Genomic DNA, 57671 nt, shown 5'->3' on the forward strand with positions numbered 1-57671 from the left:
GAAAATATCTTACTGCTGTTTTTCTGAGATTTATACCCAGACCATATTTTTTGTAATTTATATCCCTACCTGTATTATTTTAAATTTTTATCTTAAACTGTATTTTCTTGTATTAATATTTATACTTTAGCCATTATTTTAATGGTAAAGCTTTTGAAATATCAATACCTAAAATGATAGGCATAAAGAAATAAACTACAATAATGATAAGTACGGCACTAATGAGATTGACCCAAAAACCTACATAAGCCATTTCCCTAATTTCTAATTTCCCAGTACCAAACACGATTGCATTGGGCGGTGTTCCCACAGGTAACATATAAGCACAGTTCGCTGCCATAGCTGCAGGAACCATCAATAATAATGGGTGTACATCAACAGCTACAGATAATGATGCCAATATTGGTAATATCATCGTCGCTGTTGCTGTATTGGAAGTTATTTCTGTTAAAAACAGGACAAATAATGTAATAACAGCTACAATAATCATCGGGCTAACACCATCTAAAGATTTTAATTGTAAACCTAACCATTTAGCCAAACCACTCTCTGATATCCCTTTCGCTAAAGCTAAGCCACCACCAAATAAAATTAGTACTCCCCATGGTAATTCTTTAGCCACTTCCCAATCAATGATTCGTTGAAACTGTTGTTTGTTCTTTGCGGGTATAATGAAAAGTAGCACTGAAATAAATATGGCGATGGTACCATCAGCTATTTCTGACGTTACAGACCAATTATTCAATAAAAATTCACGCGAAATCCAGAGTAAACTTGCAAATACAAATATAGCCTGAACAACCTTTTCTTCGTACTTCATTTTGCCAAGCTCATCTAATTTCAATTGAATCAATGATTGTCCACCAGGCAAATATTTCATATCATGTTTAAAAGCTACATATCTTAAATATGCCCATGTTAATGCGATAAGTATAAATACAGTTGGAATACCAATAATCATCCATTTAGCAAAACTAATTTCTTGTCCAAAATGTTGTTCAAATTGTCCTTTCAAAATTATTAATGGTGGCGTTCCTATCAGTGTGCCAAGACCACCTATCGTTCCTGCATAACCTATCGCTAATACTAAAGACTTTTCAAATTTGTGTAAGCTGACTTTGTGTTTTTCTTTATCATTCAATTCATTTGCTTCTTTAATTATAGCTAGTCCAATAGGAATCATTATCATGACAGCTGCTGTGTTTGACACAAACATTGATAGAAACCCTGTTGCTATCATAAAACCCAATAATATTTTGGCTGTACTTGCCCCTATATACTTGATAATCGTTAAGGCAACACGTGTATGCAAATTCCATCTTTCCATTGCAATAGCTAGAATGAAGCCACCTAAAAATAAGAAAATAATATCATTGCCATATTCTGATGATACAGCTTCAGGTGATAACACATGACCAATTGGTAATAAAATTAGCGGTAAAAAACTTGTTGCTGCAATCGGAATTGCTTCTGTTATCCACCAAATTGCAATCCACACAGTTATTGCTAATACAAAAACCCCTTTTTCTGGCAAAGCCGGTGGATGAAAGAAAATTAATATTAAAGCAAAACATAGCGGCCCTAAAATAAGTCCTAATAATTGCCCTAAATTGTAAGACTTTTTTGTACTATTTTGCGAGAAAAATGTTAAATAACTTGATGTTCGTTGCTGCGAGTCATTTTTTGAAAATAACATCGCTTCCACCCCCTACATCTTTATGTTAATTATCAAAATATTCACTTAATAGATGATAATTATAAGTATTATACCATATAAAAAAACACCCTTTTGAAAATTAATTCAACAGAGTGTTCGAGTAAATAAATTTTATTATTCAATATTAATTAAATTTATATTGATTTCTTCAGTCTGATTTATGGTCACGTCTTTGGCATCTTCAACATGTATCGTTTTTTCAGCATTATCAAATGTATTAGCCGAAATGCAAACAGTTTGATGCTTCACATTATTATAGCTGCGTATGTGAATAGCATCTTTAGTCATCTTACCTTTAAAATGATTGTTAATAATATTGATATTTCTACCTGCCTCTGTTTGGTGTTCCTGCCCTAGCATATCAGCCGCATTTTTCCCATCTTTCACTGCTAAAAAGCGGATGCCTCCAGCACAGCTAATAAAATGATTATGCGCAATAAATGTATCTTTCCATTTCAATGGTGTCACTGCATAGTCAGTCATGCCATCAAAAACATTATTATTTATGTGAACATTTTCATAAAAATGTTGATAACGACTCGCATGAGAGCCAATCGCCCGATTCCAAGGACCCATGCCAGCTGTTTTAGATTTTCCAAAGTAGCAATTTTCTATCACTACATTTTTAGTTATCGTACCATCACGCGTTCCAAATTTTGGAAATGCTCCAGGCACTTGTATATCGAGTTGAACAGCTTCTGAAAACCAGCGATCTCCATCTACATCTCTAAATCCAATAAATCGACATTGCTTAATATACAAACCATTGATTCCACAAGCATCAATACAGTGGCCTCCTACAACATTTCTAATGGTGACATCCAACAACTGTATATCTTCAGCATGTCCAAAACAAAGTGCGGTATTATTATAGGGACAATTTTTACCGTTCATATCAAAGGTGCCCCCTTTAATATGGATATGACCATTACCACGATATTCATGATAGAAAATATATGGTTTCCCATTTTTCAATAAGGCATCTTTACCTGTTCGCAATAAAGTGGTTTGCTCATCTAGCAATAATGTCGTTCCTTCATAAATAACTAATGCTTTATTTATATGAAATTCACCCGCAGGTATATAAACCGTTTGTCTTCCTTTTCTTCGATGTGCAATATTAAGTGCTTTTTGAATCGCCCGTCTATCTGCACGTCGATTCTTGCCTTTCAACCCATAATCTTGTGCATTGATAATCATATCGCACCTCCTCAAAAAAAGTTGTAACTGCAGTGTCCTATGGCTATACTTATTACTATAAATACATCATATCACATTACACGTTTTTCTTTATTTTAAGCAATTTGGGAGGCAAAAATGATTAAGAAAGCATTAATCGTAGTTGATTATTCAAATGATTTTATCGCAACTGATGGAAAATTAACGTGCGGACATCCAGGCCAAGCCATAGAGGAGTATATCAAATCCCGATTGGAAGCATATCATGCCGCACAACAAGACATTATTTTTACAATGGATTTACATTACGAAGAGGATATTTATCATCCAGAAACCCATCTTTTTCCACCACATAATCTTGCGGGCACACATGGACGAGAATTGTATGGAACGATAGGTGATTTCTATAAGCAACATCAAGATCAAAAGCATATTCACTATCTCGATAAACGTAGATATGATTCTTTTTATGGTACACCTCTTGATTCTCTTTTACGTGAACGGCATATTGATACCATTGAAATCGTAGGTGTGTGCACTGATATTTGTATTCTTCACACAGCGATTTCAGCATATAATTTAGGCTACAATATTCATATACCAGCCAAAGGGGTCGCTTCCTTTAATCCAGCTGGACATGCTTGGGCGTTGCAACATTTTAAAAATACATTGGGCGCAGAGGTAGAAGAATAATCTGAAAACGTGCTAAAATAAAAGATATCATATTTAGTAAGGGAGAATAAAAGCATGACAAAAACTTATATATTCGGGCATAAAAATCCAGATACTGATGCAATTTCATCAGCTATCATTATGGCAGATTTTGAACAACTCAGAGGTAATACTGAAGCAACTGCTTATCGTTTAGGTGACGTAAGTGCAGAAACACAATTTGCGTTAGATCATTTTAATGTCAATGCACCCGAACTTTTAACAGATGATTTGGAAGATCAAGATGTTATTTTAGTTGATCACAATGAATTCCAACAAAGTTCAGATACGATTTCTGGTGCTACAATTAAACATGTTATTGATCACCATAGAATCTCTAACTTTGAAACAGCAGGACCTTTATATTATCGTGCTGAACCAGTGGGTTGTACAGCTACTATTTTATATAAAATGTATAAAGAGCGTGGTTTTGAAATTAAACGTGAAATTGCAGGACTTATGGTGTCTGCAATCATTTCAGACAGCTTATTATTTAAATCACCAACTTGTACTAAAGAAGATGTTGCCGCTGCTCAAGCACTAAAAGACATCGCTCAAATAGATTTAGATAGTTATGGTTTAGATATGCTTAAAGCAGGCGCATCTACTACAGATAAATCTGCTGAATTTTTAATTAATAAAGATGCAAAATCTTTCAACATGGGAGATTATGTCACTCGTATTGCACAAGTTAACACAGTAGATATTGATGAAGTATTAGACCGTAAAGATGAATTTGAAAAAGTAATGTTAGAAGCAAGTGCCAATGAAAAATATGATTTATTCGTGTTAGTTGTCACTGATATTATCAATAGTAACTCTAAAATATTAGTTGTTGGTGCTGAAAAAGAAAAAGTTGGCGAAGCATTTAATGTTAAGTTAGACGACGGTATGGCATTCTTAACTGGTGTTGTATCACGTAAAAAACAAGTTGTTCCTCAAATAACTGAAGTTTTAATTAAATAAAAATTTTACAGTTTAATTGAATATTAATTAAGTAACGATTTTCATTGCTCATGCTGTGGAAATCGTTATTTTTATAGTGAGTCAATATTTATATCATTTTTTCACATTACATCCTCCTACCCTAAATGCAAACACAAAAACTGAATTAGTATGATTATAATGAGCCATATATTACAATGACAATGATATGTATTTATCTTATTAGACATGCTTTTATGGTCAAAACGTAATTATGAGTTTATAAAAAATGAGTCTGGAACATCATTATGTTTTAAACTATAAACTAAATATTGGCAGTAATTGACTTGATTGAAAGTACGCTGATACCAAGCTTTTTTCAATCCTAGTCAACCTTGCCGGACGAGACTACGAATTCATAATGAATCCTGTCCCACTCCCCATGTCATTAATAATATTGATATAGAAAAAAGGAGGCACTGCATTGAATCACATAGAACAAAGATTTAATGAGAGCAAACAATTTTTTAATACTCAAGCTACTAAAAATGTTAAGTTTAGAAAACAGCAATTAAAAAGTTTGCGTAAAAATATTAAAAATAATGAAAAAGCATTACTAGAATCATTGAAAAAAGACCTAGGCAAAAGCAATGTCGAAGCCTACGCGACTGAAATTGGCATCGTACTAAAAAGTATTAAGCTCGCACTCAAAGAATTAAAATCTTGGACTAAAACCCAACAAGTCGATACCCCATTATTTATGTTTCCAACAAAAAGTTATATTATGAAAGAACCTTATGGTACTGTCTTAATTATCGGACCTTTTAATTATCCTGTTCAACTAGTATTTGAGCCACTCATAGGTGCCATAGCAGCTGGTAATACGGCTATTATTAAGCCATCCGAATTGACACCACACACTACCGAAGTCGTTAATCACATCATTGAATCGTCTTTTGAACATCGGTATATTAGTATTGTTGAAGGTAGTATTGATGAAACTCAAACGTTGCTTCATCTCCCCTTTGATTACATTTTCTTTACAGGTAGTGAAAAGGTTGGACGTATTGTTTATGAAACAGCTAGCAAACAATTGACTCCTGTAACCCTTGAATTAGGAGGAAAATCACCTGTTATTGTCGACGAAACTGCGAATATTAAAGTAGCAAGTGATAGAATAACCTTTGGAAAATTTACAAATGCTGGACAAACGTGCGTAGCACCTGATTATATATTAGTAAATAAAAAAGTAAAATCTGCACTAATTACAGCATTAAAACACTCTATTGCAGAATTTTATGGCAAAAATGTTCAAAACAGTCCTGATTATGGGCGCATTATTAATGACAAACATTTTACTAGGTTAAATGAATTATTAAATATTCATCGCAATGAAATTATTGTTGGAGGGACTAGCGACAAAGAAGACCGATATATTGCGCCTACATTGTTAGAAAATATTACCCCACATTCTAAAATTATGGAAGAAGAAATATTTGGCCCTATTCTACCTATCATTGAATACGATGATTTTAATGAGGCATTAGATATCGTGCGCGCAAAATCAAAACCTTTAAGTTGTTACTTGTTTAGTGAAGATGAAAATAATACACAACGCGTACTGAATGAATTATCATTTGGTGGCGGTGCAATTAATGATACTTTAATGCATTTAGCTAATCCAAATTTACCTTTTGGAGGCGTTGGTGCTTCAGGCATTGGACAATATCATGGTAAATATTCATTTGATACATTTAGTCATGATAAATCTTATATATTTAAATCGACACGTTTAGATTCAAGTATGATTTATCCACCTTATAAAGGTAAATTAAAATACATTAAAGCGTTTTTTAAAAATTAATAAACAAGCCCAATAACTACAAGGCAGTTTTGATAGATTGACTATCATGACAACATATGCCAATGTGTTATTGGGCTTATTTTTATCTATTATTTCAATTTAAAAATGTGACACAAACACCTTCTGGAGCAACATGTGTTGAATCAGTCAACAATAACTTTCCAGTATCATGATTGCGTTCAAAGACTGTGACAATGCCTCCATCTTCTTGATGTGCACAAACAATGTAATCATCTGAAGCTGTTATATTAAAGTCTCGAGGAAATACGCCGCCACTTTTAACGATATCAATTAACTCTAGATGTGCACCTTCGTCACTTAATTTAAAAATGGCAATGCTATCATCTCCCCTATTACTCACATAGATAAAACGTTGGTCGTGAGATAAGCGTACTGATGCTAACTTCGTTTCATTTTGTAGCTGTTCTGGTATTGTTGAATGACGTTCTAATTCATGAAACTCGCCATTTTGATAAGTTGTCACACTGATGATATTTGATAATTCATGTACCACATACGCATATTGTCCATTGTTATGAAATGCGATATGACGAGGCCCATCTGCATCATTAAATTGTGATACTGCACTTTCTTTAAATCCTTTATCACTGAATTCATATGTGATAATTCGATCCGCACCCAAATCAGTAACAACAACAAAGCGTTGATCTGGTGTCTCATGAATAAAGTGTGCATGTGAGTGTTCTTGACGTTCATGAGAACCAAGGGGATAATGGAGTGCTAATTCATCTATAAGGTTGATAATATGGCCTGTTTGAGTATCCAATTTATATAATCTCAAAAGTCCAGCACTATATACTGCCTCAAAAAGGTATTCACCACTTGTTGATATAGATATATAACAACCTGTCCCTTCCGTTGATGGCAGACATTGATTCATATATGTTAAAGAGCCATCCGCTTCCTTTTTAAAACTTGCAACACCACACTGAGCATCCTCTTTTGTGATTGCATATAAATAATCATCTGTCTGAGCCAAATATGTTGATGCTTCAATGTTGTAACCTGTTTCTAAAAATTTGATACGCCCTTGTACATCATCTAATTCATAACGATAAATACCCTTTCCGTTATATTTCGTATATGACCCAATATATCCAATTGTCATAACTATCATCCCTCCAAACTTCTTATTTACTATTCTATAAAAGATTACAATTAAATAACAACTATTTAACAAATAAAAAAACAGCGTCTGTAACACTAACAGACACTGACTAAAACAATATAGAATTAAGCATTATTTCCTTCAATATCAGAAATAATTTCTTTTGTTTTTCTTTCGATATCTTCAAAATCTTTTTTGAAAATGTAAGCAAAAGCTACAAAACCTACACTTACAATGACAGTTGTAATAGCCACTAAGCTAAATACAAATTTAAATAATCCTTTAATAAAGTTCCACATTGCGATTTCACCTCTATTTAAAAATAAGCATATTTACAATATATAATATTATCACATATGCATTTACCATTAAACTTATACCCTTATTCTGATATAATAATCAAAAGCTTATCACAATATTTTGTTACCAATTCCACCAATTAATAATAGCATTTTTTACTTTATTATAGGTGTTTCCATTCATGAAAATCACCTCATTAATTATGATTAGCAATATCTAATGCTGTTATTTATTATAAATTCATTATTGTGAAAAATACAATTAATAACATATTACAATTCTGTAATAAATTAACTTGTGGAGGTTTACAATGCAACATGTTCAATCTGAAATTATGACACATCGTGGCTCGCACTATGATTTAGGTGTTAAAACAGCTCAATGGTTACGTAAAACCCCTTTACTAAAAAATAGAGAACAAGAGTGGAAGAAACGCATGCCAAGATTTGATATAGATGTTAAAGAAACGTATGGCGTTTTTCAAACATATGCGCCAGAAATATGGCAAGAACTAACTGGAATGCAAGATGTATTAAATCTTCCAAGTAAACAAATGGTCTTAAATTTCGCACATTATCGTTTTACTGATTTACCAGAGAGCGGTTGTACCGTCTTTCAAGGCAAAGATTATATGGTCAGAAATTATGATTATCATCCTGCAACTTATGATGGTCGTTACTTATTATTTCAACCGAATGATGGTGGTTTAGCTCAAATTGGACCTACATCCAGAGTGACAGGTCGAATGGATGGCATGAATGAAGCTGGCCTAGTAATGGGGTACAATTTCATGCATCGTAAAAAGCCAGGTAATGGATTTGTATGCTATATGATTGGTCGCTTAATTTTACAATATTGTAAAACTGTTGATGATGCAATTACGTTTTTACAAGAACTTCCTCATAGAAGTTCTTTCAGCTACATAGTTATGGATAAAAACTTAAACCATGCAATTATTGAAGTCACGCCTCGCAGTTTCAACGTCCGTTATGATAAAGTATGTACGAATCACTTTGAACTTTTAACTCACGAAAATAGAAATTATACGGCTGAATCTCAAGCTCGCCTTGAACGTACTATCAGCCAAACATCACAATCACTTGACAAACATCAAGCATTCAAACTATTTAATGATCCTCAATATGAAATATATAGTAAATTATTCAGAAGTTGGTCTGGTACGATCCACACTTCTATGTATGAACCACAATCTTTATTTGCATGGATGACTTTAGGTGAAAATAAAGCGCCACGCGTTATTGATTTTCAAGCATGGTTAAACGGCACGCCGCTATCCTTTAATCAATTTGATGGTCGTTTAGATACTGATTTAACCTTTGCTACTTATTAATGAAAAAACATTAAATAACGTGTTTACTTCTATAACGAATAAACAAAAGAGAATAAGTCTCTGACAACATATAATTAAACATTAGGAATTAGTTTAAAGTATTTAGACAAGGCTTTTGAGGGTTCAAGATGTGCTGAAACTATTACCAATGAAAGCAAGTCAATAATACGAACGATCGTTAATAAAGAAAAGAGCGGGACTACGAGTTCATGATGAATTCGCAGTCCCGCCCTGGCAAGGTTGACTAGGATTGAAAAAGCTTGGGTACAGCGTACTTTCAATCAAGTCAATTACTGCCAATATTTAGTTTATAGTTTAAAACATAATGATGTACCAAACTGAACTGTTTTCTAGGTATCATGTTTTAGACTCTGTGTCATCTAATTATTGGATTATTATATCTCCATCAGTTGTATAAAACTCTAAAATGTTGTGACTGATACCTACTTTTCCTTCTTTAAATGCTGACTGTGTGACAACACTTTTACCGTGACCTGGATGAAGTTTTAATAATGTGTTTTTTGGCTTTCGTTTATATGCAAAATTAATGTCTCCATTTTTCGTAGCTGCTTTCAAATTTGATTGTCGCGGCATATCTTCAAATCTTATATCTCCTTGATTAGCAAGAAAAATAGAATCATTCATTTGGCTATTTTCAATGTTAAAGCCCCCACTGTCTACTTTAAAACGACTTGACCGCATCTTACTGTTATTGATGTTCATATAATAATTATCGCCATTGATTTCAGCATTATCGAAATGACAATTGGTAATATTTATGCTGTCAACCCCTTTATAAATTGTTGTCTCAGCTGACTGAATACCATCAATAATTAACTTATTGTTTGGAGCATCGATCGTTAAATGCTTTAACATTTTAGATGGTACCTCTATTTCAATCATATAATTAATGGTTCTAAATGGATTGACATTAACACTATAACCTCTATTTGAAGATTTGGTTTGCATTACGCGCAATGTACCTTTGTATTTATGCATAGTTACCTTATTATCACTGTAATATTTCACCTTAAATTGTTTACCTTGCTTTATATGAACGCCACCAGAAGCTTTAATTGATAAACTTTTTATTTCATTTGCATCATAAGACTGAGTATATTTCAAATTTTTATATTTTTCTTTATCATGCATAAACCATGATAGTGTACCGCTAATGAAGAAAATAATAAATATAGCGATACCTGCAATCATTACTTTTTTCATTATTGGACGCTTCCTTTAACCGTTTTAATATACCACATTAAATATTTAATAATTAAACGATAAATTAAATTAACCAGTTTTAATGCTAAAACGATAAATATTAATCCCAATCCTGAATATGAAAGCCCAAATAAAATATTACTCAATGAATCTGGAATGTGTCGCCACAAACTTACGAGCATTAAAATGATAGGTGTTAATGTTAGAACACAAGCCATTACCAATATAAGCATTAAAATCATCCCAACAATTAATGTAGGAATTAAAATAAATAGCGTCGATAATACACCTAAACTAAGTGATGCCATAACTGCTCTAACAACATTACGTAGATTAGGACGGAACTCTGCATAACTAATCGCTGATTTCGCTTTAAAATTTTTGGCAATATTTTGCGGTTCCGGCATTTTTGTAACAATTTGTTGTTCTGTTTTCCCTTGTTGTTCTTCAGCCAAAAACATCGATTCATACTTATACATAATTTGGTCTTTTTGTTCTCGAGGCAACTCATCTAATTCAATTTCAAGCTGGTTTAAAAAAGTAATCTTATCCATACGTTCACTCCACTATATCGTTTATCTATATATCATATTTAGTGGTAAAAATTTAATAAGTCGAATGTATTAGCGACTGAAAAATTCTAATCGTTTTACACTATTATCTTTATATAAAATAGATAATTTCATATGATTTTGCTTATCAAAATATGTAATTGACTTATATTTCTTGCCCTGATGTGTTTTTTTATAACTTTCCCCTAAATTCATAATGGCTTGATCAATTGAATCACCAATTTGAACTCCAAAATTAGTAGTAATATTAGAATGATTAATTAACACAATCCCTTTTATTTTATTACTATGCTTTTGAACTTTAACTATAAGATTTTTATACTTTTTATGTGTATAAAAACGATATCTATCTAACTTTATTTTGTGGTTCAGTTGATAATCCGAATTATTGAATTGTTGATTTAGTTGTAAATCATTAATTTTTAGTTCAGATAAATCCACCGACTTTTCATTTTTATAAACATTTAAACTTATTAAAACAATAATGGAACTTATTAAGAATATTAAAAAAACAATCCATCTGTTTTCAATACGCACTTTATTCACCACTTTCTTACTATTTATTAAATATATCATAAGCACTAGCTCGTTGCATTTATCTTTATGGTATCTTTATGAATATCTTATAAAAGAAAGCGTCTTCATTTGTATATTATGCATTTGTTGCTATAATTATATAAACTACTTAATGGGAGGAAATGATTATGGCTAAGTTAGAAACATATTTTAAGCAAAGTCAACCTATTGGTCAGTACATTGATGACATGACAGTAAACAAGGAAAATGTATTGTCAATTTATGAGTCATTCAAGCTACCTAATGATGATCAGCGACTCAAACAGTTGCAACAATCAGCTTACAGCAAAGTATTAGTAATATCAGAAGACTGGTGTGGCGATGCGATGATGAATTTACCTATTCTGAAACGTATCAGCGAAGAACTAAATTGGGAAGTGCGTGTCTTCCATAGAGACGAAGATACGGATTTAATTGATCAATATTTAACTAATGGTACATCTCGTTCGATTCCCATTTTTATCTTTTTAAACGATAACTATGAACAAGAGACCGTTTGGGGTCCACGTGCACAAATTGTTCAAAAATTTGTCGATGACGTTCGTTCAACGCACTTACCTAACAAAGAAGATGCTAATTACGAAGATAAGTTAAATGAAACACATGTTATTATTTCTAATCGTTATAAAACAGACTCTACATTATGGCAAGCTGTTTATGACTCTATTATTACGAAATTAAGTTAATTATCCAATGTAAAAACACCCTAAAAGTTAGAAAAAAGCTAACTTTTAGGGTGTACTTTGTTTCAATATTACTTTTATTATTTTTAATATTTTTTATATATCGCGCTTAGTTGCATAAAACAGTGTTGTTACAAAAAGCACTACAATTGATGCGATTGAGATAAACCACTGCCAATTTGTAAATTCTATATTGCTATTTAATTCTTTTTTTGTTAAATAGCTAAACGGTATATATTTCATCGCATCTTGTATGTGTTCTCCCCATTCTGGAATAAGTCCTAAAAATGGATCAATAAATGGCACAATAAAGATTAAGAAAATACCTATTGTAAATATCACTGCTGGCTTTTGAACAATGAGTGTCAGCAAGAATAATACTAATCCATAAAATAATAAGAAAATCACATAGAACCAAATGTTTTTTAGGAATATATCTCCATCTAATTTATCGCCCTTAGTAAAGGCTTGAATTAACAGCATAGAAATATAAGCTACTCCTGCAAATATAAGTGCTATCAAAATAATTGATATAACTTTCGCCATCACATATCCAATTCTGCTAGAAACTCTGTTCATATAAAGTTGAATTGTCCCTTGTGAATAATCTCTAGTGATTGTTTTAATTACAAAAAGCGTGCCCACAAATAGTAAAGCCCAGTTAATCATTGGAATTAATGACTCATAGTGGACTTTATGCGTATTTTTCATAAACAAGTAGGATACTAGTCCAAATAACCCACCAACAAGTGCAATTGCCACATATGTCAAATAACTTTTTATTATACTAATTAAATCATATTTCACTAGTTGTAAGCTTCTCATTATTTATCACCTCTTTGATTAATATTAAAATACGTGTCGCGTAATGAATTTTTACGTGATTCGATAAACGTTGGGTACACATGACGTTGCGCTAACAATTTAAGTAATTGACTATAATCTTGTTGAATTTTAATATGCAATTCTCCAAGTTCAGCATGTGACTCGAGTACATTGAAATGGTTCTCTAGCACTTCTTTCGCCTCGTCAAACTGCTCTACCTTAACTTTAATAATAGTAGCATCATCAATACTTCCTTTTGTCATATCAACATCTTGTACAAATTTACCATTTCTTAAGAAAATAGCACGATCACAAATTAATTCAATATCTTCAAGTTTATGACTAGAGATAAGTATTTTCATTTGTAGTTCTTCAACTAATGACTTAATTGTCTCAAGAACATCAATCGATCCATCTGGGTCCATACCATTCGTTGGTTCATCTAAAATCAAATACTTTGGTTTATTCATCAAAGAAACTGCAATTGCTAACTTTTGTTTCATACCCATAGAGTATTTTTTAACTTTTTTATTAATATATGATCTCATTCCAAAAGCATCGATAATTTTATCTGAATAACTTTTATCAAATCCATTACCTAATACTTGAGCAAATAATTTCAAATTATCTAATCCGGATTTATTATCATAAAGCTTTGGATGTTCAATTAAATAACCTATATTATCTTCACGATTAACCGCAACTTCTCCTTGATAGTTGATAATATTATTGTTCATCACTTTCATCAATGTTGTCTTTCCAACACCATTTTTACCAATAAGTCCTACAATTTGACTTTCCTTAAAATCAAAATCGATTTGGTCTAACACGACATTATCTTTATATGTTTTGGTGATTTTCTTTAATTGCATCAAATACCTCCTGACTTTTTATAAACGTTTAATGTATTTTAACTGTATGAAATAATTAATAATAAATATGAGAATTGCAATTACTAATAACCCGTTGTTTAAAAAATAAGCAACCTCATTTTTAGACAATTGATTATTGAACATAGCATGATTTAAAACTGTAAAGAAAAATGAATACATAACTGGTATAACAATTAACATGAAGATTAAATAACCAACATAGCTAACGCCTTTTCGCTTATACTCCGTATATTTTGGAAAAGCGATTGGTATAGATAGGAAATTAACAATTAAAAATGAATATGCAGTTGAAATATGCAGTCGATTCATGAGTTCATTATCAATTGTTTGACTATCATATAAACCGATGACCAGTGCTCCAAAAAGTGTTAACAATAAGCACGTAAGATAATTTGCACGAAGCATGTCCTTTTTAGATACGGGCAAACTGGCAAAATATATATAGGCTTGTTGTCCACCTAGTCTTTTATGCACTCTAAACATATGTCCTGCATCAAAGATACTAATTATCATTAAGATAATACCTATTGGAATAAAGATGATAAATCCAAAATCTGTATTTACTGTAATAATAATGTAAATTGGAAAGAACACTAAAAGCCCTAAGTATATGTAAAGGGTCCATTGTCGTAATTTAAAGTTTCGCATCAGAAGGGATTTCATTGTGAATCCTCCCTTACTGATAGATTATTTTTCTGCCCTTTATCTAAATAAATCATTAATTCTTCTATCGTCGGACTATAAACTTCTACATCATGACCAAAAAGCTCTTTAAATGTATTACCGTGACTCGTCAATCCTAAGTAACCAGTGTGGCGTATCTCTTTGTAATCTAGTAGGTCATCTAGTTCGCTATCTAATTGAGCTGCATCACCTTTGACAATATCATATTTTGCTAATAAAGCATCACATTCACCTGTTAATAAGATTTCACCATGCTTTAGATAAACTAAATAGTCGGCAATTTTTTCTAAATCAGACATAATATGCGTTGACATCAATACTGTCTTTTGTTCATCTAATAGTTCATGTTGTATCAATGTCAGAACTTCATTACGAGCTACTGGATCTAATCCAGAGGTAGGCTCGTCAAAAACAAACAGTTCTGCGTGATGACTAAGTGCTAACGCTAATGATAATTTCATTTTCATCCCACTCGAAAGCATCTTTATCTTTTGCTGCTTGTTCAAGTGAAATTGTCTCAAGTAATCGTTAAAACACTTCGTATCCCACTGATTATAAAAAGGTGCCGTATAATACTCTAATTTATCGATTGTCCAATCAGGATTTGCATATATATCTGAATAGACAAAGCCTATTTTATCCTTAATGTACTGTGGTGCATCATCCATAGTACGATTAAAGAGTTGAATTGTTCCACTAGAAGCCTCGAGTAAACCCATTATCAGACGTATGATGGTCGTTTTACCAGACCCATTAGCTCCGATAAAACCAGTGACAAATCCACGTGGTATATTAAAGGAAATATTTTTGAGTTCAATTGATGGATTTTTGTAATTAACGTTGTTTAGTTCTACAACATTCATACTTCATCCTCCTCATAAATCAAAGAGATAATTTCCTTTATTTCTGCTAAAGGCATACCAATCGTTTTAGCCTCTTTACACAATGAATGAGCAAGTTGTTCAATCACAATAAATTGTTTCTCTTTTAAAATAGATTGGTCTTGTTCTTTAACAAAGGTGCCTTTTCCTCTAATTGTAGTCACAAATCCATCTTTTTCTAAATCTTCATAAGCACGTTTTGTCGTGATTAAACTGACTTGTAAATCCTTAGCCAGCTCTCTCATTGATGGTAAATGGCTCCCAGCATCTATCTGACCTGTTAAAATATTTTCTTTTATTTGCTGCTTTATTTGTTCATATATAGGTTGATTAGAGGTGTTTTTTATCAGTATTTTCATGCACGTCCCCCTTTAATAACTGTATATACATAATATACACACTATAACTTCATATGTAAAGAGAAAAAGAGAGATTTATTGTTTTATTCAGGAGGACTGTATATATACTATATATATGCAATTGCATTTTCTCGTAATATATAAGCCGTAAAATGCCTGAAGTTCAGCAATTTACGACTTAAGTATATCGATAAGAACATGGTAAAAAATGTAATTATTATTACTTTATTTTCTATTTTGCTTGCGTCTATCATTGTTCCGACTAATAAAAGCACAAATAATGAACAAAATAGCAGCGGTTAAAATTTTAATTCCTGAACTTTCGTGATTCGTAGCTTGTAAATAGTATCCAAGAACAAAAAGAATAATTGCTAAAATAGCAAATATTTTAGTTAAATGCTTCATTTCATTCACCTCAACACGAGCATTATATCAGACTTAGCTACAACAATGAACTGATTTTAATAACTATAAATAAGATAGCACACTTTTATATTGATGAAATTAGAATCGAATGTTAGAATATAGGTGTATCCACAAATTATGCTACACAACCCCAAGTCTGTTGCCGCAGACTTGGGGTTTTTTGTGTATGGTCATCCTTTATCTTTCCATTTGTTTTCTAACCAAATACGAAAAATAACAAGTATTCCACCTGTTAATAATGTAGTTATTACATCTAACCACCACGTCATTATGCTACACCTCCCAAACTGCAAAGTGCCATTGGATAGATGACCTGTTCTTATTTTAACATAAAATTAGAACATATGTTCGTATTAAAGAAATTTATTTACCTATATTTTTAAGATGACTTTATCTTTATCAATTTTCAAGATAATATAAGTATGAATATAAATTAAAGTGAGGTTAAATAAATGAACCCATTAGCACAGAACTTAAATAATGAACTTTATCAGTACAATCCAGAAGTTTTATCCATGTTGTCTCAATTAGGTAAAGAAATGTTTTACCCAAAAGGTATTCTTTCCCAATCAGCAGATGCCAAGTCTACAAAATATAATGCAACAATAGGAATGGCCACAGATAAAGACGGTAAAATGTATGCTAACGAATTATATGGTGTCTTTAATCATTTATCACCAGATGAAATTTTTCCTTATGCGCCACCTCAAGGCATTGAAGGATTAAGAACATTGTGGCAAGAAAAAATATTAAAAGAAAATCCAGATTTAAAGTCACATATGATCAGTAAACCAATCGTGACAAATGCGCTTACTCATGGTTTGTCACTAATTGGTGATCTCTTTGTTGATACAAATGATACTATTTTATTGCCATCACATAATTGGGGTAACTATAAACTAATCTTTAATACAAGACATCAAGCTAATATCAATACTTATGATATTTTTGATAATAATGGCCATTATACTACGGATGCATTAGTATCAACTTTAGAACATTACACTTCTGACAAGGTTATTATGATTTTAAATTATCCAAATAATCCAACTGGCTATACACCAACTAAACAAGAAGTGAAAACAATTGTTGAAGCCATTGAAGCATTAGCCAATAAGAGGACAAAAGTAATTGCGGTTGTAGACGATGCATATTATGGTTTATTTTATGAAGATGTCTATACGCAATCTATCTTCACAGCGCTCACTACTTTAAATCACAAGAATATTTTACCTGTTCGTTTAGATGGTGCAACAAAAGAATTTTTTGCATGGGGATTGCGTGTTGGCTTTATGACATTTGGTATTCATAATGATACAGCTCAACAAGTATTAGAAGCTAAAGTCAAAGGGTTAATCAGAAGTAATATATCTAGTGGACCAATGCCATCACAAAGCGCAATTAAATATGTATTAGAACATCATGAGCAATTTAATAAAGAAATTCAAGCAAACATTAATACTTTGCAAGAGCGTTATGCTGTAACTAAAGAAGTCGTTTATGATAAACAATACCAACGTCATTGGCAAGCTTATGATTTTAATTCAGGCTACTTTATGGCACTTAAAGTGAACGGTGTTGATCCTGAGGAATTACGTGTTCATTTAATTAATAAATATTCAATCGGTATTATTGCCTTAAATGACACTGATATTCGTGTTGCCTTCAGCTGTGTCGAAAAAGATGATATTCCGCATGTATTTAATTCGATTGCTCAAGCTATTGAAGATTTAAAATAAGGAAATCGTTGATTTGAAAAACATTTTTTTAGAATATCATTCATAAAAAATATAGGCTAGACCATTTTCCCCTAAATAATAGAGTCTGGCACATAAATCTCAGAGAAGGAGCACTCAGATGAATTGAATTCAACTGAGTGCTCCTTTTTGATTTAATACTTCGTATTGTTGGCTCGCTTTCTTAGGGGACAGCTTTAGTCACCCCAACTTGCTTTGTTCGACGAAATGCTTTTCGCATTTCTTTTTGTTGGGGCCCCACCCCAACTCGCTTTGTCTGACGAATTTCTTCTCGAAATTCTATTTGTCTAAGAATTTTATGTCCCAGACTGTTTTTTATATTTTATACTGCACGCTTAAAAGAACGGAGTTTTTAATGAATCAAAATGTTTAGCGTTCTTAACTTTCAAAGTTGATTAGGACGGAAAAAGCTTGGTATAAACTTATTTTCAATCTAGTAAACTACTACCAATATAATAGTTAAGAGCCTAAGACATAATAATTGTGTCTTAGGCTCTATATTTAACTTTTTAACGCTATTTTACATCATACCTGGCATTAAGGGCAGTATGAAATAGATATAAATCACATACAAAAAGCCTATTAAATCAGCATTGTGTATTCTTTAAACATTCATTTTTTTTAATTTTTTCATTTCATTATGACCAAGTTATGACCACCAATTATTTCACACACAAACCTTTATAAATATATTTACAATAATTAATATGTTTATCCATAGAATGATTTCTCGTTGCAATATAATGCTTCTCTCAGCATCTTATATCACCTAACAAAGTTAGTGTAAAATGTTAAAATTGAAAAAACACAAGATATTTGTGCACTTTACTTTTAATAAATTTCTAGCTACATCTTTTTTGAAATGTTTTACTTTAATACTCAATTATGAGTGATTAATTTAGCTGGTTTATATTCCATAATTACTATTTTATTATTTAGCCTTTTTTTCAGATAAGGTATATATCTACAATACCCAAAGAGCCCCCACCTTTTCTTATGGTAATCAAAGTAATTATATTCATTTATAACTTTCATTTTATTTGGTAAAACTTTATCCAATTCATTTAAATCATTGTATCCATATTTAAAAACAGGTTGTGAGGATAATTTTGATACAGATTTATGTCTTTTTGTATTATTCGCAATTGTTTTTGAGCAAAATTCAATCGCAAATGTCAAATTATGATCTCCAAACTTTTTAATAATAGTATGTAATAATTTAGTCATTACACTCTCATCAAAATACATCAATACACCTTCAAAGATAAACAATATATTTGACTTACTATTAAAAAATTTATAATTTTTAACATCTTCAATCCAACTGTAATCCAGCATTGATTTAGCTATCATCTTATAGCTATCTGTTTCTTTAAAAAATGTTTTTCGTATTTCTATTGATTCAGGTACATCTAAATCTATCCACGATATTTTTTCTTTATTAAATCTTTGAAACCTTGTATCTAAGCCACAACCTATATTGACCACAATCAAATTTTTATTATCCTTGATAAGCCTTTTAGTAACACTATCTATTATCACAGAACGTATACTAATTCCAATTTGAGACATGTCATCACATGTAACATTTTTGTACATATCATCTAAACCATCAAATATTTTTTTAGATAGTGCGTCTTTTATTATTGGTTTTTCGTATTCGTACTCTTTTGCTCGAGCTATCAAAGGAATTAACATTGATTCGGGAATTCCATCCAGTCGTTTCATTTAATCACTCCTTAAAAATATTATTATTAATACATTAGAAATTTTTACAACTTATTTCTAGTGAGATTTATTTAAAATTTCTTTTTTTAATTTACTTCTCAAATGTTCTAATGTAATAGGATCTGTGAACCAATAATCTTCTGCTTTATATGAAATTACATGTCCTTTTTTTACAGCTTCAATATTCTGCCATGTATGTGTTTTTTCAAAATCAAATTTTCCGTATGAAGGTTTACTTAAAAATATATAATCACCAGCATATTTACTAATATTTTCTTTTGAAATGGAAGCATAATCTTTTTTATCTTCTTGTAATTTATCTTTATATTGCTTTGTCATTGGCATACCGAATGCATCATGAACAATATCCAAACCACGACCCCATGTAGAGTTATATATGTATATTTGCTTTTCATCTGGTTCAAACACAGATGCTGTTGCTTGACCAATTTTACTTTGAATTTCTTTTTTATCTTTTCTAGTTTTATCTTCCCACTCTTCAATCCATTTTTTCGCTTTATCCTCATTATTAGTCAACTTGCCTATTTCTTTTAATATTTCTTTATGATTGTATTTATTGTATGTATAGGGGACTGTTGGCGCTATTTTTTGGTATTTTTTAATATTTTTATCCATAGCATCTACAACAATTAAATCTGGTTTTGCTTTAGCAACTTTTTCAACATCATTTTCTCCAATATAATCAACCCCTTTTAAATAAGGTTTTAAAATTGAAGAATCTTTAGTTATATCTGAAACAGCAATTGGTTTGATTCCTAACTTTATAAAATCACCAACATAAAATCCAGTTAATACAGCAACTCTTTTAGTTTTCTCTGGTACTTTCAGTGTTTTACCATTTTCAATTTTATAGTCTATAGTCTTTGTCGAGTCACTTGTTTTATCGACAGATGTTGAACACGCAGTCAAAATAAATAAACTACATAATAAAATTCCAATTAATCTTTTCATAATATCATCCTTTCGCTTTTAATTGATATTCATTTTCAATTATAGATTTTTAAAAGTAATAGTCAATACTTATACCTATCCTACTCGATGATATGAATGTATTTCGTTAAGCCATAATTAACTTATACATTGTTTTTAACGTGTGAGAGAATTTTTATTATCACATGAAAGCTTTTTGATATAGAAGTTTGTGAATAAAAAAATAGGCAAGTACCGAAGTACCTGCCTAAATAACAACAAGATTAACATGTGAATAATAATGGAAATAAAAAGTCAGCCCGAAGGCTAACTTACGAATAGATGAAAATTTGAACACATTGCTGTGTCTAAAATGATTATAGCATAAATGACGAATATTTCTAGCTCAAAATTAATATATAGTAATAATAAAATTTTATATATTTGTTAATAATTAGTTAATTGATTTACATAAATAATAATTGTAAATTTACTTTGTAATCGATTTCAAAATAAATTATAGGAGAACTTAAAATGAATAAAAAACTATTAACAAAAACATTGATAGCAAGTGCTTTAGTTTTAACAACAGTAGGTTCAGGTTTTCATTCTTCTTCAAATTATAATGGTATTAATAATGTTGCAAAAGCTGAGCAAACGACAGATAACGAATTGTGGAAAAATGTAAGAGACGCTTTAAAAGACGCGAATATTATCGATAAAACAGATAATGAAAATGTCAAAGTGACTTATAAATTAGAAAATGGCGGTGAAAGCAGTATTGAAGGTACCGCCAATTTAAATGAACTTAGTAATTCTAATAACAAACCGATCAATAGCGGTAGTGTAAAAAGCATTGATTTGTCAAGAAAAAATCCCAATGGAGATAGATTTGACGCAAATGATGCATGGAAAAAATTAACTGATAAATTAAAAGAAAAGCAGATTGTGAAAGACGGTGATACAGTAACTATTCATAGTAAAGACGAAAAAGACCCTAAAATCTCAGCTAAAGTCGGTGAAAACTATAATGATAACAAACGATTGATGTTGTTTAAAAAGGACATAGATAAAATAACTATAAACTAGTTATAGATAAAGACAGGTTACTTTTAATGTAACTTGTCTTTTTTTAAGAGGCAGTATCTCAAATATTAATTTATAATTTCTAAATCTATATCTATACTTTATCTATTTCTATATACACACTCATCGCTTACTGCAACACAGGGCGTTTCTCAGCGTCTTAAAACGCAAAAAACGCCACTCGTAAGTGACGTTTGAAAAGATATATTTAACTTACCCGTATGCTAATTAATAATATACCGACTAATACAATGCTTTTTGCTATTAGTAACTGATTGATAGGTTGTAATCATCATTTTATCTTTATTCATTTTACCATGCTGACTTGGTAAAACTAAATGTTGTGGATCAATACAAACTATTTTTATTTCGTTATCAATCAAATCGTAATACCAATATACTCTTAAGCCCTCTTGAACATCAAGTAACCCTCTAATATCTGTTTTCATTAAGCCCTTTATATTTCTAATATCTTGTTGAGTATATAAAGATAAAATTGATAACATTCTCTCATCATAATTTATATTCGTAGCTTCATCGGGGTTATTTTTGACTATGCTTATATTTTCACTGAAATGGGTTATAGCATTGATTTGATTTTGTTGTGTAAAATCAGAAATGAAATTAGTAAATTTCAGATCATTATTTTGTTTTGAATACTTTACTTCTTCATTAAAAAAACAACTTCTTTTACTTCAGCATTTCTTAACTCGATTTCTACTTTATCAGTTTCAAATTCATTTCTAGTTGGTAAAAAATCTTTATTAACTATTTCAACGTGAACGTTCTTTTTTCTTTTTTTAGAAGTAACATTACTATTAAATCTAGGCATTTACCAATCCTATATATTCCTTAATAATTAAATCGTTATTCATAATTTCTTGCTGAGTAATTTTATTTTTCCACTCTTCATCTTCATGAGAACGTTCTACTAAACCAAAATCACTAATTTTTAAAGTATTCTTAATAATTTCTCTCAAATATTCTGTAATTTCCTGCTGCATTGTTTTATCTTCTATTTCAAAATTACTCATTGAAAAGTCTATGTCATTATAGCCAAGACTATATTTATTGTTCTTATATACGTCTCGAATAACAGGGCCGTATTGCCAAGCTTCAAATTGAGCGTCAAATAAATATTCAGGCAAGTTTAAACTTTCGCTTTTTGTAACTTCATATTCTTTACTTTTAGATAGTTGCCCATATGAAGCACCATAATATGCAAATAAAAAGTATAATGTTTTTTGTAGTCTTAAAGGAGAAATGTTTTTTATTTCTTCTTTCATTAAACCAATTATATTTTCAACTGTTGTCAGGTATTTTTGCTCAGCCATGATAAACTCCTCCATAATCAACACATCATATTGAACATAAAAATAACAGTGACTATACACTGTCACTGTGTATACTTTCTATAATTGGTACACAAAAACAGTATATATCTTTGTGTGTATTCGCTAAGATGTGTTACGCATTTGCAACTCTTATTTATAAGATAGAGCATTTCAACATTTTTTACCATACATCCACTCAAATTTGTCAACTTAATCTGAAATTGCGGAAAGAATTTAGATAAAATAAACCACCACCTATTTGAAGGTAATGGTTTCACATTAATCCTCTAACGGAATATCATCAACAATCATTGTTCTATTAGGATAGTTATCATTTATTTTATCTAGTGTTCTCTGTTTATCTTCTTCATCTTCTTCGTCCCATTCACCAATATTTATAATTACCGGAGTGTCAGCAGTGAACTCTTTTTTCTCAGTAAACAGTTTATGATATTTCCCAAGCATATCACGAGCTCTTAAACGGTCACTTGGTTTTATAGGTATTTCTATAAGTTCAACATATTCATTATACACTAACTGAATTTTACCGTTCTGTGGGTTTTCTTTATATTCACCACGCTTAACAATAACTTCCTTTGTTTCTGTCTCGTCACCGACAGCTGAATTTGTTAATAAATGCAATAACTCATTAGCACTTAATATACTTTCGTCTATCACTTTTTTCTTTTGTTCTTGAATATATTCATTAATATGTTTTTTCTTTAATAATCGACTTCCCGTAACGTGTGCTGTCTTAGGCGAATATCCGGCTGTTATAGCGCTTTGTGTAACATTTAATGTTCTTATATACTCATTCACAAAACGCTCTTGTTTAGGCGTTAATTTAGGCATATTTATTCACTTCTCTCTGTTAAAATAAGCCCACCCAATCATTTGAGTGAGCAATGCGTTTATTAAATGTTAAATGGTTGAATAATATTTACATTCCCTATAAATTCTACAGGTTGAATGTTATTCTCTCTTTTCAATCGATCAATATATTGTGTTAAGGTTCTTTGTTTAGCACTGTACTCGTCGTTATAACCTAAAAGTTTATCCTTAGCGTCTTTAAGTTGTTGATTGAGTGTTTCGTATCGCTTTAAATCATCTTGATACGTTTCATTGTATTCATCACTTAATTCATCCGCGACATCTTGCATGTTTTCACAGTTTTTAATGACAACTTTTTTGAATGACTGTTTCATAACCATTAAACGTTTACTTTTAGCTCTATAATCAGATTCTAATTTTTCTATTTTTGTATAAAGTTTGTCAGCTTTTTCTACTTCGCCATTAATCACTAAATCTTGATACTCTTGATTGATATCATCTAGTTGTTTGCCATCATTTTTAACTTCTGCGTCTAGGTTTTTAATCTCTTTTCGGTAATCCTCAATGTTAGTTTTATATTTTTCAATTTGATCTAATGTTTTCAATGGTATGCCTCCTATTTAAATAACTCTCTATTTTTCGCAATTGCATTTTGTCTAGTTACATCATCTTTTATATCCAAGATTTTTTGACGTTTTTCACGATTTGCTTCTTCATTATTTTGTTTTGATTCTTTACTGTCTTGTTTTATGTTTTTATTTTGTCTCTCTTGATATACATATAATTTCAGCTTTTGACTTTCAGTTAGATCTAAAACTTCGCTTAATTCTTCGTACTGATTTGCTTTCATATAATATACTCCTTTAAACTTCAATTCGTTTCAAAGCTTCATAGCGTTTCATACTGCCATCAGCTAACTTTTTAATACTAATCATTGCTTGTTGCTTCTCTTGTTCCGTTGTAATAATGTAATAACCACGTTCATTACGTTTATAACTACACCCTATAGGATAGGCATAATCATAAACTAATGAATTGATCACCTTTCTTAACCATCGTTCATTACTCGAATTATATTCATATCCCAATTGATTTAAGATTTTGGTTTTAGTAATATATTTCTTAGACGTATTTCTTATCACATTGAGTACTTGGCGGTGTTCATCGGGTAAGTTATACGTCTTTTCTTTTTCGACTAATTTCTGCATATGTTTCACCTCACTTCACATTTACTTTATACATCTATTATACTAAATTTGCACGATTATAACAAACTAATGTTCGCTATTTGAATTTATTTAACTTACTATTAACATACGTCAAACTATTGTAATAAAAGTTTTAACAAACACTTTTTCAGTTATATATAGAAATATCACGAAAAGAACTAATGTTCGCTTTCACAAACTCGCACACCCTAGTGTATTTCTACAATAGTTAACATTTATTAGCTAAATGAAGAAGTCACACAAGAGTATGTGACCTCTTTTTATTACTATTTACTCAAACTGTAATAAGATGATTTCAATTCACTCAACTTACGCTCTAACGCCTTATAATCATCTAGTGTGGCATTCTCATCTTGTACAAATGCAGTAACTAATTTTAATCCTTCAACTAGCTCACTTGCAGGTTCATTAATTCCGGTAGCTAACTGATACAACACTTCAATATTCGCTACCACATCTGTATTAGTTGATTGAATACCCTCAAGTGTATCAGTATCAAATCCATTTTCTAAGTACTCAAACACATCACTATTATTTGATTCTGCATAAGTTTCTAGCCCATACATAAAATACTCATCTTCAAACAAATGACTAGCCATCATATCGCTAATAGAAAGCTGTTTACCATCATATAACTCATAACCTACATAATGCCCCTCTACGCTTCTTATAAGCCCCTCAGTGTGATTAGGCGACGCTAATTCAAATGATTGCCTTACTTTACAATCTTTAATATATACATGACCGAATAACTTCCCATTCATCATCACGTATGCCATATCAAATGGATCATTGTATAACTTAAAGCAACACGGTTGCACTTTACTACGTTCTAATAATCCCGTGTAGTACCTTAGCAACGTGCCTGCTCGTGTTTCAAATTGGTTTACAATAGTTTCTATGTTCATTTGATTTTCTCCTCTTTATTTATTCTTAATACCATAGGCACCCATGAGGGCACGTCCGTTTGTTGTCCATCTTCTGGATAACAAATAGCTAATGGTAAGTTAGGAACTCTACCATCCAACAAATAACGCATTACAAAACTACCTCTATACACTAAATCAAGTTGTTCACTTTTAACTAATTCAATCAGCGCAAACATTGTAATTTTGTTCCATCCACTCCAAAACACAATATTCTCATCCTTATCGTGTGTGATACTAGTTCTCCCTATATAGTTGTGATTCATTTCTTTAAACAAATCTTCTAACTGATATATCGGTATCTCCTTATATTCTTTTACATAATCGTATATATACTTTTTAAGTTGTTCTTTATCCATGTGTAACCTCCAGCATTAATTTGGTATTTTTTATTTTAAGAGGGACTAGTACCCAGTGAGTCCCCAGTGATTCTTTTACTTCGGGTACTATCAAACTCTTATCACTACGTTACTTTATGCAAAAAGTACCCATTGTACCCGTATTTTATATAATAGGAAACCTGTATTATATAAACTCTCTTACAAAAACAACTTATTTTAATTAAACACTATTAATAAACATTGGGTACTTCGGGTACTAATGACTTTAGATGCTTGATATTACTGTGTTTATTGAGTACCCGTTATACATTTATTTATGGGTACTCAACGGGTACATGCGGGTACTACTCAATAATTAGAATTAGGATTGTATGAATTGGAAAAATCAAATCCCAATTCTTTTAGTACTTCTTGCCTTATAGCAAATCCCCTATACTTTACCGTTTGATGTTTGACCTGTTTTTGTAACCTGTCTTTTTCACCTTTAATTAAATATCCTTTTTTGTCCCATTGTCCTGTGATGGTTTGCAATTCGTGTGTTAACTTCTCTTTGACTGTTTCACCTAATATACATAAATAATCACGTTTATATATAGCTTTGATGTCACCATTTTTGACTGAACTATAGCCATCACCAGCGATATTATTTCTATTTGCATCTAAATATTGTAATAGTTCCTCTAACAGTTGCTTAGGTTTATCAATTGTCTTATTGTTTTTAACCATGCTGTCATAGGCTTGTTCAATAATTTTAAAATGGTCATGTTCAAATCCATCAATATCATTCAAAACCTCACCGGTAACTTGTAGTAACGCAAAGGCACGTCCTAAACGTTGCATGATTTCATTACTACCTTTTTGATTAAAGTACCGTTGATAGCTCTCAAAAGCATTTTTATACACGTCTTTTTTAGACTCATATTGTTTAATAAATGCCAGCCCTAACGTTCCATAGTTTTCCCTAAACGACTTGCCTAATGTGGTAAAATCAAAATTATCTGGATATGGTTGATCTTGTAGTGTAACTACACGTGCTGATACACCCGCTTTTTCATCAGCCATATTTGCGATAGATGATTCACCAGTAGAAATTAAAATATTTCGCCATTCTTTTTTAGCATTTAGCGTTAAATTAATATTACTTCTCGATTTACTTTCACCACTAGAAAAGTTATATGTGGCACTGGTAACAAACTTAGGATGTGTGTTACGTGTATCATCTTTAAACATTGGAAATGAGTTCAAAAATGACGCCATTGATTCAATACTATTTTGAGTAGAACTCCATGTCGTAATAAGGTCACTGGTTCCCCAAACACTTGATACTAAGTTGAGTGTGAATGTTTTACCTGTGGATGTACTACCTGATATTTCTACAATAAAGGGTTGTAATCCAAATTCTCTTAATAAAACTGAGCCTAAAGATGCATACAACATAACCATTACCATTGGTAAATCTTTTATTTGAGCAAACACCTTTTTAGAGTAACCTTGTAGTGTTCCTTTACTTCGAAAAGAGTCTATTAACTTTTGAAACCCTTTATCATTGCTAAACAACTTGACATTGCTGTCTTTCATTACTTCTTGATAAGGATAAATAAAATAACCTTTCACATGCCCCAAACGTGTTGCAACTTTAACATTTAATGGTGGATTATACCTTTTAGATACATTAATATAGTCAACAAGTTTAGTAGATGTTGACGATGTTACATCTAGCTTTTTATTAACCAATTTCAAGAGTTGACGACTATCTGAAATTTCTTCGGCACTCACAGCTATATTTACTGGCGTTTTATTGTCATAGAAAAGCATATTAAAGCTAACTTCGTTACTCTCAATATCTTCAAAGCGTTCAGTAATTTGAGGGATTGTATTTGTGATAAAAACCTTTTTATCTGGTTCGCCTTCTTTTTTACTTGGTATAAGTTGATATAAGGCAACACCGCATTGATGATGTTCAATTTCATAGCCTTTCGGTATAATTTCTTGTAAGGCACTATCTTTTTTCTTAATTTTTTCAATTTTATCAAGTACATCACTTTTACCTTTTTCCATACAAAGCCCCTTTCTAATTGTTATAGTGTTTATTTAATATCGATTGAAAAGTGGCGTTGATTTCCTGTTCTTTCATAGGTGGTTTACATGCGAATTGTCCCCATAATAAAGCGAATGAATACACAATATAATCATTAACGTGACATCTTAATAAATGCCCAACTAAGCTAGCTAGTGCATTGTTACGATTGCCTTCGGTTGTTCCAAAGCATAACTCGCGCCAGTACTCACTATCGCGTCGGGTGTATCCTATGACATTAGGACTAGCATTTGATTGTTCATACTCCTTTAACCACTGTTCAAGCATATCAACATCCATAATTGGACAGTCATTCACTCGTTTAATAAATATGTGTCCTTTTTGAATAACTGGTAGTGCAAAACATCTACTTGGCTGATATGAACCTTCATCCACTTTATGACCAATTTTATTTGCTAATACTTTTGTATAATTACGATAATCATCTGCACTTATTCGCTCATTCAGAGGGATATATAGGCGTATTCTAGCTTGTTCAGTTCTGTGCGAGTAACTTGTGTGCCAAAACCATGCAACATTGCTTAAAGCTGAGCTGATTGCTTCATGTAATTGCTTTAAATCATTTATTTCATCATAATCAAGTACAATCACATTTCTATATATGACATTTTTATCGTTTCGATGCTTTTTGATAATTTCACCATGATCATTTGCACCGTTTTTAATATCACCGTAAACAGCAACACCACGTGCATACTTATAATTCGCTTCTATAGGTACAGACAGTTTATTAACCAACTTACTCCATTTAGGTTTTGAAAAGCTATTAAATGAACGTGAGTCTAAACTTTCATAATGTACTACTGAAACATGTGTGTCATATTCTAATTTAATTTCATTCATTTTTTGCACCTCTTAATGAAACAACAGAGCAAAGATGTTATAATAAAAATAGTTATTTTTTATTAATTACTCTGTAATTTTTAATTTCTTTGCGTCATCTGATTCTGTCGCCAAACTTACATCAGATGATGCTTTTTCTATTTCATGAAACTTATTCATTAAACCGTCTAATTCTTCCAAATAAGTAAGCATTAATTCTGTAACTTGTTCGTTGTGAATTCTATGTTCGTTATACGCTAGACCGTAATTAACCACTTCTTCTTTAGTTTTTAACGATCTCTTCGTAAATCGTCCATCTACAAACCATGTATGTGTAGTCGCTACATCTTCCAACTTTTCTTTTACTATCTCTATATTGCACATTAAATTTCTAATCTCCCAATTCATTTATAATTCCTCCACTTCAATATTTCCCACAATGTAATCTAATGCCCACTCTAACATTCCAATCACGTGTCCTTTGCGATCTGTTGTATGTTTATGTTCACCTTTTTCGTCTATGACACTATAACGGTAAACGTGTTGTGTTTCTTTCATGACATCACTTAGCGTCATTGTTACTTCATCAAGAATTAAAAATGCTTCATCTTCAAAATCTAATTCAGCAAGAATATTGAACAATCCATTATGAACTAACTTTAAAGCATATTCATAAAATGCTTTATCCTGATAATGATAGTCCTTATCGGATTGAAACTTATCTTCCTCGTATAATACTACTTCTAATATTTTAACCACTTTTGATAATTGATATTTTTGTTTGATTTCCATCTTAACTACCTACCTTTTTCTTATTTTTAATTTCTGTAATTTTTGATAAATCCATTTCTAAACACGCAACTTGAACATCTTTACTAACATCAGGAAAGTACTGTTCAAATACTTTTGGCGGTATATTTAACATTAAATTATGTTGAGTATCTTTAATGTTGTACCAGCCAACTACTGTTTTTGTAATAATCACTTGTTTTCGCACGTTGTAATCTCTCCTGTTAAATTAAATCCATAAGTTACCATCATGCCGTACACACTAAAAGCAACATACATATTCGATATTGCTAGTAATAGTATTGTTAACAATGAAACTAAGCAAATATAAGTTAAGTACATTTTCATCGCCTTGCCTCCAATAACTTTTTGATATTGACTTGTTTAAAGTCGTTATTCTGGATATTCATGTGAGCAGTAAGCTGTTCCATGAATTCATCTACATCAGACTTTTTGAATCTGTACGTAGGTCCGACCATATAATATTTCATACCATTATTAATAAGTAATTCTTCAATAGTAGGCTTACTTAAATTCAGATAGTTAGACAACTCTTTGTAAGTCATGAAATATTTCGCTTTCGCTAATTCTTCCACACGTGCATTTATAGCTTGTTCGAGTATCTCACGAGCTTCGTTTTCATCAATATTAATATTGAACATTGGTTATGTCTCCTTTCCTTCAAAGTAAAATAAATCTTTAATTTCAACTTCTAAGACATTAGCAATATTTTTTGCCAATTTAGGACTAGGCGCTTTCCTACCATTCATAATTTGGCTTAGATAAGAAATTCCAACACCTGTTTCGATAGATAAATCGGATAAATTATAACCTTTCAAAAACATAGCTTTTTTAAAAGAATTTAAGTTAATTAAAACCATCATTTTTCACCCTCTTTTTAAAAGTATATAGTAATTTTTTTACCATCATATTGGTAATAATTAAAGTTTATATTTCTTTTTAAAAAATGTCAATTATTTTTTCACAATTTTCATTGAGTTTTTTACCAACATATGATAAATTCCGAAGTGTATAGTGAATTGAGGTGCTAAAATGATAAAATTTGATTTAAAAAAAGTAATGAAAGAAAAGAATAAAACCTTAAAAGAGTTATCCAGTAACACTGGATTGTCTATAAATACATTAAGTTTATTATCTACTGGAAAAAGTAAGGGTATACAATTCGATACTTTAGAAAAATTGTTAAAAGAACTTAGATGTAATATAAACGACTTAATAGTTTTGGATAGTGGTTTTAGAAAACTAATAATTACAGAATTTTCTGTTTCTAAAAAAAGAATATTTATTTTTAACAAATTAAATGATGACAGAATTTACAACGTTGAATGTTCTTTCAAAGAAAATGATAGCAGTATTGAAAATTCTATATTATTAACTATTTTATTTACCGAAAAACAAGTAGAGACAGCTGTTTCTGGTATATTCCCTTTTAAATTTTTGAAAAGCGGAAAATTCTATTACAAACAAACAGCTAATGGTAAAAGTAAAGAATATATAATTTTAGATTTTCAATTTGTACTTTATATCTTACAAAAAGCTTATAAAGAGAATGAAGAGTTCCAAAAAATGTTTGATTTCCACTCGCAAACTTTTTCGATAAATTTAATCCCTTATAATAATTCTTTTATTGAATTCAAAAAAACAAATGAAGAAGAATTTCTAAATGCAAATATTATTCCAGCTTTCGATTATTTAAAGCGATTGGTTTCGTTTAACGATAATGAATTAAAATTTTTATTTAACTTTTATACAGAAGAAGAAATTAGTGAAGAGCTTTTTTATAACTACAAGGCAGGTGATTAAATGGCAAGTTATGAAAAACGCGGGAATACATGGCGTTATCGTATATCACTAGGAAAAGACGCAGAAACGGGTAAATATAAATATATTTCAAACTCAGGTTTTAAACGCAAATCAGACGCTAAACATCACGCTGAAATGGTAGAACGTCAATTAAGAACCGGTGATTATATCGCACCGTCCACATCTACATTTAAACAGGTTGCTGACGATTGGCTTAAACAATATGCAAATGACGTAAAAGTGAGCAGTGTCAGAACACGCGAGAAAGCCATACATCATGCTATAGAACGCTTTAACAATAAACCAATACAAACTATCAATAAACATGAATATCAACGTTTTGTAAACGATATAAGCGCACAGTATAGCAAGAATTATGTTGATAGCATTATAGCCTCTACGAATATGATATTTAAGTACGCATATGATATGAAATTAATAAGAATATTGCCTAGCGAGGGTATTAAACGACCTAAAAAGAAAGTTAGTGTGGAAGAATTAGAAGATACTGAGATACATAAAAAGTTTCTTGAAAAAGATGAATTATTTCAATTCCTGGAGGTTGCTAAAAATCACCATTCACCCCAAAACAGCTTTGAGGTGTTTTGTACATTAGCATATACAGGCATGCGTGCAGGCGAATTGTTGGCATTGAAATGGTCTGATATAGACTTTGAGAATAACACAATCAATATTACAAAGACTTATTACAATCCGAATAACAATAAAAAGCAATTTCAAATACTTACACCAAAAACTGAAAGCTCAATCGGAAAAATTTCAGTGGATCCTCATGTGATTAAATTACTTAAAAATTATAAAACCGACGTGCAGGACACATGGAAAAACGAATTGTATGTAGATAATAATTTCGTTTTTACTGATGTTAACGGCTACCCCCTCGTAATTAAAAAACTACAATTATGGATAAAAGCTATACTTAAAAAGACTGACATAACTAATAAACAAATAAGCACTCATTCATTTCGTCATACTCATTGTGCGTTACTTATAGAGGCTGGTGTTCATATTAAGGAAATACAAGAACGCTTGCGCCATAAAGATATAAATACCACTATGAACATCTACGCTAAGATTACGAACTCATACAAAAAAGACGCTTCCCAAAAGTTTAGTAAACTCATGGAAAACGTCTCAAAAGATTTATTTTAAAATTTATATGCCCAAATTATGACCATTAAAGATTGAAAACGCTACTACAGCAGTGTTCAATGGTCTTTTTACATCATACCTGGCATGCCGCCGCCCATTGGTGGTTGGTTATTGCTTTCAGGTTCAGGAATATTAGCTACAACTGCTTCTGTTGTTAAGAACATTGCTGCAACACTTGCTGCATGTTGTAAAGCTGAACGCGTTACTTTTGTTGGATCAACAATACCAGCTTCTAACATATTTACCCATTCGTTAGTAGCAGCGTTAAATCCAACACCAGAGTCCGCATGTTTTAAACGTTCAACGATGATTGAACCTTCTAGTCCTGCATTTTCTGCGATTTGTCTAACCGGTGCTGTTAATGCTTTTAAGACGATATTGATACCAGTCTCTACATCACCTTCTGCTTGAATATCGCTCACTTTTTTATAGATATTAACTAGTGCTGTACCACCACCAGCAACAATACCTTCTTCTACAGCTGCGCGAGTTGAGTTTAAAGCATCTTCAATACGCAATTTACGCTCTTTTAATTCTGTCTCAGAAGCTGCGCCAACTTTAATTACTGCAACGCCCCCAGCTAATTTTGCAAGACGTTCTTGTAATTTTTCTTTATCAAAGTCTGAGTCAGTTTCTTCAATTTGTGCTTTAATTTGACTAACACGTGCATCGATATTGTTATTGTCTCCATCACCATCAACAATCGTTGTATTATCTTTCGTTACTTCAACTTTATTGGCACTACCTAACATATCCATCGTTGCATCTTTAAGTTCTAAACCTAAGTCATCAGTAATCACTTGTGCACCTGTCAAAATAGCTAAATCTTCTAACATAGCTTTACGACGGTCACCAAAGCCTGGTGCTTTAACAGCAACTGCAGTGAATGTTCCACGCATGCGGTTTAGAACGATATTAGTTAATGCATCACCTTCTACTTCATCAGCAACAATTAATATTGGTCGACTAGATTGAACGACTTGTTCTAGTAAAGGTAAAATATCTTGGAATGAAGATATTTTTTTATCTGTAACTAATATATATGGACGTTCTAATTCTGCAGTCATTTTATCTGAATCCGTAACCATATATGGTGATTGGTAACCTCTATCAAATTGCATACCTTCTACAACTTCAAGTTCAGTATTGAAACCACTAGATTCTTCAATAGTTATTACGCCATCATTACCTACTTTATCCATAGCTTCTGAAATATATTGTCCAATCTCTTCATCTGCTGCAGAAATAGCCCCAACTTGTGCAATTTCATTTTTATTTTCAACTTTTTGTGATATATCATGTAATGCTTCGATAGCTACTTTAACTGCTTTATCAATACCTTGACGTAAGCCAACTGGATTTGCACCACTCGTTACGTTTTTAAGTCCTTCTTGAATCATTGCTTGTGCTAGCACTGTAGCAGTTGTTGTTCCATCCCCAGCAATTTCATTTGTTTTATTAGCTACCTCTTGAACTAATTTTGCCCCCATGTTTTCATATGAATCTTCAAGTTCAATTTCTTTTGCGATTGTCACACCATCATTAGTAATAAGTGGTGCAGCATATTCTTTATCTAAAACAACGTTACGTCCTTTGGGTCCTATTGTTACTTTAACTGCATTTGCTAATTTATCCACACCACGTAACATTGCTTGACGTGCGTCTTCTGAAAATTTAAGATCTTTTGCCATTCTATTTAACCTCCATTAAAATATGTGTCTGTAAAAATTGAATTCTATAAATTATATTATTATTCTATAATTGCTAAAATATCATCAGCATTTAATATTAAATATGTGTCGTTTCCTTGTTTTATTTCAGTTCCCGCATATTCTTGGAATACAACTCTATCCCCTTCGTTAACATCTGGAGTGATACGTTGACCATTTTCAAGTTGTCGACCTAAACCTACCGCGATAACTACACCTTCATTAGATTTTTCTTTAGCACTATCAGTTAAAACAATGCCACTTTTAGTTGTTTGTTCTTGTTCTTTTTTTTCAATTACTACACGATTACCTATTGGTTTAAGCATGTGTTTTCCTCCTCAATGGGACAAATATTTTAGCACTTTAACAAGTAGAGTGCTAAGCTACTTTTTATATTAATCAAAGTTGGTCAAAATTTCAAGCAAAAAGCTTCCTTCTTTTTTGTGCTAATCTTGCTTTTAAGATACAATATAATAAGTGTTATTTACATTTATTGGAGGTACTTTATGTCCAGAATTTGGATTTCTTTCCTAACAATAGTCATCTATGCACTAGCTCAATATCTACCTGTATTTATAATTAAATTAACTAGTTTTCAAATTAAGTCACCTACACAGCTATTGCATGTTGCTATTTATATTCAAGTTATTTTATTTATCATTGCAGCGATCATTATTATTTTGCTGCAAAAAGTAATTAAGAATCCAACTAAACTCGAATCAGATTACAAAGAACCTAAACGTTATTTAGTTCAATACGCATTATTAGGTTTTATCGTCGTAATGATTTATCAAATGTTTGCTGGTTTGATTAATACTTGGATTTTTGGTGAGCTTAAAGCCAGTCCTAATACAGAACGATTGATGGACATAGCTCGACAAGCACCAATATTTATTATATTAATTTCTATCGTAGGACCTATTCTAGAAGAATATGTTTTTAGGAAAGTAATATTTGGGGAAATTTTAGATAGGCTTAAAGGAAATATAGTAATGCGATTTCTAATTGCATCTGTTGTCAGCTCATTACTCTTTGCACTAGCACATAATGACATAACATTTATTATTGTCTACTTTGGTATGGGAATGATATTTTCACTTGCCTATGTATTGACTAAACGTATCGCAGTGTCAATTATGATACATATGATGCAAAACGGTTTTGTTGTTATTATGCAAGTTTGTTTCGGCGATGTGCTTAAACATTTACAAACGCAAGCAAATGCTATTTTCCATTTATTTTTTTAATCAAAGAATCCCATCTAAGCTTATATTACTGCTAGGATGGGATATTTAACATTTAAAGTAGGAAATTGAACTGATAAAACATTTGCTACGTCGATTTCTAAAATGTTTAAATACAAAACGTAAAGCTGGAACATAATTTCCAAAATAATAGCACACAGATGGTTTGACATTAATCATCTGTGTGCTTCTTTTATCTTCAATACTCCGCATTATTGGTTCGCATACTTAGGGAATCAGTTTCAGTCACCCCAACTTGCGTTGCTCGTGGACTTTCTTTTGGAAAGTCTTTGTGTTGGGGCCCGCTGTTCTTTTATATGTCTTGGCGAAGTGTTTCGTACTTTGTCTTAGTAGTACTTAATATAAAAAATAAGGCGCTGGTAATTTGTCAAAAATATTTATATCCTAAACTGAAATAAATATTTATTCATTTATTGCTCTTTTTCCTTTTGACGATTGATGAACCAGTAAACCATTACGGCAACAAAAATCATACACATACTTCCAATAAGCGTTACATTTAAACGATTAAATTTAACATCTGTCATGCCTTGCTTATGGTCTTCACCTTCTGCAGAAATAATTTTATCCTCAGAACGCTGAGTATGATTATCTTCACCTTTTTTATCAACTGGTTTTTTCAAATCAGGCATTGAACCAATTTCTCCAGTTATTAAAGCTAATACCTGCTCATCCAAGTTTTTATAGTACTTTGATGAGTTTGTTAGATTGAAATACTCAAATCTAAAATAATTTGAACCACGTTGTAATGAATTTAAATAACTATTGCCACTAAAATTTTGTTTTCTAAAAAGTGCATATAAATCTTGATCAGAAACTTGGTTACCACTCTCGCCAAGTTTGTTTACCTGTTCTATAATAAATGGATTATATTTAAATGAGCCAATGGCTAATGATTTAAATCGTTTCATGATTGATTGACGTTGATTGTTAGCAACAGGTCCCTCATCATAATGATTTTGTGGAAAATAAGATGACGAATTACGACCAGAATTATGTCCCCGTCCATTAATTTGATTAATGAAATCATCCGAGATATTATGATCTGTTTTCTCTCCATTTTGAGGAGATTGTTGTCCATTAGATGTGTTCCAACCTTGATTTCCATTACCGTTATTTTGTCCATTATTGTTATCTTTATTATTTGGTTGATTCGTTGGTTTGTGACCATGACCACCATTTTGTGTTGGTGGCTGTGGATGAGAAGGTGTTCTCCCATTGTCCTTCCCGTCGGATGGCTTGTTGTCTTTACCTCCATGGTCCGTGCCATCTGATGGTTTGTTTGGCTTGTTATCTTTGCCTCCGTGGTCCGTGCCATCCGATGGTTTGTTTGGCTTGTTATCTTTGCCTTCATTGTCCGTGCCATCTGATGGTTTGTTTGGCTTGTTATCTTTGCCTCCGTTATCTGTACCATCTGATGGCTTGTTTGGCTTGTTGTCTTTGCCTTCATTGTCCATGCCATCTGATGGTTTGTTTGGCCTGTTATCTTTGCCTCCGTTATCCGTACCATCCGATGGCTTATTTGGTCTGTTGTCTTTGCCTTCATTGTTGTCACTATTTGACGAATTGCTTGGTTGGTTCGTATTATCTGAATCTTTCTGGTTACTATTGTCTTGTGATAAATTATCTGAATGAGCCGGTGATTTTTCATTAGTAACTTTGTTATATAGTGTATTATCCTGTGCATGAGTTATATGCGGACTTATAACCTGTGTGCTTACAGCAATAGCAAAACTTGCAGATAAATATTTAATCTTTGTCTTTTTTCGTGTCATCTCTATTCCACCTCCTCTCTACATGACATGGCTTCTTTCACTTACTAGTATAAAGAAGTTTACATACATATGCATTTAATTATTATTATTGAAAAGTAATATTAATATTTCTGAAACTTTAAAGTAAATTTATTTCACTTCGTTGAGTATATCTATTATACTAAGTATATTAAAAGGCAAAGGAGTTTTTAAAATGGGTTTATTTAGCAAAAATAGTGAAAAATCATTTCTAAATGCTATCGAGGGAAGACGTACAGTCTATAATTTAAAAGAAAGCATTTCTATTAGTGATGAGGAATTAGAACAAATTATGACTCAAGCAATAAAACATGTGCCCTCCGCTTTCAATTCACAATCAACACGCATTGTCTTATTATTGAATAATAAGAATAAACAATTTTGGGACAATACTAAAGCTGTATTAAAAGAAAAAATGGGTGCTGATCGAGACTTCACTGCAACTGAACAAAAAATCGATAACTTTAAACATTCTTACGGTACAATATTATATTTTGAAGATCAATCTGTAGTTAAAGGGTTACAAGAACAAATGCCTTCTTATGCAGAAAATTTTGCGATTTGGTCAACACAAGCAAACGCAATGCATCAATTTGCGATTTGGACTGCTCTAAGTACAAAGGGTATTGGTGCTTCACTCCAACACTACAATCCACTGGTTGATGCAGTAACACATCAAGACTTTGATATTCCTGAAACTTGGGAATTAATGGCTCAAATGCCATTTGGAGATGTGCGTGAAGAACCTAATGAAAAAGAAATTCAACCTGTCGACGCACGCTTTCTTGTACGAAAATAATCCATAGCATTATAAATAGCTTTTTATATAAACGAGGGCAGAATAAATCAAAATTGATTATTCCTTGCCCTCTTTTTGCGTTTCTTTATTGTTTTTAGTAAATTAGATTTAACAATCACCTAAGGAGTGATACGATGAAACTTCAACTTTTACAATTTAACGTTGCTTATGCAGATGTGAATGCAAATGAACATAAAATAAAAACATGGTTTTCGAATTCTTTACAACAAGACACTGATGTCGTGATTCTACCTGAAATGTGGAATAATGGATATGCATTAGAGCAACTAGAAGAAAAAGCAGATTTTGATTTAGAAAGAAGTACAGATTTTATTAAAAATTTAGCACTACAATATCAAGTAGATATTATTGCTGGGTCTGTATCAAATAAGCATCATGACCACATATTTAATACTGCATTTGCAATTGATAAAACTGGTAAAGTGATAAACCAATATGACAAAATGCATTTAGTTCCCATGTTAGATGAACCAGCATTCCTAACTGCTGGTAAAAATGTTCCAGAAACATTTAAATTATCAAACGGTGTAAAAGTGACACAAATGATTTGTTATGACTTACGATTTCCTGAATTACTAAGATATCCTGCAAGAAGCGGTGCGACAATTGCATTTTATGTTGCACAGTGGCCAAGTGCACGTCTTAACCATTGGCAAGTGTTGCTAAAAGCACGTGCAATCGAAAATAATATGTATGTAATAGGATGTAATGGTTGTGGGTATGATGGAAAAACGCAATATGCCGGACATTCCGTGGTTATTAATCCTAATGGCGAAATCATTCAAGAATTATCTACCACCGAAAAAGAACTTACAGTTACTATAGATATAGATGCAGTTGAACAACAACGTAAAGCAATACCTGTATTTGACAGCTTAGTGCCACATTTATACAAATAAACAAATAAAAGTCGTGAGTTTGGGAGTGACTCACGACTTTTTTCGCTTATTAAGGGAATGTTTTTACAGTTATTTTCAATAATAATTTGGGGATGTTATTAATTATGAAAATCTTCTGACTAGAGTAACACTAGTATAATAATTACCTTCTACAGTTAAGTAGCTAAGCGTAATTATCTACATTGAGCCCTACACAACTCAATGTTAGCAATTCATCAATTATCATTAAGTTGGGATGGCTTAACAATAATTAATCAATTTAACGAAGAAAACATAGTTAAGAATGAATAACTTCTATTATTGAGAATATACAGCTCCAACAACTTACTACAATCATTGTTGGAAAATTGAAAAGCTCATCGTAGCTACAATCCAATTAGTTTTCAAAAAGCTTTATCAATATCTATCACATCTCTGTGATATGTCTATATTAAAACATGATAATTACATAAATAGTCTAAAAATTCTCAACTAATTCATTTTTATTCTTAACTGTATCTTAAATATGTTAAAATTAAACAAAGAACATATATATAACATATTTGTATGCGAATTAAACAGTTAGGCATTAATGATCAAATGAATTGCGTAAAATTGTATAATGATACCAAGGAGCGTGACGCTAATTTGAAGGCGATAGACAAAAAAATTGAAAGATTTGCTAGATACTTGCAGCGTCAAAACAATCTAGACCATATTCAATTTTTGAAGATACGCCTAGGCATACAAGTCGCATTAGGTAATTTTTTCAAAACTATTGTTACTTATGGTGTTGCTCTTTTATTCCATACCTTTCTTTACACATTAATTACACACTTAACGTATTTTTTCGTTAGACGTTTTGCGCATGGTGCACACGCAAGGTCATCATTGTTGTGCCACATTCAAAATTTAGTTTTATTTGTGGCATTACCTTGGTCAATTGTGCATTTTCAAGTGTCTTGGACATTCATGATTTTGCTAGCATTTATCGCATTCATAATTATTATATGTTACGCACCAGCGGCAACTAAAAAACAACCCATACTGCCCCATCTTAGAAAGAAAAAGAAAAGAAATGCTATTCTTATTTCAAACTGTTTCTTGGTGCTATCGTTGTTAGTAAGTGAGCCATACATGCAATTAATAGCTTTAGGCATGTGCATTGAAGCTATTACGTTATTACCAATATTCTTTTCCAAGGAGGAAACGTAATCATGAACTTATTAAGCGGATTATTTACAAAAGGGATTAGTGCAATTTTTGAATTTATCGGAAACTTTTCTGCTCAAGATATTTGTAACGCTTATTTTGATGAGCCAGAAGTACCACAAGAATTAATTGATTTACAAAGAAAGTAATTAATAGAAAGTGTGTAAAGAATGGATTTATTAAATAGTATACCATTGTCAATTTTTCAATCTTTAATGTTGTTATTTGTTGCTAAAATAGTAGCCGATATTAAATTTCAAATGAGGGATTATTTTGCCATTTTTGGTATCATAATCCCTTCAACTATACTGTTTGGCGTGATAGGTAGACAGTCTTTAATATTTTTGATAATTGGATGTTTAATATTCTTTTATTTGAAAATAGGCTTATATTCCGTTTTAGCAATCTTTGGTTCTGCGCTTATTATGTATGTTAGTAATTATATTTCTGTCATCCTTAGTGTAATTGCTGATTATTTTTCTTTAAGTTATATAGTTCAAATAATAATAATATTAGTTTCGTTTACTCTAATATCAATAATTTGTGCTTATTTCATTAGGTTTCTAATTAATAAGCTAAAAAAAACCTATCTGTATTTCAATAAAATATACATATCAGTAATATCTATTTTCCTTATTTTATCTTTGATCATGCTCTATTTATACACGCAAATATTTAAACAAGAATATCAAGATTTAAAAATATTTGCGATTATTTTTGTAGGAATATTGTTTTTCCTTGCAATTTTTATCATCGTTATTACATTCTCTGTACATAGGGAGATGCAGTATAAGCGTAATTTAAAAGAGATAGAAACATACTACGAGTACACGCTGCAAATAGAATCGATTAATAACGAAATGCGTAAGTTCCGTCATGATTATGTTAATATTTTATCTACCATGTCTGAGTATATACGCGAAGATGATATGCCGGGTTTAAGAGAATATTTTAATAATAATATTGTATCGATGAAAGACAATTTACAAATGAATTCTATTAAAATTAATGGTACAGATAAGCTAAAGGTTCGTGCCATCAAAGGTCTTGTGACAACCAAAATTTTACAAGCGCAAGAAAAAAACATTCCCATCAGCATTGAGGTTCCAGAACTAATTGAACATATTGAAATGAACACAGTTGATTTAAGTCGAGTGATTGGCATTATCATTGACAATGCCATTGAAGCTTCAGAAAGTTTAGAAGATGCATTAATCCGCATTGCCTTTATAAAAAATGAGGATTCTGTGTTATTTATTGTAATGAATAAATGTAGCGATACAACGCCCAAAATTCATGAACTTTTTCAAGAGAATTTTTCTACTAAAGGCAAAAATCGTGGTTTAGGTTTATCTAATTTAAAAGAAATTACAGATGCAACACCAAATACGTTACTTGATACTACTATTGATAATGGATATTTCATACAAAAAGTAGAAATTTTAAATAATATACCATAAGGACGTGAAGACATGAAGATTTACATTTGTGAAGATGATGTTAAACAACGTGAAAATATGGTTGAGATCATCAATAACTATATCATGATTGAAGAAAAACCAATGGAAATTGCTTTAGCTACAGATAATCCTTATGAAATTTTAAAAATGTCAAAGGAAAATGAGGATGTTGGTTGTTATTTTTTAGATATTCAATTAGAAGCTGACATAAACGGTATCAAGTTAGGTAGCGAAATAAGAAAGTATGATCCGATAGGTAACATAATTTTTGTTACAAGTCATAGTGAGCTGACATATTTAACTTTTGTTTACAAAGTATCGGCTATGGATTTTATTTTTAAAGATGACCCTGCCGAACTTAAAACTCGTATTATCGATTGCCTTGAAACCGCACATACGCGCTTAAAGTTATTGTCAAAAGAACGTACCGTTGAAACGATAGAGCTTAAGCGCGGTAGTAATTCTGTATATGTGCAATATGATGAAGTGATGTTTTTTGAATCATCAACAAATTCACATCGATTGATTGCACATTTAGATAATCGTCAAATTGAGTTTTATGGTAATCTAAAACAAATTAGTCAAATCGATGATCGTTTCTTTAGATGCCATAATAGTTTTGTTGTCAATCGACACAATATCTCTTCAATCAATTCAAAAGAACGTGTTGTATATTTTAAAAATGGTGAACATTGTTATGCATCAGTACGCAATGTTAAAAAAATATAATTATTAGTTAACATGAAATAATGGGTGGCGGACAAAATCTTGACAATAAATCAGACTTTGTCCACCACCCATTAATATTCACAGAAACGCTCTAGCTAGTTTTTTTGTTTAATTGTTGTTTAACTTCTTCTAAGGTTGGAATGCTTTCGATAGCACCATATTTTGTTGTTACAGTTGATGCAACACAATTACTAAATTCTAATATCTCTGCGCCATCTTGTTCAAGCTGTTGTGTCACTGGTGTATCTTCAGCTAATAATAAGCGACTTATAACTGCTCCAATGAATGCATCTCCAGCACCTGTTGTATCAATAGCTTTGACTGTAAATCCCTCGTGATAGATATGTTTACCATTTTTCAAATAGATGGACGCACCATTGGAGCCAGCAGTATAAATTACCGCTTCCACGTGCCCTTTAAATAAAGCTTGAATACCCGCTTCTAATGATGATTCACCAGTAATAAATTCAAGCTCTTCGTCAGAAACTTTGACAATATTTGCTTTAGGAATAAACTCATTTATTGCCTTTTTACAATCTGCTGCATTTTTCCATAAAGGTAAGCGAACGTTTGGATCAAAAATAATCGTTCCACGTTGCGCTTCAAACTTTTCAATGAGTTTATAATGCGCTTGTTTCATATCACTATCTATTAAATCTACTGAACAAAAATGCATGATATCTTCTGATGACACATCAATTTCTTCAACATTGTCTGGATGATATAGCATATCTGCAGATGGTTTTCTGTAAAATGAAAAGTCACGCTGTCCATCTTCCTTTAAACTGACAAAAGCTAATGCTGTGTTAGCGACGTCAGTACGTTTTATATGAGACGTCCCTACGCCAATTTGTTGTAACGTTTCAACAATAATATCACCAAATGCATCTTGACCCAACTGCGTTATCATATGAGCTTGCCCTCCAAGACGCGCTACTGTGCTCGCGACATTTGCTGGTGCACCACCCACTTGTCTTGTAAATCCTGTAACATCTTTCAATTCCGAATTAACAACATTTGGAATAAAATCAATCAATGCTTCTCCAATAGCATAAAGGGTTCTCATTTATTTTTCATCCTTTAACTCATATTTTGTAAATTTTAAATAAACTTGACCTGATTCGGTTGACGTTTTAATACCTGTTGCCTGCTCATCTGGGAATATCCGTGAAGTTAACACCCGTTCTCCGTTATTACAGAAAATTTCTATACTTGATGTATCGACAAATATTTGTAATTGGGATAATGGTGTATCTAAAATCGTACTTCTTGTTGTTCCCTTAACCGGTTCTGGTAAAGCACCACTATCACTGCGATCTAATGTTAACCGCTGACTTTGTTTATTATAAGTAATCAGCGTGCTATGTTGTTTTGATGTTCGCAATTCAAAATAAACTTCGGAAGCTTCATTTTCTAGAATATCAATTATTAATTCATAATGTAGTCCCTCATATGGATGTAACTTTGTTGTGAATTTATTTGCATACCCTTCAGCTGTTTCTTCATTATGACGTAACTTCTGTAACGCTGGTAGCGGACGTTGAATAAGTTTACCTTGTTCAACTGTTAATACTCTTGGTAATGTTAGGCAATGTGCCCATCCTTCGTCATCTGTTGGATAGTGCGTATCAGGCATACCCATCCAACCAATGAGAATGCGATTACCTTGTTTATCTAAAAAGGTTTGTGGTGCGTAAAAATCAAATCCATAATCAAGCTCCTTAAAATCTTGATGCTCAAATGCTGGCTTTTGAATATCCAATGTTCCTAGTAGATAGCCTGATTGGTAGATGTTATTAAAGCGCTCTCCTTCAGGGGAAATACCTTGAGGACAAAATAGTAAAACGTCAGTCTGATTAAGATTGAAAAAATCCGGACATTCCCACATATAACCAAAGTTCGATAACTGTGTCGCTATTTCACCTACAAACGCCCATTCATTAACCTGTTCTTCCATTTTATAAAGTAATAAGCACGCATTTTCTTGTTCGTTTTGAGCTGCGATAATCATAAAATATTGCCCATCTTTTTGAAAAACGTTTGGATCTCTAAAATGTTGTGTATATCCCGTTGGTGGTGCTGGAATAACTGGTTTTTCAAACTTTACTGCGTCACCATATTCATCAACTTTAGCTAACATTTGGCTAGAGTGTCGATTCCACTCTGAATCTCTATGATTTCCGGTATACATATAGTAAAGTTGACCGTTGTATTCAAAAGCACTTCCACTATATACACCATGACTATCGTATGCAGTATCTGGTTCTAAAATGGGGCCGTGCGGGGTAAAACTTACTAAATCCTTACTAGTATAATTAAACCAATATTTCAAACCATGAACAGCTCCTAATGGAAACCATTGATGTGATACATAATAAGTCCCATTATAAAATATTAAACCATTAGGATCATTTAAAAGTCCTGTTTCAGGTTGAATATGATACGTTTGTCTATAATGTGAAGCATCAACTTTTTGTTTCAATTCAATTAATTGTGATTGAGGAACATCATCGATACCTTGATAGCGTTGTTCTCTTGTCCATTCACTCATGATTTACCTCCATCAATTTGTTGTTACTTATTTTCATTCATAGTTTATCACTTAGATGGTATCGGTTCCATCCAAAGACAATAACAAATTTAGTTATTTTTATAATTCTACTGGTATGACTGTCAGTAGCTGTGCATCATGATGATTTATGAGCCGATGCAATTGAGATAAAGCTTGTTGACCCGCTTTAAAATAATGATACATTACCGTATTGATTTGCGGTGTCACAATTTGTGTTATTGGATCTCCTCCAAAGCCATATATTTTATGTGGTATTAACTTGTGATGAGGTTGCGAACAATAACTATGTATAGCCAAGGCAATTGTATCTGTAGCTCCTATAATAGCATCTGCAGTGTGTACTGATTGTAGATGCAATTTCACATCATTCTTAGCTTCCATAAACTGGAATGATGTTTTAAAAACTTGGACGTCAATATGGTTCAAAGCTAAAATATCAAGTACACCATTTTTACGTTGTTGGCCAACTGCTTTATCTTCTTCAGTGACACCAAAGAAGTAAACTTGTTTGTAATTTGCTTCAACTATTTGGCGTCCTACATAACTACCAGCTAAATAGTCATCATGAATAATACTATTAACGCCAGAATGTTCTTGACCAACTAAAATAACCGGCACATTTATCTTATTAATTACATCTAAATGTTGTGGCGTGATACGCGTTGCCATTAAAATAATACCGTCAACCTTACTTCTTGATAGTGTCTCTAGTGCAATAATTTCTTCTGATAAATCCAGTCCGGTATAATTAAGCAGTAATTGATATTCTAACTCTTTACAAACATGTGCAACGCCTTTGATAGTTTCATCTACAGCATGTGAATTCATACGTGGAATAATCGCACCAATCATTTTTGTGTGTCTAGCACGTAAACTTTGTGCAAATTGGTTAGGTTGATAATCTTGCTCTTTGATTATTTTGCTTAATTTTTCTTTTGTTTTTGTACTTACCGATCCATTGTTTAAGTAGCGAGAAACTGTACTTTTAGAAACACCAGCTAATCTGGCAATATCTGCTATATTTTTCATCTTCGTCACACCTAATCACTCTGTTTCTCTTTTATATCTTATTTTATCATAAATGTAATCGCTTTAAATACTTTTTATCTATACTTAAGTCTTAAAAATTTAATGCCTTTTGTTCAATTTATTTAATTCTCCATAGAAATAGGCTTTTTCTCCGTGCACAATCTGATCTAATCCTACTTCATCCTCCTCAACTGTAGTTGCAATAGGGCTTATTCTTTGTAATATTCTACCGATAATCCATGTCAAAAGGATAGAATACAATACTACTATAACAACAGCAATACTTTGGATAAATATTGGGTGTAAGTCTCCATTATATATTAAGCCATTTGTAATGTCCGAATTTACTTGATGGGATTGAAAGATGCCTGTCAAAATGGCACCAATAATGCCACCCACGCCATGTATTCCAAATGCATCAAGTGTATCATTATATTTATACTTTTCTTTAATATGATTAATAACTATATAGCAGAAGATACCTCCTACAATTGAAATGATATAGGCGCTAAGTGTAGTAACATAGCCAGCAGCTGGAGTAATTGTGACTAAACCAGCAAGCACACCTGATAATAATCCAAGTAAACTCAGCTTCTTAGTTATAATATATTCAAATACTAACCAACCAAACGCACCTCCACTAGCTGCGATAACAGTATTAATAAATGATGTAAGTGCAACGCTATTAAAAGCAAATGCACTTCCGGTATTAAAGCCATACCAACCCATCCATACTAAAATCCCACCTATCAAGGCAATAAGTAAATTGTGAGGTTTGATTTTCTCAACTTTCTTGCCACTACCTATCATAATGGCTAGCACTAAGCCTGAAATACCTGATGTAATATGAACGACTGTGCCGCCTGCATAATCAAGTGCACCTAATTGTTGAATCCAACCACCACCCCACACCCAGTGTGCAACTGGACTATAAATAACAAGTACCCAAATAAAAATAAATATCATAAATGGAAAGAATCTCATTCGTTCAGCAATTGAACCTGATAAAATTGAAATAGCAATCGTACAAAACATCATTTGAAAAAGCATGAATAATGCAAACGGAACATGCGGACTAAGTTGACTATTAATTTCAAAACCAACATGTTGCAATCCTATAAAGTCAAAATTACCAATAAACATATTCCCTTTTCCGAAGCTTAACGAAAACCCAAGCAAAACCCAGGTAAACGTTACGATCACCATGGCTGTCAAACTTTGCATCACTGTATTAAGTACATTTTTAGAATGTACAAGACCACCGTAAAATAAACTTAACCCCGGTGTCATTACCCATACGAGTAATGTACATAAAAATAAAAATATTGTGTCATCCATCTTCATAATTACCACTTCCTTTAAAAATATCATAATGATACTCTAAAAAAATGACAAAAATACGTAAGATAAATTAACACAATATGTAACATAATATAACAAGGTGGATCGAAAAATAAACTGTGAAGTACAAATGTCTGAAGGTTCTTCACAGTTTATTTTAACCATTGTTTATTTTTTATATCTATTTAAATCTTACTTTAAGCTTTTTGAACTGTAATGGTCCATGATGCATCATCTAATTGTTCATAGTTTGTCACTGGATATCCTTGTTCTGCAGCCCAGTTTGGAATTGCTTCTGTAGCTTGAGTGCAATCAAAGTCAATCTTTAGTTCATCACCAGCATCTAATGTTTGCATTTTCTTTTGTGCTTCTATCAATGGAAATGGACAAACCATTCCTACTGTACCTAATTCATATACCATATACTATTCCTCCTATTTATGATGATAATTGTGTTTGAGATACTGTTTTATTCGCTTTTTTATCTGTTTGCTGTATTTGTTTCATTGGTCTTATAAAAATAAAATAGCTTGTAAACCACACGCCTAAAATCATTGCAAAAAGTGCAATCCAACCTTTCCACGACATTATAGCTGTTTCTACTAAACCATTTCCTATTGAACAACCACCTGCAACAGAAGCACCGAAGCCCATGCATATACCTCCTACTGCACTATTTCGAATCGTACGTATATCTGGTAAGCGCCATTTAAATTCATGTGCACCTCTAGCTGCGATGTATGATCCTATAAAAATACCAAGAACCAGTAGTACGCCCCAGTCAATAAGTTTTGAATCACCAGTAATGAGATAAGTTACAAGATTTGCAGACGGCGTAGTTATCCCTAAGCCATAATCTCGTCCAGTTGAAATACTCATTGGCCACGCTAATAAAGCAATTAAACCAACAACAATACCAGCTACAAACGGATGATAGCGTTTTTCAAACAAATAATGTCTAATACCGTGATATTTTTGTTTTAATTTTGGAACTGCTACCTTAGGTTTGGGTTTACGCAATGTTTTAATAACAACATAAAGTGTGATAATAGTAAGTACAATGACAAATATCCACATTGGAATACCGGTTGTTTGTGCCATACTTGCATTTACATTTGTAGGTTGATTTACCCAAGTCATCACAGGTAATAAAATGCCCGTTTTTGTTGCTGCAGCTGTTAAAGCATACATGATTAATGCGATCCAACTTCCAATCAATCCCTCGCCTGCTCTATACCAAGTCCCTGTTGCACAGCCACCAGCTAATACTATACCGATACCAAATATAAATGAACCGATAATAGTTCCTACTATTGGGAATGTACTATCTGGTATAGCAAACAATCCTAAACTTGTTAAGATAACTAGACCGACACTCTGTACGGTTATTGCTACAAGTAGCGCATAAAACATCTTATTATTTTTTTGTACATACATATCTCTAAAGCCACCAGCAAGACAAAATCTTGTCCGTTGCATTACAAAACCTAATAATACTCCTACAATAAGACCACTAATAATCATCCAAATCATTCAATCCCTCTTTTCCGATAATAATAATAAGATATTATACATTACTGTGTTAGTAACTGTAAATATTGAAAATGAGAAATTCAGATAATTAAATTCATTGTTAAACGTATTAAAGATCATGGATAACTATTGAAAATTGTATGATTAAAACTAAGACCACTTCTAATAATATTTTTTCTGTACATACCCCCCTCAGAAAACCTACTGCCGACACAGTATTAAAGCATTTGAGTGACCAAAAATTAGATAAATGATTGCTAAATATAATGCTACAATTAAAGCTAGAAATATCATAACTATCTTTTAGCGATTCTAATTTGAAAGCATAAAAAAACAGTAATAATATTTTCTTTAAATTTAAAAAGCGTAACAAAAGTCTTTTTGACTTTCATTACACTTCCAATATATATTCTCTATAATTATGAATAGTTTTTCATAAAGAAAAGTAACGACTGTAACTCAATTCCGAAATCAATATGTTGTACCTGAACCGTAGATGGTGCTTTAACGCGACGTGGAGTGAAATTTAAAATGCCTTTAATATTCGCATCAACTAATTGATTGACAACATCTTGTGCCGCTTTTTCTGGCGTTGTCAAAATTGCAACATCGATATCTTTTTTAGCTAATATTTCTTTTAAGCGGTCAATATGTTTTATAGTTACTTGGCCGATTTGTTGACCAATCATCGTTTCATCAATATCAAATGCTTCAGTAATCGTCATTTCACTATGAATCGAAAAATTATAATTAAGTAGTGCTTTACCTAAATTACCTACACCTACAAGTGCTATTTCTATGGTATCACTATCACTTAATTCAGATTTAAAAAATTCTAACAAGCCATCAATATTATAGCCATATCCTTTTTTACCTAGCTCACCAAAATAAGAAAAATCGCGTCTAATCGTAGCTGAGTCAATATTCAATGCCTCACTGATTGTCTTCGAATTTACGCGGTCATATCCTTTTGATTTAACCCTTTGAGCAAATCTATAATATAGCGGTAAGCGTTTTAAGGTTGCTCTTGGTATTTTGACACCGTCTTTAGCCATCTTTTTGTCCCCCTCTTGTTTGAATGGTTTATAGTATTTTTATTCAAACTAATTAGAGCAAAATTAGTTACGTATAAAATGTATTTCATCTAATAAAGAACATACTGGCTCATTATACCGTAACTTAATAAAAAAAACATGTCCTATTTCCAAGTTTAAATGTAATACTGTAAAATAAATAGTAACGTTATGCAATAGATTATGAAAACCATTTATATACTATTATTTTATATTTTATTTTCTTAATTAGAAAGGTGAAGGTTGAATGATACTTTTACAACTTAATGACATTTCAAAATCATTCGATGGTGAAGATATATTTACAAATGTCGATTTTGAAATTAAAACTGGAGAACGTATCGGCATTGTCGGTCGTAACGGCGCTGGAAAATCCACTTTGATGAAACTCATTGCTGGCGTTGAAGACTACGATCATGGCCATATCTCTAAAATTAAAAATTTAACAATAGGTTATCTCACTCAACAGATGACTTTAAATTCTGAAGCCACAGTTTTTGAAGAAATGGCTAAACCCTTTACCCATCTTAAAAATATGGAACAGTTAATTAAACAAGAAACCGATTGGTTAGCACAACATGGAAATGATTATGAATCACTAGATTATCAACAGCACATGGAGCGATACGAATCTTTGAGTTCACAATTTGAACATCAAGATGGTTATCAATATGAAAGTAAAATAAAAACGATACTCCACGGTCTAAATTTTACTGAGACAGATTTCGATAGACCAATAAATGATTTTAGTGGTGGTCAGAAAACACGTTTGTCATTAGCTCAAATGTTATTAAACAATCCCGATTTATTATTACTAGATGAACCGACTAACCACTTAGATATGGAAACAACTCAGTGGCTAGAAGATTATTTAAAATATTTTCAAGGTGCTATTGTCATTATTAGTCATGACCGTTATTTTTTAGATAAAATAGTCACACAAGTGTATGATGTAGCTCTTGGTGAAGTAAAGCATTATGTCGGCAATTATGAACGCTTTATTGAACAACGCGATCAATATTATCAAAAACGTATGCAAGAATATCAAAAGCAACAAGATGAAATAAAACGTCTCGAAACATTTGTCGATAAGAATATTACCCGGGCATCTACTAGTGGCATGGCTAAAAGTAGACGCAAAATGTTAGAAAAAATGGAACGCATAGATAAACCGATGCTCGATGCACGTAGTGCTAATATGCAGTTTAGTTTTGAGCGCAATACAGGCAATGACGTGATGCATATAAACAACTTACTTATTGGCTACAGCACGCCCATTACAAAAGAAATTAATATTGAAATTACGAAAGGAGATCATATTGCCGTTATCGGACCAAATGGCGTAGGTAAAACAACGCTGATAAAAACCATTGCTAATAAACAAGAAAAGCTTGGTGGCAGTGTAACATTTGGTGCAAACCTACAAATCGGTTATTATGATCAAAAACAAGCTGAATTTAAATCGAATAAAACAATTTTAAATTATTTGTGGGACCAATTTCCTAATATGAATGAAAAAGATATTCGCGCTGTACTTGGCCGTTTCCTCTTTGTACAAGAAGATGTTAAGAAAATTATCAATGATTTATCTGGAGGAGAAAAAGCACGCCTACAACTTGCCTTATTAATGTTACAGCGTGATAACGTGCTTATTCTCGATGAACCTACAAACCATCTAGATATTGATTCTAAAGAAATGTTAGAACAAGCACTCCAAAACTTTGAAGGTACAATTATCTTTGTCTCACACGATCGCTACTTTATAAATCAATTAGCCAATAAAGTATTTGATTTAAATCATGACGGCGGTAAGATATATCTTGGTAATTATCAATATTATATTGAAAAAACCGAAGAACAAGCAGCTATCAAAGCACATGAAAACATACAACGTGCTGACAATAAATTGGAGAAAAACCATGTTAACAACGATAATCATTCAAATTATTTTAATCAAAAAGAACACAAACGTCAGCAACGTAAAATAGAACGTCAAATTGAACAATGTGAAACACGCATAGAAACCTTTGAAACACAAATAACTGATATTGATGAACAGTTAACCCAACCAGAAGTTTTTAATAATCCACAAAAATCTCACGAACTAAGCCAAATTAAATCTGATACCGAACAAAAGCTAGAACAAACATTAATTGAATGGGAAGAATTACAAGAAATGTTATTAAATTAAACACGCAGTTAAAAAGCAAGAAAAGTACAATTTGTTACTTTTCCTGCTTTTTTTAACGACTTTGTCAAAATATTTATTCACATAATAAAACCTATAAAGATAGCTATCCACAAAGTTATCCTAGTTATCCACAGGTAAATTGTAACTTTTGCTCAATATATTTGTTACAAATTTTACAATATCCACATATATAACCACTTGTTATCCACAAGTTGTGCACTGATTGTTGATAAGTACAAACGTTCCCTCTTGACGTACAAACTACGCTTAAACTTATTATATTTTGCATATCCAAATAAGTTATGAAATAATATCAATTATTACCTATAAATATATTAATATAAGGGGATTAAAATGTTCGATAATACAATATTTTTATTTATTTTAGCTATAATTATACTAACTATTATTGTAAGTATCACAACTGCTATTATTGAGCAAAAAAAGTTAACTATCAAAATCAAACAACTTTGGACGAATAAGGAGCGCCTAGAAGAATTTATTCGTCCAAACGCTCGTTATGATTATCAATATCAAAGTTATCGTTCGAATTATGCTCATGATAATTTGGTTGATGATAAAACATGGAGCGATTTAAGTATGGATAGCTTGTTTCAAACGATGAATTATAACTTTACTGCTATTGGAGAAATGAAACTTTATGCAACATTACGTGGTATGTTTAAAGCAAATAATAAAACATTAATACATAAAATTAAAACGTCAGAATCATTTAGAAATTATTTATCACTCAAATTATCAAAAGTTGGAAAAAAATATTATCCTTTTTTTCCCGATCAACTAACCGCTATTAAAAGAAATAATCTATTGATGCTTACTCCATTCTTACCTATTTTGAGCATATTGATTATTGTATTTAATAAAAATTTAGGTATTTTATTAACCTTATTAGTATGTTCGATTAATATTTTATTGTCTGTATTTTTGAAACGAACTTATGAAAAAGATTTAAAATCAATTTTTTATACTTCAAATGTTTTAACACAAAGTAAAAAGTTAAATGAGCTTGACGGAACACCTGAATTGAATATTAACTTTAATCATTTTAAAAGTTCACGATATTTAAGTGGTATTTTAGTTAAATTAGATGCTAACGACATTGGTTCAAGCATTATTTTGTTATTTAAAATAATTTTCATGCTAGATTATGTTATTTTTCATATTATTCAACGTAGTTTTTTTAAGTATATTGATGAAGTTCTTGAAAGTTATGATTATATCGCTATGTTAGATAATCATTATTCTGTAGCACTCTATCAAACCACGTTAAATATACAGTGTCAGCCTGAAATATTAGACAATCATGTGAAAGATGAGTCCTTATGTACATTTACTGAATTAGTTCATCCACTTATTGACGGTGCTGTACCTAATAATTTATGTCTTAAAAACAATATTTTACTAACAGGATCAAACGCTTCCGGAAAATCAACATTTATGAAAGCTATTGCGATAAATCTTATTTTGGCGCAAACAATTGAAACTGCTGTCGCTGCTGAATTTAAATATGTTCCAGGACATGTATATTGTTCTATGGCTAATGCTGACGATGTATTATCTGGTGATAGCTACTTCATGGCAGAGTTGAAGTCAATTCGCAGACTATTTAATATTTCGTCAAAACGCCAAATATATTGTTTTATCGATGAAATATTCAAAGGTACTAACACGACAGAGCGCATTGCTGCTTCTCAATCCGTTTTAAGTTATTTAAGTAATATGAATAACTATTTTATTTTAGCTGCAACACACGATATCGAATTATCAAGTTTACTAGATTATTCAAATTATCATTTTAATGAAATCATTGAGAAGCAATCTATTGCTTTTGACTATAAAGTCAAGCCTGGAAAAGCTAATACTAGAAATGCTATAGAATTGCTGAGAATATCAAACTTTCCATTAGATATTTATCATCATGCCAAAGAGATAGTTGAGGACATATAAGCTTTTTGGGACAGCATTCATTTTGAATTTGTATTGCCTACCCCGCAAGATTGTTTAGAATTGAAAAAGCTTGGTATAAGTGCATTTAAAATTCACTTAACTACTGTTATATATAGTTAAGTGAGTCAGGGACATAAATCTTAGAAAAATAGTACTCAAATGAATTGATGTGCCCCCCATAAAGTTGGATTAAAGATCTAACTTTATGGGGGGCACATCATTATTTCAATAGAAATTGCTTTTTTATTTGTCTAAGAACTTTATATCTTAGACTATCTTTATTATTTACAATAATGTCTCCCTGTAATTTAATTAACTAAATGCTTAAATTGTTGCTTCCTCAATATCAATATGGTTTTTGCCATTGAGATCTAATCCTGAAGTGATACCAGCTCGATATAAATAATAGCCTGCAGCACCTATCATTGCTGCATTGTCTGTACATAATTTTGGACTAGGAATTAATAGTTTAATTTGTTTTTGTGCACAACATTTTTTTAATTCTGTTCTTAATCCGTGATTGCTTGCTACACCTCCAGCAACAATTAGTTGATTAACATCATATTGCTGACAAGCATTAATAGCTTTACCACTTAGTACTTCAACAACACTATTTTGAAAGCTTGTTGCTACATTAGCCTTATTTATTGGCAAATCTTTCTGTTTAAGATTATGCAATTTGTTTATAACAGCACTTTTTAAACCACTGAAACTAAAATCATAGCTGTCCTTTTCAAGCCATACTCTAGGAAAATGATATTCATCTTCTCCTGTTAATGCTAATCGATCAACATGCGGTCCCCCTGGATAAGGTAGTCCAATTGTTCGAGCAACTTTATCGTAGGCCTCACCCACTGCATCATCTCGCGTTTCTCCGATGACTTGAAATTGTAAATGATCTTTCATATAAACCAATTCTGTATGTCCTCCAGAAACGATAAGTGCCATTAATGGAAAAGTTAATGGTTCTTCCAAATGATTAGCATAAATATGCCCGGCAATATGATGAACAGGAATGAGCGGTTTATCATATGCAAACGCTAATGCTTTAGCCGCATTAATTCCTATTAACAGTGCCCCAATTAGCCCTGGTCCTTCCGTCACAGCGATAGCAGTAATATCCTCCATCGATACTTGTGCCGTTTCTAACGCTTCGTCGATTGTAGGGAGTATACCTTCAACATGATGCCTGCTTGCAACTTCAGGTACAACACCACCAAAGCGTTTATGACTATCTATCTGACTTAACACTGCATTAGATAATATTTCTGAACCATTCTTTATAACACTAACACTTGTTTCATCACAGCTCGTTTCAATCGCTAAAATTAAAATATTTTCATTCATGTAACTTCACCCACATCACTAACGCATCCTCTCCATCTCCGTAGTAGTTTTTACGTTTACCACCATATTGAAAACCTAATTTTTCGTATACATGTTGAGCGATAATATTGTCGACACGTACTTCTAAACTCATTGTGTCACATGTATGTGCCGCATAAGTCATGCCATATTTAAGCAACAATTGTCCTAAGCCAAGATTACGATATATTTCGCTCACTGCGACCGTAGTCACTTGCGCTTGATCGAGCACTGTCCAAAGACCTAAATAACCAATAATTTGGCCATTACGTTCCGCCACAAAATATTTTGCATATTGATTTTGAGTTATTTCATGGTAAAAGGCATCAATGGTCCATGAACTATGTTTAAAACTCAAACGCTCTATATCAAATACTTGAGGTACGTCATCGACAATCATTTCTCGTATGTTTAGTTGTTCTGTTGCTGATTCAGCCAATTGCGTTCTGCCTCTGATAATTTAAGATAATTTGGTGTAAACGTATAAATATTTGCAGGTTGTTTTATTAAATCAAGCATCACTGCTGCATCAGGCAAATTTTCCTCTATTGGGCCATCTAATCTTGCACTTAACTTTTTGGCATCTTGACCAATAAAGATATAAGGTTCCTTTAGGCTATGCAGTTGTGTCAGTAATTCATCAATCGTTATATAGCCATCATTTATAATCGTTTTTAATTGTCCGTGTTGATGTTGATAAACACCTGCGTATACAGCATCTCTTCGAGCATCAAATAATGGTACAATAAGCTGATTTGTTTGATGCGTTGTCGCAGCGAGCGCTTCAAGTGATGACACGCCAAATAATCGTACATTTAATGCGTAAGCAAGCGTTTTTGCTACAGTTACACCAATTCTTACTCCAGTGTATGAACCTGGCCCTTGTGCAACTATAATGGCATCAATATTCTCTTTTGTTAAATCGCATTGAGTAAATAGCTCCTGAATTCCAGGCATTAATTGAACTGAGTGGTTTGTTTTATTATTAGTAGTTTTTGCTGCTAATACTTCCTCATCTTTCATCAAAGCAATTGACATTGGCTGATTTGATGTATCAATCAATAAAGTATTCATTCTCTATTGCCTCCTTAATTGCCTCATAATGCTTGCCTTGTGCATTTAAAGATAGTTCACGTTCCTGTTCGTTTATAATGTGAATGTCAATCGTTAAGTGTTCCTCTGGTAATAAGTCTTGAATGAACTGACTCCATTCAACAATACTAATGCCATCGTCATCAAAGTATTCATCAAAACCCAAATCTTCTTCCATTCCTTCTAAACGATAACAATCCATATGATGCATTTTTAATTTACTACCTTGATAAGATTTAATAATATTAAAAGTTGGTGAATTGATGTGACGCTTGACACCTAAGTGTTTACCTATGAATTGTGCGAGCGTCGTTTTCCCGGCACCTAAATCTCCGTTAAGTAATATTAAATCTCCAGTTACAAGTGTTGATACTAATTTCGCAGCAAAAGTATCCATTTCATGTAGATTATTGATACGAATCAATGTACATTCTCCTTATTTAATAGCATTAAAATATAAACTTCTAGGCTTTAT

64 protein-coding genes are annotated in these 57671 nt (G+C 31.8%); 18 read left to right on the top strand and 46 right to left on the bottom strand.

Annotated features, from left to right (window positions below):
* Nucleotides 1-133: 133 nt before the first annotated feature.
* Nucleotides 134-1696: an SLC13 family permease gene (locus HMPREF2597_RS01855; RefSeq protein WP_002477936.1), complete on the bottom strand. Its 1563-nt coding sequence runs from the start codon at nt 1694-1696 to the stop codon at nt 134-136.
* Nucleotides 1697-1831: 135 nt separating this feature from the next.
* Complete coding sequence (locus tag HMPREF2597_RS01860; RefSeq protein ID WP_012990794.1) at nt 1832-2917, bottom strand: glycosyl hydrolase family 28-related protein; 1086 nt, start codon at nt 2915-2917, stop codon at nt 1832-1834.
* 117 nt (nt 2918-3034) lie between these two features.
* Here HMPREF2597_RS01860 and HMPREF2597_RS01865 point away from each other — a divergent pair, with 117 nt between their 5' ends.
* The 3 genes from HMPREF2597_RS01865 (at nt 3035) to HMPREF2597_RS01875 (ending at nt 6395) form a co-directional block, all read left to right on the top strand.
* Nucleotides 3035-3589 (top strand): cysteine hydrolase family protein, encoded by a 555-nt coding sequence (locus tag HMPREF2597_RS01865; protein WP_002477934.1) that lies wholly within the window; start codon nt 3035-3037, stop codon nt 3587-3589.
* Between the two features lie 54 nt (nt 3590-3643).
* Nucleotides 3644-4573 (top strand): manganese-dependent inorganic pyrophosphatase, encoded by a 930-nt coding sequence (locus HMPREF2597_RS01870; protein WP_002461385.1) that lies wholly within the window; start codon nt 3644-3646, stop codon nt 4571-4573.
* A 442-nt stretch (nt 4574-5015) separates the two neighbouring features.
* Nucleotides 5016-6395 carry an aldehyde dehydrogenase gene (locus HMPREF2597_RS01875; RefSeq protein WP_002477933.1) on the top strand — a complete coding sequence of 460 codons (1380 nt, stop codon included), beginning with the start codon at nt 5016-5018 and terminating at the stop codon, nt 6393-6395.
* A gap of 94 nt (nt 6396-6489) precedes the next feature.
* Here the strand turns inward: HMPREF2597_RS01875 and HMPREF2597_RS01880 are convergent, their stop codons facing one another.
* Together HMPREF2597_RS01880 and HMPREF2597_RS12530 are read right to left on the bottom strand one after the other, a co-directional pair.
* Complete coding sequence (locus HMPREF2597_RS01880) at nt 6490-7524, bottom strand: 6-phosphogluconolactonase (protein ID WP_002477932.1); 1035 nt, start codon at nt 7522-7524, stop codon at nt 6490-6492.
* Between the two features lie 125 nt (nt 7525-7649).
* Nucleotides 7650-7823, bottom strand: coding sequence for a hypothetical protein (locus tag HMPREF2597_RS12530; protein WP_002461390.1), 174 nt, complete (start codon nt 7821-7823; stop codon nt 7650-7652).
* A 311-nt stretch (nt 7824-8134) separates the two neighbouring features.
* On the opposite strand from HMPREF2597_RS12530, the gene HMPREF2597_RS01885 reads away from it, so the two are divergent.
* Nucleotides 8135-9175: a C45 family autoproteolytic acyltransferase/hydrolase gene (locus HMPREF2597_RS01885; protein ID WP_002477931.1), complete on the top strand. Its 1041-nt coding sequence runs from the start codon at nt 8135-8137 to the stop codon at nt 9173-9175.
* A gap of 384 nt (nt 9176-9559) precedes the next feature.
* Here HMPREF2597_RS01885 and HMPREF2597_RS01890 read toward each other — a convergent pair whose 3' ends face one another.
* From HMPREF2597_RS01890 to HMPREF2597_RS01900, 3 genes are all read right to left on the bottom strand, one after another.
* Nucleotides 9560-10399 carry a DUF4097 family beta strand repeat-containing protein gene (locus HMPREF2597_RS01890; protein ID WP_002461393.1) on the bottom strand — a complete coding sequence of 280 codons (840 nt, stop codon included), beginning with the start codon at nt 10397-10399 and terminating at the stop codon, nt 9560-9562.
* On the bottom strand, nt 10399-10953 hold the full coding sequence (locus HMPREF2597_RS01895) for an HAAS signaling domain-containing protein (protein ID WP_002461394.1): 555 nt from the start codon (nt 10951-10953) through the stop codon (nt 10399-10401). The genes HMPREF2597_RS01890 and HMPREF2597_RS01895 overlap by 1 nt, the downstream gene beginning before the upstream one ends.
* Nucleotides 10954-11022: 69 nt before the next feature.
* Nucleotides 11023-11547 carry a hypothetical protein gene (locus tag HMPREF2597_RS01900; RefSeq protein ID WP_002477930.1) on the bottom strand — a complete coding sequence of 175 codons (525 nt, stop codon included), beginning with the start codon at nt 11545-11547 and terminating at the stop codon, nt 11023-11025.
* A gap of 128 nt (nt 11548-11675) precedes the next feature.
* Here HMPREF2597_RS01900 and HMPREF2597_RS01905 point away from each other — a divergent pair, with 128 nt between their 5' ends.
* The gene (locus HMPREF2597_RS01905) at nt 11676-12233 is read left to right on the top strand and encodes a thioredoxin family protein (protein WP_002461397.1); all 558 of its coding nucleotides are present in this window, start codon (nt 11676-11678) and stop codon (nt 12231-12233) included.
* A gap of 93 nt (nt 12234-12326) precedes the next feature.
* Here HMPREF2597_RS01905 and HMPREF2597_RS01910 read toward each other — a convergent pair whose 3' ends face one another.
* From HMPREF2597_RS01910 to HMPREF2597_RS01935, 6 genes are all read right to left on the bottom strand, one after another.
* Complete coding sequence (locus HMPREF2597_RS01910) at nt 12327-13055, bottom strand: phenol-soluble modulin export ABC transporter permease subunit PmtD (protein ID WP_002477929.1); 729 nt, start codon at nt 13053-13055, stop codon at nt 12327-12329.
* The gene (locus tag HMPREF2597_RS01915; RefSeq protein WP_002461399.1) at nt 13055-13927 is read right to left on the bottom strand and encodes a phenol-soluble modulin export ABC transporter ATP-binding protein PmtC; all 873 of its coding nucleotides are present in this window, start codon (nt 13925-13927) and stop codon (nt 13055-13057) included. The genes HMPREF2597_RS01910 and HMPREF2597_RS01915 overlap by 1 nt, the downstream gene beginning before the upstream one ends.
* Before the next feature lie 18 nt (nt 13928-13945).
* Complete coding sequence (locus tag HMPREF2597_RS01920) at nt 13946-14611, bottom strand: phenol-soluble modulin export ABC transporter permease subunit PmtB (protein ID WP_002477928.1); 666 nt, start codon at nt 14609-14611, stop codon at nt 13946-13948.
* Nucleotides 14608-15495, bottom strand: coding sequence for a phenol-soluble modulin export ABC transporter ATP-binding protein PmtA (locus tag HMPREF2597_RS01925; protein ID WP_002461402.1), 888 nt, complete (start codon nt 15493-15495; stop codon nt 14608-14610). The genes HMPREF2597_RS01920 and HMPREF2597_RS01925 overlap by 4 nt, the downstream gene beginning before the upstream one ends.
* Complete coding sequence (locus HMPREF2597_RS01930; protein WP_002461404.1) at nt 15492-15872, bottom strand: PSM export ABC transporter transcriptional regulator PmtR; 381 nt, start codon at nt 15870-15872, stop codon at nt 15492-15494. Before HMPREF2597_RS01930 ends, HMPREF2597_RS01925 begins: the two co-directional genes overlap by 4 nt.
* A 225-nt stretch (nt 15873-16097) precedes the next feature.
* Nucleotides 16098-16277, bottom strand: a complete 180-nt coding sequence (locus HMPREF2597_RS01935) for an SE1626 family protein (protein WP_002461405.1) — start codon at nt 16275-16277, stop codon at nt 16098-16100.
* Nucleotides 16278-16750: 473 nt separating this feature from the next.
* On the opposite strand from HMPREF2597_RS01935, the gene HMPREF2597_RS01940 reads away from it, so the two are divergent.
* Nucleotides 16751-18037 (top strand): aminotransferase class I/II-fold pyridoxal phosphate-dependent enzyme, encoded by a 1287-nt coding sequence (locus HMPREF2597_RS01940; RefSeq protein WP_012990793.1) that lies wholly within the window; start codon nt 16751-16753, stop codon nt 18035-18037.
* An 897-nt stretch (nt 18038-18934) separates the two neighbouring features.
* Here the strand turns inward: HMPREF2597_RS01940 and HMPREF2597_RS01945 are convergent.
* On the bottom strand, nt 18935-19783 hold the full coding sequence (locus HMPREF2597_RS01945) for a class I SAM-dependent methyltransferase (RefSeq protein WP_070817121.1): 849 nt from the start codon (nt 19781-19783) through the stop codon (nt 18935-18937).
* Nucleotides 19784-19840: 57 nt separating this feature from the next.
* Nucleotides 19841-20755, bottom strand: coding sequence for an iron-hydroxamate ABC transporter substrate-binding protein (locus HMPREF2597_RS01950; protein WP_070817122.1), 915 nt, complete (start codon nt 20753-20755; stop codon nt 19841-19843).
* A 492-nt stretch (nt 20756-21247) separates the two neighbouring features.
* Between HMPREF2597_RS01950 and HMPREF2597_RS01955 the strand changes: the two genes are divergently transcribed.
* Nucleotides 21248-21802: a DUF4888 domain-containing protein gene (locus HMPREF2597_RS01955; protein WP_070817123.1), complete on the top strand. Its 555-nt coding sequence runs from the start codon at nt 21248-21250 to the stop codon at nt 21800-21802.
* Nucleotides 21803-22023: 221 nt separating this feature from the next.
* Here HMPREF2597_RS01955 and HMPREF2597_RS12835 read toward each other — a convergent pair whose 3' ends face one another.
* The 17 genes from HMPREF2597_RS12835 to HMPREF2597_RS02035 form a co-directional block, all read right to left on the bottom strand.
* On the bottom strand, nt 22024-22305 hold the full coding sequence (locus HMPREF2597_RS12835) for a hypothetical protein (RefSeq protein ID WP_225307319.1): 282 nt from the start codon (nt 22303-22305) through the stop codon (nt 22024-22026).
* A 155-nt stretch (nt 22306-22460) separates the two neighbouring features.
* Complete coding sequence (locus HMPREF2597_RS12840) at nt 22461-22631, bottom strand: hypothetical protein (RefSeq protein ID WP_225307318.1); 171 nt, start codon at nt 22629-22631, stop codon at nt 22461-22463.
* On the bottom strand, nt 22624-23133 hold the full coding sequence (locus HMPREF2597_RS01965; RefSeq protein ID WP_070817124.1) for a Panacea domain-containing protein: 510 nt from the start codon (nt 23131-23133) through the stop codon (nt 22624-22626). The genes HMPREF2597_RS12840 and HMPREF2597_RS01965 overlap by 8 nt, the downstream gene beginning before the upstream one ends.
* 279 nt (nt 23134-23412) lie before the next feature.
* Entirely contained in the window at nt 23413-23985 is a 573-nt protein-coding gene (locus tag HMPREF2597_RS01970; protein ID WP_002445377.1) for a terminase small subunit, read from the bottom strand.
* 62 nt (nt 23986-24047) lie between these two features.
* The gene (locus HMPREF2597_RS01975; RefSeq protein WP_002445376.1) at nt 24048-24569 is read right to left on the bottom strand and encodes a coiled-coil domain-containing protein; all 522 of its coding nucleotides are present in this window, start codon (nt 24567-24569) and stop codon (nt 24048-24050) included.
* Between the two features lie 11 nt (nt 24570-24580).
* Complete coding sequence (locus HMPREF2597_RS01980) at nt 24581-24814, bottom strand: hypothetical protein (RefSeq protein WP_002492317.1); 234 nt, start codon at nt 24812-24814, stop codon at nt 24581-24583.
* Nucleotides 24815-24827: 13 nt separating this feature from the next.
* On the bottom strand, nt 24828-25172 hold the full coding sequence (locus HMPREF2597_RS01985; RefSeq protein ID WP_002445374.1) for a hypothetical protein: 345 nt from the start codon (nt 25170-25172) through the stop codon (nt 24828-24830).
* Between the two features lie 287 nt (nt 25173-25459).
* A complete protein-coding gene (locus HMPREF2597_RS01990; protein WP_070817125.1) occupies nt 25460-26101 on the bottom strand; it encodes a pathogenicity island protein in 642 nt (213 codons plus the stop codon).
* Nucleotides 26098-26478, bottom strand: coding sequence for a hypothetical protein (locus HMPREF2597_RS01995; RefSeq protein ID WP_070817126.1), 381 nt, complete (start codon nt 26476-26478; stop codon nt 26098-26100). The genes HMPREF2597_RS01990 and HMPREF2597_RS01995 overlap by 4 nt, the downstream gene beginning before the upstream one ends.
* A 330-nt stretch (nt 26479-26808) precedes the next feature.
* On the bottom strand, nt 26809-28518 hold the full coding sequence (locus tag HMPREF2597_RS02000; protein ID WP_070817127.1) for a DUF927 domain-containing protein: 1710 nt from the start codon (nt 28516-28518) through the stop codon (nt 26809-26811).
* Nucleotides 28519-28531: 13 nt separating this feature from the next.
* Nucleotides 28532-29401: a primase alpha helix C-terminal domain-containing protein gene (locus tag HMPREF2597_RS02005; protein ID WP_070817128.1), complete on the bottom strand. Its 870-nt coding sequence runs from the start codon at nt 29399-29401 to the stop codon at nt 28532-28534.
* A gap of 66 nt (nt 29402-29467) precedes the next feature.
* Nucleotides 29468-29788 (bottom strand): type II toxin-antitoxin system toxin TscT, encoded by a 321-nt coding sequence (gene tscT, locus HMPREF2597_RS02010; protein WP_070817129.1) that lies wholly within the window; start codon nt 29786-29788, stop codon nt 29468-29470.
* Nucleotides 29789-30172 carry a hypothetical protein gene (locus HMPREF2597_RS02015; RefSeq protein WP_000403836.1) on the bottom strand — a complete coding sequence of 128 codons (384 nt, stop codon included), beginning with the start codon at nt 30170-30172 and terminating at the stop codon, nt 29789-29791. It abuts the gene before it with no gap.
* A gap of 1 nt (nt 30173) precedes the next feature.
* Entirely contained in the window at nt 30174-30377 is a 204-nt protein-coding gene (locus HMPREF2597_RS02020; protein ID WP_001231376.1) for a hypothetical protein, read from the bottom strand.
* Nucleotides 30362-30517: a hypothetical protein gene (locus HMPREF2597_RS02025; protein WP_000784891.1), complete on the bottom strand. Its 156-nt coding sequence runs from the start codon at nt 30515-30517 to the stop codon at nt 30362-30364. Before HMPREF2597_RS02025 ends, HMPREF2597_RS02020 begins: the two co-directional genes overlap by 16 nt.
* A complete protein-coding gene (locus HMPREF2597_RS02030) occupies nt 30514-30831 on the bottom strand; it encodes a helix-turn-helix domain-containing protein (RefSeq protein WP_070817130.1) in 318 nt (105 codons plus the stop codon). Before HMPREF2597_RS02030 ends, HMPREF2597_RS02025 begins: the two co-directional genes overlap by 4 nt.
* A gap of 3 nt (nt 30832-30834) precedes the next feature.
* Complete coding sequence (locus tag HMPREF2597_RS02035) at nt 30835-31053, bottom strand: helix-turn-helix domain-containing protein (RefSeq protein WP_000989513.1); 219 nt, start codon at nt 31051-31053, stop codon at nt 30835-30837.
* Nucleotides 31054-31222: 169 nt separating this feature from the next.
* Between HMPREF2597_RS02035 and HMPREF2597_RS02040 the strand changes: the two genes are divergently transcribed.
* Nucleotides 31223-31993, top strand: a complete 771-nt coding sequence (locus HMPREF2597_RS02040; RefSeq protein WP_000589126.1) for a helix-turn-helix domain-containing protein — start codon at nt 31223-31225, stop codon at nt 31991-31993.
* Nucleotides 31994-33166 carry a tyrosine-type recombinase/integrase gene (locus HMPREF2597_RS02045; RefSeq protein ID WP_070817131.1) on the top strand — a complete coding sequence of 391 codons (1173 nt, stop codon included), beginning with the start codon at nt 31994-31996 and terminating at the stop codon, nt 33164-33166.
* A 68-nt stretch (nt 33167-33234) separates the two neighbouring features.
* Here the strand turns inward: HMPREF2597_RS02045 and groL are convergent, their stop codons facing one another.
* Both groL and groES read right to left on the bottom strand, forming a co-directional pair.
* Complete coding sequence (gene groL, locus HMPREF2597_RS02050) at nt 33235-34857, bottom strand: chaperonin GroEL (protein WP_002477926.1); 1623 nt, start codon at nt 34855-34857, stop codon at nt 33235-33237.
* A gap of 59 nt (nt 34858-34916) precedes the next feature.
* The gene (gene groES / locus HMPREF2597_RS02055) at nt 34917-35201 is read right to left on the bottom strand and encodes a co-chaperone GroES (protein WP_002461410.1); all 285 of its coding nucleotides are present in this window, start codon (nt 35199-35201) and stop codon (nt 34917-34919) included.
* 180 nt (nt 35202-35381) lie between these two features.
* On the opposite strand from groES, the gene mroQ reads away from it, so the two are divergent.
* Nucleotides 35382-36122 (top strand): intramembrane glutamic endopeptidase MroQ, encoded by a 741-nt coding sequence (mroQ, locus tag HMPREF2597_RS02060; RefSeq protein WP_002461411.1) that lies wholly within the window; start codon nt 35382-35384, stop codon nt 36120-36122.
* Between the two features lie 428 nt (nt 36123-36550).
* On the opposite strand, the gene HMPREF2597_RS02065 is transcribed toward mroQ, so the two are convergent.
* Nucleotides 36551-37915: an SdrH family protein gene (locus HMPREF2597_RS02065; RefSeq protein WP_070817132.1), complete on the bottom strand. Its 1365-nt coding sequence runs from the start codon at nt 37913-37915 to the stop codon at nt 36551-36553.
* A 193-nt stretch (nt 37916-38108) separates the two neighbouring features.
* Here HMPREF2597_RS02065 and HMPREF2597_RS02070 point away from each other — a divergent pair, with 193 nt between their 5' ends.
* From HMPREF2597_RS02070 to agrA, 6 genes are all read left to right on the top strand, one after another.
* Nucleotides 38109-38732 (top strand): nitroreductase family protein, encoded by a 624-nt coding sequence (locus HMPREF2597_RS02070; RefSeq protein ID WP_002461413.1) that lies wholly within the window; start codon nt 38109-38111, stop codon nt 38730-38732.
* 134 nt (nt 38733-38866) lie between these two features.
* Nucleotides 38867-39652: a carbon-nitrogen family hydrolase gene (locus tag HMPREF2597_RS02075; RefSeq protein ID WP_002477923.1), complete on the top strand. Its 786-nt coding sequence runs from the start codon at nt 38867-38869 to the stop codon at nt 39650-39652.
* 627 nt (nt 39653-40279) lie between these two features.
* On the top strand, nt 40280-40846 hold the full coding sequence (locus tag HMPREF2597_RS02080; protein WP_070817133.1) for an accessory gene regulator AgrB: 567 nt from the start codon (nt 40280-40282) through the stop codon (nt 40844-40846).
* A gap of 2 nt (nt 40847-40848) precedes the next feature.
* Nucleotides 40849-40992: a cyclic lactone autoinducer peptide AgrD gene (gene agrD, locus HMPREF2597_RS02085; protein WP_002477921.1), complete on the top strand. Its 144-nt coding sequence runs from the start codon at nt 40849-40851 to the stop codon at nt 40990-40992.
* Nucleotides 40993-41013: 21 nt separating this feature from the next.
* Nucleotides 41014-42303 (top strand): quorum-sensing sensor histidine kinase AgrC, encoded by a 1290-nt coding sequence (agrC, locus tag HMPREF2597_RS02090; RefSeq protein WP_002477920.1) that lies wholly within the window; start codon nt 41014-41016, stop codon nt 42301-42303.
* A 12-nt stretch (nt 42304-42315) separates the two neighbouring features.
* Complete coding sequence (gene agrA / locus HMPREF2597_RS02095; protein WP_002461418.1) at nt 42316-43032, top strand: quorum-sensing response regulator AgrA; 717 nt, start codon at nt 42316-42318, stop codon at nt 43030-43032.
* Nucleotides 43033-43123: 91 nt separating this feature from the next.
* Here the strand turns inward: agrA and HMPREF2597_RS02100 are convergent, their stop codons facing one another.
* From HMPREF2597_RS02100 to HMPREF2597_RS02130, 7 genes are all read right to left on the bottom strand, one after another.
* Nucleotides 43124-44098 (bottom strand): carbohydrate kinase family protein, encoded by a 975-nt coding sequence (locus HMPREF2597_RS02100; RefSeq protein WP_002477919.1) that lies wholly within the window; start codon nt 44096-44098, stop codon nt 43124-43126.
* Entirely contained in the window at nt 44099-45583 is a 1485-nt protein-coding gene (locus tag HMPREF2597_RS02105; RefSeq protein ID WP_002477918.1) for a sucrose-6-phosphate hydrolase, read from the bottom strand.
* Nucleotides 45584-45682: 99 nt separating this feature from the next.
* A complete protein-coding gene (locus HMPREF2597_RS02110) occupies nt 45683-46633 on the bottom strand; it encodes a LacI family DNA-binding transcriptional regulator (protein ID WP_002461422.1) in 951 nt (316 codons plus the stop codon).
* 99 nt (nt 46634-46732) lie between these two features.
* Complete coding sequence (locus HMPREF2597_RS02115) at nt 46733-47977, bottom strand: ammonium transporter (protein WP_002477917.1); 1245 nt, start codon at nt 47975-47977, stop codon at nt 46733-46735.
* 194 nt (nt 47978-48171) lie between these two features.
* Nucleotides 48172-48396 (bottom strand): sulfurtransferase TusA family protein, encoded by a 225-nt coding sequence (locus HMPREF2597_RS02120; protein WP_002461424.1) that lies wholly within the window; start codon nt 48394-48396, stop codon nt 48172-48174.
* 16 nt (nt 48397-48412) lie between these two features.
* Complete coding sequence (locus tag HMPREF2597_RS02125; protein ID WP_002461425.1) at nt 48413-49507, bottom strand: YeeE/YedE family protein; 1095 nt, start codon at nt 49505-49507, stop codon at nt 48413-48415.
* 419 nt (nt 49508-49926) lie between these two features.
* Complete coding sequence (locus tag HMPREF2597_RS02130; protein WP_002461426.1) at nt 49927-50562, bottom strand: redox-sensing transcriptional repressor Rex; 636 nt, start codon at nt 50560-50562, stop codon at nt 49927-49929.
* A gap of 265 nt (nt 50563-50827) precedes the next feature.
* Between HMPREF2597_RS02130 and HMPREF2597_RS02135 the strand changes: the two genes are divergently transcribed.
* Both HMPREF2597_RS02135 and HMPREF2597_RS02140 read left to right on the top strand, forming a co-directional pair.
* Complete coding sequence (locus tag HMPREF2597_RS02135) at nt 50828-52771, top strand: ABC-F family ATP-binding cassette domain-containing protein (RefSeq protein WP_002477916.1); 1944 nt, start codon at nt 50828-50830, stop codon at nt 52769-52771.
* A 354-nt stretch (nt 52772-53125) separates the two neighbouring features.
* Nucleotides 53126-54739, top strand: a complete 1614-nt coding sequence (locus tag HMPREF2597_RS02140; protein ID WP_002461429.1) for a MutS-related protein — start codon at nt 53126-53128, stop codon at nt 54737-54739.
* Nucleotides 54740-55063: 324 nt separating this feature from the next.
* Here the strand turns inward: HMPREF2597_RS02140 and tsaD are convergent, their stop codons facing one another.
* The 4 genes from tsaD to tsaE are packed head-to-tail and all read right to left on the bottom strand — an operon-like array spanning nt 55064 to nt 57620.
* Nucleotides 55064-56086 (bottom strand): tRNA (adenosine(37)-N6)-threonylcarbamoyltransferase complex transferase subunit TsaD, encoded by a 1023-nt coding sequence (gene tsaD, locus HMPREF2597_RS02145; RefSeq protein WP_070817134.1) that lies wholly within the window; start codon nt 56084-56086, stop codon nt 55064-55066.
* Nucleotides 56079-56504, bottom strand: coding sequence for a ribosomal protein S18-alanine N-acetyltransferase (rimI, locus tag HMPREF2597_RS02150; protein WP_002461431.1), 426 nt, complete (start codon nt 56502-56504; stop codon nt 56079-56081). The genes tsaD and rimI overlap by 8 nt, the downstream gene beginning before the upstream one ends.
* An 11-nt stretch (nt 56505-56515) precedes the next feature.
* A complete protein-coding gene (gene tsaB / locus HMPREF2597_RS02155) occupies nt 56516-57178 on the bottom strand; it encodes a tRNA (adenosine(37)-N6)-threonylcarbamoyltransferase complex dimerization subunit type 1 TsaB (protein WP_002461432.1) in 663 nt (220 codons plus the stop codon).
* Entirely contained in the window at nt 57159-57620 is a 462-nt protein-coding gene (gene tsaE, locus HMPREF2597_RS02160; RefSeq protein WP_002461434.1) for a tRNA (adenosine(37)-N6)-threonylcarbamoyltransferase complex ATPase subunit type 1 TsaE, read from the bottom strand. The genes tsaB and tsaE overlap by 20 nt, the downstream gene beginning before the upstream one ends.
* Between the last annotated feature and the right edge of the window lie 51 nt (nt 57621-57671).

The sequence above is a fragment of the Staphylococcus sp. HMSC063A07 genome (assembly GCF_001836955.1).
GTDB classification, from domain to species: domain Bacteria; phylum Bacillota; class Bacilli; order Staphylococcales; family Staphylococcaceae; genus Staphylococcus; species Staphylococcus lugdunensis.

What these genes read in the sequence shown, in the direction of transcription:
- HMPREF2597_RS01855 (WP_002477936.1), bottom strand. Translation starts at nt 1,696, where the DNA reads ATGTTATTTTCAAAAAATGACTCGCAGCAACGAACATCAAGTTATTTA.
- HMPREF2597_RS01860 (WP_012990794.1), bottom strand. Translation starts at nt 2,917, where the DNA reads ATGATTATCAATGCACAAGATTATGGGTTGAAAGGCAAGAATCGACGT.
- HMPREF2597_RS01865 (WP_002477934.1), top strand. Translation starts at nt 3,035, where the DNA reads ATGATTAAGAAAGCATTAATCGTAGTTGATTATTCAAATGATTTTATC.
- HMPREF2597_RS01870 (WP_002461385.1), top strand. Translation starts at nt 3,644, where the DNA reads ATGACAAAAACTTATATATTCGGGCATAAAAATCCAGATACTGATGCA.
- HMPREF2597_RS01880 (WP_002477932.1), bottom strand. Translation starts at nt 7,524, where the DNA reads ATGACAATTGGATATATTGGGTCATATACGAAATATAACGGAAAGGGT.
- HMPREF2597_RS12530 (WP_002461390.1), bottom strand. Translation starts at nt 7,823, where the DNA reads ATGTGGAACTTTATTAAAGGATTATTTAAATTTGTATTTAGCTTAGTG.
- HMPREF2597_RS01885 (WP_002477931.1), top strand. Translation starts at nt 8,135, where the DNA reads ATGCAACATGTTCAATCTGAAATTATGACACATCGTGGCTCGCACTAT.
- HMPREF2597_RS01890 (WP_002461393.1), bottom strand. Translation starts at nt 10,399, where the DNA reads ATGAAAAAAGTAATGATTGCAGGTATCGCTATATTTATTATTTTCTTC.
- HMPREF2597_RS01895 (WP_002461394.1), bottom strand. Translation starts at nt 10,953, where the DNA reads ATGGATAAGATTACTTTTTTAAACCAGCTTGAAATTGAATTAGATGAG.
- HMPREF2597_RS01900 (WP_002477930.1), bottom strand. Translation starts at nt 11,547, where the DNA reads ATGATATATTTAATAAATAGTAAGAAAGTGGTGAATAAAGTGCGTATT.
- HMPREF2597_RS01905 (WP_002461397.1), top strand. Translation starts at nt 11,676, where the DNA reads ATGGCTAAGTTAGAAACATATTTTAAGCAAAGTCAACCTATTGGTCAG.
- HMPREF2597_RS01910 (WP_002477929.1), bottom strand. Translation starts at nt 13,055, where the DNA reads ATGAGAAGCTTACAACTAGTGAAATATGATTTAATTAGTATAATAAAA.
- HMPREF2597_RS01915 (WP_002461399.1), bottom strand. Translation starts at nt 13,927, where the DNA reads ATGCAATTAAAGAAAATCACCAAAACATATAAAGATAATGTCGTGTTA.
- HMPREF2597_RS01920 (WP_002477928.1), bottom strand. Translation starts at nt 14,611, where the DNA reads ATGAAATCCCTTCTGATGCGAAACTTTAAATTACGACAATGGACCCTT.
- HMPREF2597_RS01925 (WP_002461402.1), bottom strand. Translation starts at nt 15,495, where the DNA reads ATGAATGTTGTAGAACTAAACAACGTTAATTACAAAAATCCATCAATT.
- HMPREF2597_RS01930 (WP_002461404.1), bottom strand. Translation starts at nt 15,872, where the DNA reads ATGAAAATACTGATAAAAAACACCTCTAATCAACCTATATATGAACAA.
- HMPREF2597_RS01935 (WP_002461405.1), bottom strand. Translation starts at nt 16,277, where the DNA reads ATGAAGCATTTAACTAAAATATTTGCTATTTTAGCAATTATTCTTTTT.
- HMPREF2597_RS01940 (WP_012990793.1), top strand. Translation starts at nt 16,751, where the DNA reads ATGAACCCATTAGCACAGAACTTAAATAATGAACTTTATCAGTACAAT.
- HMPREF2597_RS01945 (WP_070817121.1), bottom strand. Translation starts at nt 19,783, where the DNA reads ATGAAACGACTGGATGGAATTCCCGAATCAATGTTAATTCCTTTGATA.
- HMPREF2597_RS01950 (WP_070817122.1), bottom strand. Translation starts at nt 20,755, where the DNA reads ATGAAAAGATTAATTGGAATTTTATTATGTAGTTTATTTATTTTGACT.
- HMPREF2597_RS01955 (WP_070817123.1), top strand. Translation starts at nt 21,248, where the DNA reads ATGAATAAAAAACTATTAACAAAAACATTGATAGCAAGTGCTTTAGTT.
- HMPREF2597_RS12835 (WP_225307319.1), bottom strand. Translation starts at nt 22,305, where the DNA reads ATGTTATCAATTTTATCTTTATATACTCAACAAGATATTAGAAATATA.
- HMPREF2597_RS12840 (WP_225307318.1), bottom strand. Translation starts at nt 22,631, where the DNA reads ATGCCTAGATTTAATAGTAATGTTACTTCTAAAAAAAGAAAAAAGAAC.
- HMPREF2597_RS01965 (WP_070817124.1), bottom strand. Translation starts at nt 23,133, where the DNA reads ATGGCTGAGCAAAAATACCTGACAACAGTTGAAAATATAATTGGTTTA.
- HMPREF2597_RS01970 (WP_002445377.1), bottom strand. Translation starts at nt 23,985, where the DNA reads ATGCCTAAATTAACGCCTAAACAAGAGCGTTTTGTGAATGAGTATATA.
- HMPREF2597_RS01980 (WP_002492317.1), bottom strand. Translation starts at nt 24,814, where the DNA reads ATGAAAGCAAATCAGTACGAAGAATTAAGCGAAGTTTTAGATCTAACT.
- HMPREF2597_RS01985 (WP_002445374.1), bottom strand. Translation starts at nt 25,172, where the DNA reads ATGCAGAAATTAGTCGAAAAAGAAAAGACGTATAACTTACCCGATGAA.
- HMPREF2597_RS01990 (WP_070817125.1), bottom strand. Translation starts at nt 26,101, where the DNA reads ATGAACATAGAAACTATTGTAAACCAATTTGAAACACGAGCAGGCACG.
- HMPREF2597_RS01995 (WP_070817126.1), bottom strand. Translation starts at nt 26,478, where the DNA reads ATGGATAAAGAACAACTTAAAAAGTATATATACGATTATGTAAAAGAA.
- HMPREF2597_RS02000 (WP_070817127.1), bottom strand. Translation starts at nt 28,518, where the DNA reads ATGGAAAAAGGTAAAAGTGATGTACTTGATAAAATTGAAAAAATTAAG.
- HMPREF2597_RS02005 (WP_070817128.1), bottom strand. Translation starts at nt 29,401, where the DNA reads ATGAATGAAATTAAATTAGAATATGACACACATGTTTCAGTAGTACAT.
- tscT (WP_070817129.1), bottom strand. Translation starts at nt 29,788, where the DNA reads ATGAATTGGGAGATTAGAAATTTAATGTGCAATATAGAGATAGTAAAA.
- HMPREF2597_RS02015 (WP_000403836.1), bottom strand. Translation starts at nt 30,172, where the DNA reads ATGGAAATCAAACAAAAATATCAATTATCAAAAGTGGTTAAAATATTA.
- HMPREF2597_RS02025 (WP_000784891.1), bottom strand. Translation starts at nt 30,517, where the DNA reads ATGAAAATGTACTTAACTTATATTTGCTTAGTTTCATTGTTAACAATA.
- HMPREF2597_RS02030 (WP_070817130.1), bottom strand. Translation starts at nt 30,831, where the DNA reads ATGTTCAATATTAATATTGATGAAAACGAAGCTCGTGAGATACTCGAA.
- HMPREF2597_RS02035 (WP_000989513.1), bottom strand. Translation starts at nt 31,053, where the DNA reads ATGATGGTTTTAATTAACTTAAATTCTTTTAAAAAAGCTATGTTTTTG.
- HMPREF2597_RS02040 (WP_000589126.1), top strand. Translation starts at nt 31,223, where the DNA reads ATGATAAAATTTGATTTAAAAAAAGTAATGAAAGAAAAGAATAAAACC.
- HMPREF2597_RS02045 (WP_070817131.1), top strand. Translation starts at nt 31,994, where the DNA reads ATGGCAAGTTATGAAAAACGCGGGAATACATGGCGTTATCGTATATCA.
- groL (WP_002477926.1), bottom strand. Translation starts at nt 34,857, where the DNA reads ATGGCAAAAGATCTTAAATTTTCAGAAGACGCACGTCAAGCAATGTTA.
- groES (WP_002461410.1), bottom strand. Translation starts at nt 35,201, where the DNA reads ATGCTTAAACCAATAGGTAATCGTGTAGTAATTGAAAAAAAAGAACAA.
- mroQ (WP_002461411.1), top strand. Translation starts at nt 35,382, where the DNA reads ATGTCCAGAATTTGGATTTCTTTCCTAACAATAGTCATCTATGCACTA.
- HMPREF2597_RS02065 (WP_070817132.1), bottom strand. Translation starts at nt 37,915, where the DNA reads ATGACACGAAAAAAGACAAAGATTAAATATTTATCTGCAAGTTTTGCT.
- HMPREF2597_RS02070 (WP_002461413.1), top strand. Translation starts at nt 38,109, where the DNA reads ATGGGTTTATTTAGCAAAAATAGTGAAAAATCATTTCTAAATGCTATC.
- HMPREF2597_RS02075 (WP_002477923.1), top strand. Translation starts at nt 38,867, where the DNA reads ATGAAACTTCAACTTTTACAATTTAACGTTGCTTATGCAGATGTGAAT.
- agrD (WP_002477921.1), top strand. Translation starts at nt 40,849, where the DNA reads ATGAACTTATTAAGCGGATTATTTACAAAAGGGATTAGTGCAATTTTT.
- agrC (WP_002477920.1), top strand. Translation starts at nt 41,014, where the DNA reads ATGGATTTATTAAATAGTATACCATTGTCAATTTTTCAATCTTTAATG.
- agrA (WP_002461418.1), top strand. Translation starts at nt 42,316, where the DNA reads ATGAAGATTTACATTTGTGAAGATGATGTTAAACAACGTGAAAATATG.
- HMPREF2597_RS02100 (WP_002477919.1), bottom strand. Translation starts at nt 44,098, where the DNA reads ATGAGAACCCTTTATGCTATTGGAGAAGCATTGATTGATTTTATTCCA.
- HMPREF2597_RS02105 (WP_002477918.1), bottom strand. Translation starts at nt 45,583, where the DNA reads ATGAGTGAATGGACAAGAGAACAACGCTATCAAGGTATCGATGATGTT.
- HMPREF2597_RS02110 (WP_002461422.1), bottom strand. Translation starts at nt 46,633, where the DNA reads ATGAAAAATATAGCAGATATTGCCAGATTAGCTGGTGTTTCTAAAAGT.
- HMPREF2597_RS02115 (WP_002477917.1), bottom strand. Translation starts at nt 47,977, where the DNA reads ATGAAGATGGATGACACAATATTTTTATTTTTATGTACATTACTCGTA.
- HMPREF2597_RS02120 (WP_002461424.1), bottom strand. Translation starts at nt 48,396, where the DNA reads ATGGTATATGAATTAGGTACAGTAGGAATGGTTTGTCCATTTCCATTG.
- HMPREF2597_RS02125 (WP_002461425.1), bottom strand. Translation starts at nt 49,507, where the DNA reads ATGATTTGGATGATTATTAGTGGTCTTATTGTAGGAGTATTATTAGGT.
- HMPREF2597_RS02130 (WP_002461426.1), bottom strand. Translation starts at nt 50,562, where the DNA reads ATGGCTAAAGACGGTGTCAAAATACCAAGAGCAACCTTAAAACGCTTA.
- HMPREF2597_RS02135 (WP_002477916.1), top strand. Translation starts at nt 50,828, where the DNA reads ATGATACTTTTACAACTTAATGACATTTCAAAATCATTCGATGGTGAA.
- HMPREF2597_RS02140 (WP_002461429.1), top strand. Translation starts at nt 53,126, where the DNA reads ATGTTCGATAATACAATATTTTTATTTATTTTAGCTATAATTATACTA.
- tsaD (WP_070817134.1), bottom strand. Translation starts at nt 56,086, where the DNA reads ATGAATGAAAATATTTTAATTTTAGCGATTGAAACGAGCTGTGATGAA.
- rimI (WP_002461431.1), bottom strand. Translation starts at nt 56,504, where the DNA reads ATGATTGTCGATGACGTACCTCAAGTATTTGATATAGAGCGTTTGAGT.
- tsaB (WP_002461432.1), bottom strand. Translation starts at nt 57,178, where the DNA reads ATGAATACTTTATTGATTGATACATCAAATCAGCCAATGTCAATTGCT.